The 55,425-nt window shown below is 72.6% G+C and carries 53 protein-coding genes and 2 pseudogenes (2 of these 55 running past the window's edge); 28 read left to right on the plus strand and 27 right to left on the minus strand.

Translation table 11 applies throughout. The features are described from left to right. Positions 1-279, minus strand: partial view of a glycoside hydrolase family 64 protein gene (locus ACZ6JS_RS22450; protein ID WP_469300262.1) — the 5' end (the start) only. 909 nt of this gene lie to the left of the window's left edge; 279 of the gene's 1,188 nt are visible here — the first part of the coding sequence; its start codon is at positions 277-279; the stop codon falls past the left edge of the window. Positions 280-413: 134 nt separating this feature from the next. After that, on the minus strand, positions 414-1,604 hold the full coding sequence (locus tag ACZ6JS_RS22455) for a spore photoproduct lyase family protein (protein WP_469300540.1): 1,191 nt from the start codon (positions 1,602-1,604) through the stop codon (positions 414-416). Positions 1,605-1,787: 183 nt separating this feature from the next. On the opposite strand from ACZ6JS_RS22455, the gene ACZ6JS_RS22460 reads away from it, so the two are divergent. Beyond that, positions 1,788-2,039 (plus strand): hypervirulence associated TUDOR domain-containing protein, encoded by a 252-nt coding sequence (locus ACZ6JS_RS22460; protein WP_469300264.1) that lies wholly within the window; start codon positions 1,788-1,790, stop codon positions 2,037-2,039. A gap of 74 nt (positions 2,040-2,113) precedes the next feature. On the opposite strand, the gene ACZ6JS_RS22465 is transcribed toward ACZ6JS_RS22460, so the two are convergent. Both ACZ6JS_RS22465 and ACZ6JS_RS22470 read right to left on the minus strand, forming a co-directional pair. Further along, positions 2,114-2,605, minus strand: coding sequence for an MSMEG_6728 family protein (locus ACZ6JS_RS22465; protein ID WP_469300265.1), 492 nt, complete (start codon positions 2,603-2,605; stop codon positions 2,114-2,116). 61 nt (positions 2,606-2,666) lie between these two features. Continuing rightward, the gene (locus ACZ6JS_RS22470; protein ID WP_469300267.1) at positions 2,667-4,133 is read right to left on the minus strand and encodes an aminotransferase class I/II-fold pyridoxal phosphate-dependent enzyme; all 1,467 of its coding nucleotides are present in this window, start codon (positions 4,131-4,133) and stop codon (positions 2,667-2,669) included. Between the two features lie 731 nt (positions 4,134-4,864). Here ACZ6JS_RS22470 and ACZ6JS_RS22475 point away from each other — a divergent pair. Continuing rightward, on the plus strand, positions 4,865-5,500 hold the full coding sequence (locus tag ACZ6JS_RS22475; RefSeq protein WP_469300268.1) for a TetR/AcrR family transcriptional regulator: 636 nt from the start codon (positions 4,865-4,867) through the stop codon (positions 5,498-5,500). Positions 5,501-5,539: 39 nt separating this feature from the next. On the opposite strand, the gene ACZ6JS_RS22480 is transcribed toward ACZ6JS_RS22475, so the two are convergent. Further along, a complete protein-coding gene (locus ACZ6JS_RS22480) occupies positions 5,540-6,481 on the minus strand; it encodes an MBL fold metallo-hydrolase (RefSeq protein WP_469300270.1) in 942 nt (313 codons plus the stop codon). 164 nt (positions 6,482-6,645) lie between these two features. Here ACZ6JS_RS22480 and ACZ6JS_RS22485 point away from each other — a divergent pair, with 164 nt between their 5' ends. The 3 genes from ACZ6JS_RS22485 to ACZ6JS_RS22495 all read left to right on the plus strand — a co-directional run bounded on the left by ACZ6JS_RS22485 (position 6,646) and on the right by ACZ6JS_RS22495 (position 8,816). Continuing rightward, positions 6,646-6,861 carry a hypothetical protein gene (locus ACZ6JS_RS22485; protein ID WP_469300271.1) on the plus strand — a complete coding sequence of 72 codons (216 nt, stop codon included), beginning with the start codon at positions 6,646-6,648 and terminating at the stop codon, positions 6,859-6,861. Then, entirely contained in the window at positions 6,843-8,234 is a 1,392-nt protein-coding gene (locus tag ACZ6JS_RS22490; protein WP_469300272.1) for an amidase, read from the plus strand. The genes ACZ6JS_RS22485 and ACZ6JS_RS22490 overlap by 19 nt, the downstream gene beginning before the upstream one ends. Before the next feature lie 66 nt (positions 8,235-8,300). Then, entirely contained in the window at positions 8,301-8,816 is a 516-nt protein-coding gene (locus ACZ6JS_RS22495) for a metallophosphoesterase family protein (RefSeq protein ID WP_469300274.1), read from the plus strand. Here ACZ6JS_RS22495 and ACZ6JS_RS22500 read toward each other — a convergent pair. Further along, positions 8,813-9,745 (minus strand): oxidoreductase, encoded by a 933-nt coding sequence (locus ACZ6JS_RS22500; protein ID WP_469300275.1) that lies wholly within the window; start codon positions 9,743-9,745, stop codon positions 8,813-8,815. The genes ACZ6JS_RS22495 and ACZ6JS_RS22500 overlap by 4 nt on opposite strands. Before the next feature lie 71 nt (positions 9,746-9,816). On the opposite strand from ACZ6JS_RS22500, the gene ACZ6JS_RS22505 reads away from it, so the two are divergent. The 5 genes from ACZ6JS_RS22505 (at position 9,817) to ACZ6JS_RS22525 (ending at position 16,941) form a co-directional block, all read left to right on the plus strand. Further along, positions 9,817-10,896, plus strand: a complete 1,080-nt coding sequence (locus ACZ6JS_RS22505; RefSeq protein WP_469300276.1) for an ArsR/SmtB family transcription factor — start codon at positions 9,817-9,819, stop codon at positions 10,894-10,896. 344 nt (positions 10,897-11,240) lie between these two features. Further along, the gene (locus ACZ6JS_RS22510) at positions 11,241-12,704 is read left to right on the plus strand and encodes a xanthine dehydrogenase small subunit (RefSeq protein ID WP_469300278.1); all 1,464 of its coding nucleotides are present in this window, start codon (positions 11,241-11,243) and stop codon (positions 12,702-12,704) included. Then, on the plus strand, positions 12,701-15,100 hold the full coding sequence (xdhB, locus tag ACZ6JS_RS22515) for a xanthine dehydrogenase molybdopterin binding subunit (protein WP_469300280.1): 2,400 nt from the start codon (positions 12,701-12,703) through the stop codon (positions 15,098-15,100). The genes ACZ6JS_RS22510 and xdhB overlap by 4 nt, the downstream gene beginning before the upstream one ends. Before the next feature lies 1 nt (position 15,101). Continuing rightward, positions 15,102-16,007: a xanthine dehydrogenase accessory protein XdhC gene (gene xdhC, locus ACZ6JS_RS22520; RefSeq protein ID WP_469300542.1), complete on the plus strand. Its 906-nt coding sequence runs from the start codon at positions 15,102-15,104 to the stop codon at positions 16,005-16,007. A 190-nt stretch (positions 16,008-16,197) separates the two neighbouring features. Beyond that, positions 16,198-16,941 carry a class I SAM-dependent methyltransferase gene (locus tag ACZ6JS_RS22525; protein WP_469300282.1) on the plus strand — a complete coding sequence of 248 codons (744 nt, stop codon included), beginning with the start codon at positions 16,198-16,200 and terminating at the stop codon, positions 16,939-16,941. 68 nt (positions 16,942-17,009) lie between these two features. On the opposite strand, the gene ACZ6JS_RS22530 is transcribed toward ACZ6JS_RS22525, so the two are convergent. The 4 genes from ACZ6JS_RS22530 to ACZ6JS_RS22545 all read right to left on the minus strand — a co-directional run bounded on the left by ACZ6JS_RS22530 (position 17,010) and on the right by ACZ6JS_RS22545 (position 19,508). Then, complete coding sequence (locus tag ACZ6JS_RS22530; RefSeq protein WP_469300283.1) at positions 17,010-17,474, minus strand: flavodoxin family protein; 465 nt, start codon at positions 17,472-17,474, stop codon at positions 17,010-17,012. Positions 17,475-17,587: 113 nt separating this feature from the next. Next, positions 17,588-18,535: a phosphotransferase family protein gene (locus ACZ6JS_RS22535; protein ID WP_469300285.1), complete on the minus strand. Its 948-nt coding sequence runs from the start codon at positions 18,533-18,535 to the stop codon at positions 17,588-17,590. A gap of 128 nt (positions 18,536-18,663) precedes the next feature. Further along, complete coding sequence (locus tag ACZ6JS_RS22540) at positions 18,664-19,056, minus strand: hypothetical protein (RefSeq protein ID WP_469300286.1); 393 nt, start codon at positions 19,054-19,056, stop codon at positions 18,664-18,666. A 74-nt stretch (positions 19,057-19,130) separates the two neighbouring features. Beyond that, complete coding sequence (locus tag ACZ6JS_RS22545; RefSeq protein ID WP_469300288.1) at positions 19,131-19,508, minus strand: hypothetical protein; 378 nt, start codon at positions 19,506-19,508, stop codon at positions 19,131-19,133. Between the two features lie 460 nt (positions 19,509-19,968). Between ACZ6JS_RS22545 and ACZ6JS_RS22550 the strand changes: the two genes are divergently transcribed. After that, a complete protein-coding gene (locus ACZ6JS_RS22550) occupies positions 19,969-20,304 on the plus strand; it encodes an SAV_915 family protein (RefSeq protein ID WP_469300290.1) in 336 nt (111 codons plus the stop codon). 77 nt (positions 20,305-20,381) lie between these two features. Then, positions 20,382-20,504 (plus strand): annotated as a pseudogene (locus ACZ6JS_RS22555) (hypothetical protein); the annotation flags it as partial. 16 nt (positions 20,505-20,520) lie between these two features. Here ACZ6JS_RS22555 and ACZ6JS_RS22560 read toward each other — a convergent pair. Both ACZ6JS_RS22560 and ACZ6JS_RS22565 read right to left on the minus strand, forming a co-directional pair. Further along, entirely contained in the window at positions 20,521-20,694 is a 174-nt protein-coding gene (locus tag ACZ6JS_RS22560) for a hypothetical protein (protein ID WP_469300292.1), read from the minus strand. 77 nt (positions 20,695-20,771) lie between these two features. After that, positions 20,772-21,164 (minus strand): hypothetical protein, encoded by a 393-nt coding sequence (locus ACZ6JS_RS22565; protein ID WP_469300293.1) that lies wholly within the window; start codon positions 21,162-21,164, stop codon positions 20,772-20,774. A gap of 106 nt (positions 21,165-21,270) precedes the next feature. Between ACZ6JS_RS22565 and ACZ6JS_RS22570 the strand changes: the two genes are divergently transcribed. Genes ACZ6JS_RS22570 through ACZ6JS_RS22590 form a run of 5 tightly spaced genes read left to right on the plus strand, consistent with a single transcriptional unit; the run spans position 21,271 to position 26,015 of the window. Then, a complete protein-coding gene (locus ACZ6JS_RS22570; RefSeq protein ID WP_469300294.1) occupies positions 21,271-21,414 on the plus strand; it encodes a hypothetical protein in 144 nt (47 codons plus the stop codon). Continuing rightward, a complete protein-coding gene (gene kdpF, locus ACZ6JS_RS22575; RefSeq protein ID WP_037860493.1) occupies positions 21,411-21,500 on the plus strand; it encodes a K(+)-transporting ATPase subunit F in 90 nt (29 codons plus the stop codon). The genes ACZ6JS_RS22570 and kdpF overlap by 4 nt, the downstream gene beginning before the upstream one ends. 8 nt (positions 21,501-21,508) lie before the next feature. After that, positions 21,509-23,173, plus strand: coding sequence for a potassium-transporting ATPase subunit KdpA (gene kdpA / locus ACZ6JS_RS22580; protein ID WP_469300296.1), 1,665 nt, complete (start codon positions 21,509-21,511; stop codon positions 23,171-23,173). Then, complete coding sequence (kdpB, locus tag ACZ6JS_RS22585) at positions 23,170-25,275, plus strand: potassium-transporting ATPase subunit KdpB (RefSeq protein ID WP_469300298.1); 2,106 nt, start codon at positions 23,170-23,172, stop codon at positions 25,273-25,275. The genes kdpA and kdpB overlap by 4 nt, the downstream gene beginning before the upstream one ends. A gap of 23 nt (positions 25,276-25,298) precedes the next feature. Further along, positions 25,299-26,015, plus strand: coding sequence for a potassium-transporting ATPase subunit C (locus tag ACZ6JS_RS22590; protein WP_469300299.1), 717 nt, complete (start codon positions 25,299-25,301; stop codon positions 26,013-26,015). Positions 26,016-26,173: 158 nt separating this feature from the next. Here ACZ6JS_RS22590 and ACZ6JS_RS22595 read toward each other — a convergent pair whose 3' ends face one another. Further along, entirely contained in the window at positions 26,174-27,460 is a 1,287-nt protein-coding gene (locus tag ACZ6JS_RS22595; protein WP_469300301.1) for an extracellular solute-binding protein, read from the minus strand. Between the two features lie 371 nt (positions 27,461-27,831). Here ACZ6JS_RS22595 and ACZ6JS_RS22600 point away from each other — a divergent pair, with 371 nt between their 5' ends. The 5 genes from ACZ6JS_RS22600 to recQ all read left to right on the plus strand — a co-directional run bounded on the left by ACZ6JS_RS22600 (position 27,832) and on the right by recQ (position 35,652). Then, positions 27,832-28,392, plus strand: coding sequence for a hypothetical protein (locus ACZ6JS_RS22600; RefSeq protein WP_469300303.1), 561 nt, complete (start codon positions 27,832-27,834; stop codon positions 28,390-28,392). Between the two features lie 270 nt (positions 28,393-28,662). Further along, positions 28,663-31,110, plus strand: a complete 2,448-nt coding sequence (locus tag ACZ6JS_RS22605) for a SpoIIE family protein phosphatase (RefSeq protein WP_469300305.1) — start codon at positions 28,663-28,665, stop codon at positions 31,108-31,110. A 50-nt stretch (positions 31,111-31,160) separates the two neighbouring features. Next, positions 31,161-32,012, plus strand: a complete 852-nt coding sequence (locus ACZ6JS_RS22610) for a class I SAM-dependent methyltransferase (RefSeq protein ID WP_469300307.1) — start codon at positions 31,161-31,163, stop codon at positions 32,010-32,012. A 357-nt stretch (positions 32,013-32,369) separates the two neighbouring features. Further along, positions 32,370-33,059: an RlpA-like double-psi beta-barrel domain-containing protein gene (locus ACZ6JS_RS22615; RefSeq protein ID WP_469300309.1), complete on the plus strand. Its 690-nt coding sequence runs from the start codon at positions 32,370-32,372 to the stop codon at positions 33,057-33,059. A gap of 565 nt (positions 33,060-33,624) precedes the next feature. Then, on the plus strand, positions 33,625-35,652 hold the full coding sequence (gene recQ / locus ACZ6JS_RS22620) for a DNA helicase RecQ (RefSeq protein WP_469300311.1): 2,028 nt from the start codon (positions 33,625-33,627) through the stop codon (positions 35,650-35,652). A gap of 152 nt (positions 35,653-35,804) precedes the next feature. On the opposite strand, the gene ACZ6JS_RS22625 is transcribed toward recQ, so the two are convergent. Next, on the minus strand, positions 35,805-36,101 hold the full coding sequence (locus ACZ6JS_RS22625) for a hypothetical protein (protein ID WP_469300313.1): 297 nt from the start codon (positions 36,099-36,101) through the stop codon (positions 35,805-35,807). A gap of 236 nt (positions 36,102-36,337) precedes the next feature. Between ACZ6JS_RS22625 and ACZ6JS_RS22630 the strand changes: the two are divergent. Further along, a pseudogene (locus ACZ6JS_RS22630) lies at positions 36,338-37,298 on the plus strand (5'-nucleotidase). A gap of 12 nt (positions 37,299-37,310) precedes the next feature. On the opposite strand, the gene tsaD reads toward ACZ6JS_RS22630, so the two are convergent. Together tsaD and ACZ6JS_RS22640 are read right to left on the minus strand one after the other, a co-directional pair. Further along, entirely contained in the window at positions 37,311-38,381 is a 1,071-nt protein-coding gene (gene tsaD, locus ACZ6JS_RS22635; RefSeq protein WP_469300314.1) for a tRNA (adenosine(37)-N6)-threonylcarbamoyltransferase complex transferase subunit TsaD, read from the minus strand. Between the two features lie 141 nt (positions 38,382-38,522). Then, complete coding sequence (locus tag ACZ6JS_RS22640) at positions 38,523-39,263, minus strand: NIPSNAP family protein (protein WP_469300316.1); 741 nt, start codon at positions 39,261-39,263, stop codon at positions 38,523-38,525. A 168-nt stretch (positions 39,264-39,431) separates the two neighbouring features. On the opposite strand from ACZ6JS_RS22640, the gene ACZ6JS_RS22645 reads away from it, so the two are divergent. From ACZ6JS_RS22645 to ACZ6JS_RS22655, 3 genes are all read left to right on the plus strand, one after another. Beyond that, positions 39,432-40,418 carry a helix-turn-helix transcriptional regulator gene (locus tag ACZ6JS_RS22645; protein WP_469300317.1) on the plus strand — a complete coding sequence of 329 codons (987 nt, stop codon included), beginning with the start codon at positions 39,432-39,434 and terminating at the stop codon, positions 40,416-40,418. Between the two features lie 503 nt (positions 40,419-40,921). Continuing rightward, positions 40,922-41,491 carry a DM13 domain-containing protein gene (locus ACZ6JS_RS22650; RefSeq protein WP_469300319.1) on the plus strand — a complete coding sequence of 190 codons (570 nt, stop codon included), beginning with the start codon at positions 40,922-40,924 and terminating at the stop codon, positions 41,489-41,491. 186 nt (positions 41,492-41,677) lie between these two features. Beyond that, a complete protein-coding gene (locus ACZ6JS_RS22655) occupies positions 41,678-42,373 on the plus strand; it encodes a peptidoglycan recognition protein family protein (protein WP_469300320.1) in 696 nt (231 codons plus the stop codon). Between the two features lie 125 nt (positions 42,374-42,498). Here the strand turns inward: ACZ6JS_RS22655 and ACZ6JS_RS22660 are convergent, their stop codons facing one another. From ACZ6JS_RS22660 to ACZ6JS_RS22710, 11 genes are all read right to left on the minus strand, one after another. Continuing rightward, entirely contained in the window at positions 42,499-43,515 is a 1,017-nt protein-coding gene (locus ACZ6JS_RS22660) for an NAD-dependent epimerase/dehydratase family protein (RefSeq protein ID WP_469300322.1), read from the minus strand. Further along, a complete protein-coding gene (locus tag ACZ6JS_RS22665) occupies positions 43,512-43,952 on the minus strand; it encodes a type II toxin-antitoxin system RatA family toxin (RefSeq protein ID WP_469300323.1) in 441 nt (146 codons plus the stop codon). Before ACZ6JS_RS22665 ends, ACZ6JS_RS22660 begins: the two co-directional genes overlap by 4 nt. A 49-nt stretch (positions 43,953-44,001) precedes the next feature. Then, positions 44,002-45,147 (minus strand): acyl-CoA dehydrogenase family protein, encoded by a 1,146-nt coding sequence (locus ACZ6JS_RS22670; protein WP_469300325.1) that lies wholly within the window; start codon positions 45,145-45,147, stop codon positions 44,002-44,004. Between the two features lie 2 nt (positions 45,148-45,149). After that, positions 45,150-45,845, minus strand: a complete 696-nt coding sequence (locus ACZ6JS_RS22675) for a P-loop NTPase family protein (RefSeq protein ID WP_469300326.1) — start codon at positions 45,843-45,845, stop codon at positions 45,150-45,152. Then, the gene (locus tag ACZ6JS_RS22680; RefSeq protein WP_469300328.1) at positions 45,842-46,996 is read right to left on the minus strand and encodes an aminotransferase class I/II-fold pyridoxal phosphate-dependent enzyme; all 1,155 of its coding nucleotides are present in this window, start codon (positions 46,994-46,996) and stop codon (positions 45,842-45,844) included. The genes ACZ6JS_RS22675 and ACZ6JS_RS22680 overlap by 4 nt, the downstream gene beginning before the upstream one ends. Next, positions 46,993-48,318, minus strand: a complete 1,326-nt coding sequence (locus ACZ6JS_RS22685; RefSeq protein ID WP_469300330.1) for a B12-binding domain-containing radical SAM protein — start codon at positions 48,316-48,318, stop codon at positions 46,993-46,995. The genes ACZ6JS_RS22680 and ACZ6JS_RS22685 overlap by 4 nt, the downstream gene beginning before the upstream one ends. A gap of 139 nt (positions 48,319-48,457) precedes the next feature. Continuing rightward, positions 48,458-49,123 (minus strand): HAD family hydrolase, encoded by a 666-nt coding sequence (locus ACZ6JS_RS22690; protein ID WP_469300332.1) that lies wholly within the window; start codon positions 49,121-49,123, stop codon positions 48,458-48,460. Positions 49,124-49,233: 110 nt separating this feature from the next. Then, a complete protein-coding gene (locus ACZ6JS_RS22695) occupies positions 49,234-50,016 on the minus strand; it encodes an ABC transporter permease (RefSeq protein ID WP_469300333.1) in 783 nt (260 codons plus the stop codon). After that, the gene (locus tag ACZ6JS_RS22700; protein ID WP_469300334.1) at positions 50,013-50,996 is read right to left on the minus strand and encodes an ABC transporter ATP-binding protein; all 984 of its coding nucleotides are present in this window, start codon (positions 50,994-50,996) and stop codon (positions 50,013-50,015) included. Before ACZ6JS_RS22700 ends, ACZ6JS_RS22695 begins: the two co-directional genes overlap by 4 nt. Further along, on the minus strand, positions 50,986-51,525 hold the full coding sequence (locus ACZ6JS_RS22705) for a hypothetical protein (RefSeq protein WP_469300336.1): 540 nt from the start codon (positions 51,523-51,525) through the stop codon (positions 50,986-50,988). The genes ACZ6JS_RS22700 and ACZ6JS_RS22705 overlap by 11 nt, the downstream gene beginning before the upstream one ends. Beyond that, positions 51,522-52,562, minus strand: a complete 1,041-nt coding sequence (locus tag ACZ6JS_RS22710; RefSeq protein WP_469300337.1) for a hypothetical protein — start codon at positions 52,560-52,562, stop codon at positions 51,522-51,524. Before ACZ6JS_RS22710 ends, ACZ6JS_RS22705 begins: the two co-directional genes overlap by 4 nt. 523 nt (positions 52,563-53,085) lie before the next feature. On the opposite strand from ACZ6JS_RS22710, the gene truD reads away from it, so the two are divergent. Continuing rightward, positions 53,086-54,180, plus strand: coding sequence for a tRNA pseudouridine(13) synthase TruD (truD, locus tag ACZ6JS_RS22715; protein ID WP_469300339.1), 1,095 nt, complete (start codon positions 53,086-53,088; stop codon positions 54,178-54,180). Next, on the plus strand, positions 54,177-55,425 hold the 5' portion of the coding sequence (locus ACZ6JS_RS22720) for an aspartate aminotransferase family protein (protein WP_469300340.1). It continues 182 nt past the right edge of the window; 1,249 of the gene's 1,431 nt are visible here — the first part of the coding sequence; the start codon lies at positions 54,177-54,179; the stop codon falls past the right edge of the window. The genes truD and ACZ6JS_RS22720 overlap by 4 nt, the downstream gene beginning before the upstream one ends.

The following is a 55,425-nucleotide window of genomic DNA, read 5'->3' on the forward strand; positions in this document are numbered from 1 at the left end:
GGCGATCGACGCGTCGGGGGCGGGGGTGGGCGGGTTTCCCCCCACGGGCCAGGGGTGGAACGCGCCGTTGGCGTCGGCCCAGCCCTGCCGGCCCGTCGCGAGCTGGGTACCCAGGTTGTAGATGTAGACGGGCTCGCTGCGACCCGAGTTGTTCTTGATGGTGAGCGGGATGGTGGCCGGTACGGCCTCGGCTGACGGTGGCGGGCCGAAGAACAGCACACCGGCGCCGACGGACAGCGCCGCGACGCCGAACGCCAGCACTCTCGACAAGCGAAACACTCTCTTCCTCCTTGCGTGGGGGGCCTGCCGATGGAGCGGTGGGCGAGGCAGGGATGAATTTATTGAAACGTGAGAGCGCTCTCAGCGTCCGATTGTGTTCAACTTCTGTCAATGCTCTTGACATGACCGCCCGGTCAGAAGGCGTATCGGATCCGCAGCCACGGCGCGTGGGCGGCGACGAGCTCGCGCATCGCCGCGACGGCTGCGCCTTTCACGTCGCTGCGGTAGCGGACGTTCCAGCTGCCGTTCTGCGACCGCTTCGGCTCCTGGAGGCCGGGCTGCCAGAGGACGTCCTCCGCGCGCGGGTGCCAGCCCAGATTGATGTCGTGCAGGTCCTCGTTGTGGGTCAGCATGATGACCTCGGCGGCCGCCTGGTCCTTCACCCGGGCGGGCAGCACGTCGTCCATGTTCCGCAGCAGCAGGGACCAGTCCCGTTCCCAGCCGGGGCGCAGCACGACGGGCGAGAGGTTGAAGTGGACCTCGTAGCCGGCGTCCAGGAAGTCCGCGGAGGCGGCGATGCGGTCCTCCACGGCGCTGGTGCGGATGTCGAGCAGCCTGGAGTCGCCCGGCGGCATGAGGGAGAACCGCACGCGGGTACGTCCGCGGGGCTCCAGGAGGAGCAGGTCCGGGTTGACGAACTTGGTGGCGAAGGACGCCTTGGCGGCGGGCCACCGCGCGAAGGCGTGCACCAGATCGGCCACGTTGTCGCTGATCAGGGCGTCGACGGAGCAGTCGCTGTTCTCGCCGATGTCGTAGACCCAGGCGACCGGATCACACTGGTTGGCCTCGGGCTTGGGGCCCAGGCGCGCGATGTGCCGGGAGAGGTGGGCGACGGTGCGCTCGATGTTGGTGAAGACGGTGACCGGGTTGGCGTAGCCCTTGCGGCGCGGGACATAGCAGTAGGCGCAGGCCATGGCACAGCCGTTGGCAGGCCCGGGGGCGATCCAGTCGGCGGAGCGGCCGTTGGGCCTGGTGGTGAGCGTCTTCTTCTCCCCCAGGACCAGTGTCTCGGTCTTGATCCGCACCCAGCGGTCGACGTTCTGCTCGTTCCCGTGCAGGCCGGGGATCCGCCAGTGCGAGTCGACGGTGACGATCTCGGCGTCGGGGAACCGGGCGAGGACCTGCCTGCCGCGCGGGGAGGCCGCGGCGGCGGGCTCGGCGAAGATCGCCCGTACGGACAGCAGCCGGCGGGCGGCGGGGCTGTCCCGGAACAGCGGGCGGGCGTCCCCCCGCGGGCGGGACGCCGGTCCCGGGTCGATGTCCTCCAGGGCGAACAGGGCGTCTGCACCGTCGTCCGGTCCGGCCCGGGGCGGCTCGGCTCGCATCTTGGTCTCCTGCGGGATCACGGACCGTCCACTGTAGGGCAGCCGGCGGTGCCGCGCCGCCGGCCGGTCGTCGGAGGGCGCTCCGTGGCCGCCCGGGAGGCGTGGGACGCGGCGGTGCCCGAGGCTGGGACGGACGGCACGCCCCGCGCCGCGGGGCGGCCGGCCCGAACGGAAGGGAGCGCCATGGACGCCGGGACGGGCAGGGACGGCACGGACGGGGACGGCCTGAGCCGGGGCGACGAGGTCTCCTGGAAGAGCCACGGCCGACAGGTGACGGGGAAGGTGAAAAGGAAGATCACGAAGCGCACACGGGCCGCGGGCCGCACCGTGGACGCTTCGGACGGGCGGCCGCAGTACGAGGTGGAGAGCGAAGCGTCCGGCCGGTCGGCCGTGCACAAGCCGCAGGCCCTGCGGAAGAAGGGCCGCTCCGACTGACGGCTGCGTACGGCGGTCGGCGGTCGGCGGTCGGCGTGCGCGGGGGCCTTGACGGCGCCGTCCCGCGGCGACGTCTACCGGGCGCCCGTATCGCGGTCGGAGGCGGGCCACACGTACGGCAGGTCGTCCGCGACCCCGGGGAACCGGGGGCGGTAGAAGTCCGGGTCCTTGCGCACCAGGGCGGACTGGTGGCTCCGGTGGAATTCCGGGACGCCGAGCCACGGCGGCAGGTCCCCGTCGGCGGCCAGCTGCTCCTGCGTCCTCGGCTCACCGCCCGGCGGCCGGGCGCCCGGCAGCCAGGCGCTGAAGTCCTGCACCAGGGTGACGGCACAGGTGTCGGCGCGGCCCTCGGCTGTCCAGGTCCGGCAGACGTCCAGTCCGTACCGCACGAGGGCCTCCTCGTAGCCGGCCCACATCCGTACGGCCGGGTGCCTGCGCCACCCGTAGCCCGCGACGATCAGCCCGCGCAGTACCTGGAGCGCCTCGACCCGCTGCTTGCCGAGCCGCCGGACGTCGAGTACCGCGGCCGAGTCCTGGAACGACGGGAACGGAAGGAACGTCTGCAAGGGGACCTCCCCGTCGTCTCGCCGCCCCGGCCGTGCCGGTGGTCGGCGTCCGTGCCGCGTGTCAGGTCTCGCGCAGGACCCGGACGCTGGTGACCTCCGTGTCGACCGCGTCCGGTACCACCATGCCCGCATCGACCCCCGAGCGCAGGTAGCGCAGGACGTCCGCGGTGAGGCGTTCACCGGGCAGCGCCGCGGGGATGCCCGGAGGGTAGGGGGTGAGCATCTCGGCTGCGATCCGCCCGTCGGCCTGGTCCCAGGCCACCTGCTCGGTCGGACCGAAGAAGGCGTCGCGGGGCAGGGCCGCCTGCTCCAGCCGCATCCGGGGCGGCGGCGGGACCCGGACGGGCCGTCCCGTCCGCAGGTGCGCGGCGTGGCCGGCGAGGTCGGTCAGGGCCGTGAGCAGTGTGCCGGCGGTCTCGTGATCGTCGGCGTGGGTGAGCTGGGCGCTGATCCGGCGGTGGTCGGCGAGGTGGAGGTTGATCCGGTGGTGCCGTCGCAGCCAGTCGGCGGCCCGGTAGCCGGTGACCTGCCATGCGCTGATGTCGATGACGATCTGGAGGGGGTCCGTGTCGGCCGCCTTGCCCGCGCCGCAGAAGTCCTCGCGGCCGTGGACGCGCATGCCGTCGAGGCCGGAGATCCGGTCGCGGACCTCGTCGGCGAGGGCGAGGGCGTCGTCGTACAACGCCTTGCCGTGTTCGGCCATCTGCCGTCGCCAGCCGTCCAGGGCGGCGTACACGAGCACGGAGGGACTGGTCGTTCCCAGCAGGTCTTCGCGGCTCTTGAGGACCTCGGGGCGCACGAGGCCGCCCTGGAGGTGGAAGACAGAACTCTGTTCCAGGCCGGAGCCCATCTTGTGGACCGAGGTGACGCACACGTCGGCGCCCGCGTCCATCGCCCAGGTGGGAAGGCCGGGATGGAACGGCAGGTGGGCGCCCCACGCCTCGTCGACGATCAGGGGCCGGCCCCTGCGGTGGCAGACCTCGGCGAGGGCGGCGAGGTCCGAGCACGTGCCGTAGGGGGTCGGCGTGGTCACCAGCGCCCCTCGTGCGTCGGGGTGCGCGGCGAACGCGGCCTCGAAGGCCTCGGCGGACGGCGGGTGGGCGATGTGGCGCTCGGCGTCCCACTCGGGATCAACCCAGACGGGCCGTATGCCGCAGAGGATCAGGCCCGACACGACGGACTTGTGGGCGTCCCGCCCGACCAGCAGTTCCTGGTGGGGTCCCGCGACCGAGAGCATCGCCGACTTCACCGACAAGGAGCTGCCGCAGGTGGAGAAGAAGGCGTGTTCGGCACCGACGGCATCGGCCATCAGCGCCTCGGCCTCCTCCACGACGCCCTGGGAGGACGTACGGTCGTCGAGGCCGCTGGTGGCGAGGACGTCGGAGCGGAACACGTCGTCGCCGAGCACGGCCCGGACTCTCGGGTCGGCCCCGCGGCCCTGTTTGTGTCCGGGAGGCGTGAAGGGGGTCTGCCCGTCTCGGTGATAGGCGGCCAATGCGTCGAGTACGGGTGCTTTGGCGTGGTCCATGGCGTGCGCCTGCCCCTCGGGGAGGGACGGAAACCGCGCACCACGCCGCCGGCCCCGCCAGCGGCCGGCGCGGTGTGTCCGCGACGGGCAGTCGGGGGCCGCCCGTTGAGGCCGGTCCCCTCATGCACAAGGCGCGTCATGGCGCGCGAGCTCGGCGGGAGCGGGACGGCGGGTGGCGCGACGATTCCCTCCTCGCCGAACTCGCGTCCCGCAGAGACGAGTTCACGGCACGCATGACGACGTGCCGGCCGTTCCTTGCTCCGCACGGCGCGGCGACCGCCACCGCCTGCCGGGAGGGAGCTGACGCGCCGTCCGCCCCTCCCTGCACGGCCGGCGGCGTCGCCACAGGTCAGCACGAGGGTGAGCAACGCGGCCATGCCGAGGTGGGCGACGAGGGCGGCGTACGCATGGGCTGCCGTGCGCAGCCCGTGGGACTGCGTCAGGACACCGGCGCCGACGGCCGGCAGGCTCGTCGCCGCGTACGCGAGCAGGTGGTACGCAGCCAGGATCGCGCTGCGGCCCGACCACCGGTGCGGCCGACAACGCTGTCGGAGCGGATGCGTCGAGGGCGAACAGCGTGGCCTTTCCCAACGAGCGCATCAGCAAACGCCCTTGAGGCGAATAATTAGCCTTAAGGCCACGCTACCGCCTCACGCCCCTAAGTCACATAATTCGCTTTAAGGTGGGTCTGTAGACCCCGTGAAGCGAGAACTTTGCTTTAAGCTGCCGATATGAGTCGCAAACCGATGGTCCGTCCCGGTGGCCGCAGCGCCCGCGTCCAGGAGGCGGTCCACACCGCGGTGCGCGAGCTCCAGGCGGAGGTGGGGCGCCCGGAGCTGACCATCCCGCTGATCGCGGCGCGCGCCGGCGTCACCCCGTCGACGGTCTACCGGCGCTGGGGGGACCTGCAGGAGCTGCTGTCCGACGTCGCCGTGGAGAACCTGCGGCCGGACACGCCGCCGCAGGACCACGGCGACCTGGCCACGGACCTGCGGACCTGGGCCGAGCAGTTCATCGAGGAGATGGCGTCCCCGATCGGCCGCGCCTACGTTCGCGACGCCCTGCTCGGGGCCCCCGACGGCGACAACGCGGCGCGGTGCTCGGAGTACGCGGCGGAGCAGATCGGCGTCATGCTCGCCCGCGCGGCGGAGCGCGGAGAGAAGGCTCCCGGGGTGGAGTCGGTCCTCGACCGGATCGTGGCGCCCATGATGTACCGCATCCTCTTCCGCCCCGGAAACCCCGCAGGCCCCGACGAGTCCTACGAGCCCGTCGAGCCCCACGACTCCGGCGGTCCCGGACGTCTCACCGCCGAGTACGCGCGCGGTCTCGTACAGGACCTCATGGACGGCCTCCACCCGCCCCGCTGAATCCGCCCCGCCGCCTCCTCCGTCCGCGCTGCCGGCCCGTCAGACCGCAGGGTCCACGCCCCCGTCCCCGCCACCGTCCGCGGCCCGGCCGGGGACGGGTTCGAGCCGGTAGGCATCGCCGTCGGAGACCACGCGACCGGCGGTCGGCGGAGGGAAGTGCGTGCCGAGCAGGAGCGCACCGGTCTCGGCCAGCGAGGCGAGCAGAGAGCGGCGGGTCGCCTCGGCCCGCCGGGGGTCGACGTCCACGCAGCTGCCGATATCCGGACGCGCCAACTGCACGGGGTGGTGGATGCAGTCCCCGGTGATCAGGGCCGTGGCGCCGCCGTCGGCCACCCGGACGGCCACGTGACCGGGCGTGTGGCCCGGGGCCGGCACCAGCTCCAGACCGGCGGCCACGCCGACGCCGCCGGCCGGTACGTCGACCGCTTCCAGCAGCCCCGCCTCATCGATCGGGTGCACGGAGTCGCGGAACACGGCCGCCCGCGCCTCGTCCATGTCGTAGGCGGCCCAGAAGTCGTACTCCGCCTTCGAGGTGAGGTAGCGGGCGTTGGGGAAGGTCGGGACCCAAGTGCCGTCGACCTCGCGCGTGTTCCAGCCGACGTGGTCGGTGTGCAGGTGGGTCAGCAGGACCAGGTCGACGGATTCCGGCGGAAACCCCGCCCGCGCGAGGCGTTCGAGGTAGTCGGTGTGCAGGTCGTGCCACGCCGGGTTCGCGCGCGTCTTGCCGTTGCCGATCCCGGTGTCGACGATGACGCGCAGCCCGTCCACGGCCATCGCGAAGCTGTGGCTGTCCAGGCGCAGGACACCGCCCCGGTCCGCGAAGTCGGGCCGCAGCCAGTCCCGTTCGGAGACGACGTCGGCGGTGGCGGCCGGCAGCAGCCAAGGGCCGGTCTGCGGCGGCAGCGGGATCTCGTCGATGCGCCGGACGACGACGGAGCCGACCGTCCAGGACGGGGCGGCGGCGGGCTGTGCTGTGCGCACGGGGGAAGCCTTCCTTCGTCTACGGAGGGCGAGCACGCCCCTAAACGCGATTGATTCGCTTTTAGGTACGCTAGGGCCTGCCGTCCACTAACGCAACCTGTTAGCTTTTAGGGGTGGGAACGTCCACCGCGCCCTCCCCCTCGGCCCGTTCAGGAAGGACACCCATGTCCGCCGACGCCATCACGCCTTCGGAGGCGGCCCGCTGGGCCGCGCGCTCCGGCCTCCCCCTGGCGCCCGAACGCCACGCGGGAGTGGCCGCCACCGCCGAACACATCCACTCCGTCGTGTCCCTCCTGCGGGAACTGCACTTCGGGGACACACCGCCGGCCGCCGTGTACCGCGCGGGAGGGGGAGCAGGACCATGCAGCCGTATGAACTGACCGTGGCCGAGGCCGCCGAGGCGATACGGGCCCGCCGGGTGTCCCCGGTCGAGCTGGTGGACTCGGTGCTGGAGCGCATCGAGCAGGTGCAGCCGCGCCTGGGCGCCTACGCCTCGGTGACGGCGGACCGCGCACGGGAGGCGGCGCGACGCGCGGCGGACGAGATCGTCACCACCGACCCCAGGGGGCCCCTCCATGGAATTCCCGCGGGTCTGAAGGACCTGATCGACGTGGCCGGGACGGCCACCTCGGCGAGCTCGCGGGTGCGCGACGGACATCGGGCGGCGGCCGACAGCACCGTTGCCGCGCGGCTCTCCGCGGCCGGAGCGGTGTTCGTCGGCAAGACGCACACCCACGAATTCGCCTACGGCCTGACGACCCCTCAGACCGCCAACGCCTGGGACCACGGTCGCGTGGCCGGCGGCTCCAGCGGCGGATCGGCCGTGGCGGTGGCCGCGCGGGCGGCCGCCTTCGCGCTGGGGACCGACACAGGCGGGTCGATCCGGGTGCCCGCCGCGCTGAACGGGGTGGTGGGCCTGAAGCCCACGTACGGGCTGGTTTCCCGGCACGGCGTGACCTCGCTGTCCTGGTCGCTCGACCACGTCGGTCCCATCACCCGCACCGTGGAGGACGCCGCGCTGGTCCTGGGCGCCCTGGCCGGCTACGACCCGCACGACCCCGCGTCCGTCGCGGCGCCGCCCGCCGAGTACCGGCCGGGCGCCGGGGCGGACCTGACAGGGTTTCGGGTCGGAGTGCCGCGCAACTACTACTTCGACCACGTGGACCCGGACGTGGAGGCCGCCGTACGGAGGGCGATCTCCCGGCTGGAGGAGCTCGGCGCGCTGCTCGTCGACGTCGAGATCCCGATGACGCGGTACATCCGTGCGACCCACTGGGGGCTGATGGTGCCCGAGGCGTCGGCCTACCACGAGCGGACGCTCCGCGCGGTGCCCGACCTCTACTCGGCGGACGTACGTGTGCTGCTGGAGGCCGGGGAGCTGATGACCGCCGGGGACTACCTGCGGGCGCAACGCGCCCGCACGCTCGTGCGGCAGGCGTGGCTTGAGATGGCCGCCGCGGTCGACGTGATCGCCGCGCCCACCGTGCCCATGACCGCCGTGGCCGCCGGGCAGACCACCGTGACCTGGGGCGACGGCACCGTGGAAAGCGTCTCCGACGCCTACGTGCGGCTCTCCGCCCCGGCCGACGTCACAGGCGTCCCCGCGCTGACCGTGCCCGTCGGCCTGGACCACCGGGGCCTCCCGATCGGCATGCAGCTCATGGGGCGGCCCTTCGGCGAGGCGGCGGTGCTGCGCGCGGGGCACGTGTACGAGCGGACCGGCACCGCCCGCGACCTGGCACCTGCGGTGTAGTACCGGGGCGTCCGGGACGGTGTGCCGTGGGAGGAGCGGCGGGGGCGGGACGTCTACCGTGTAGCCATGAGGCTGTTGCTGACGTCCGACACGCACGTGCCCGGGCGAGCCGCGCGCCTGCCCGAGCGACTGTTGACGGCCCTCGGCGAGGCCGATGTGGTGATCCACGCCGGGGACTGGACCGACGAGGCCACCCTCGACCTGCTGGAGTCGAGGTCCCGGCGTCTGATCGCCGTGTACGGGAACAACGACGGACCCGCCCTGCGACGCCGACTGCCCGAGATCGCCCGTGCCGAACTCGGCGGGCTGCGGTTCGCGGTCGTCCACGAGACCGGCCCGGCCGCCGGCCGCGAGCGGCGGTGCTCCGCGCTCTTCCCCGACACGGACGTCCTGGTCTTCGGCCACAGCCACATCCCCTGGGACTCCACGGCCCCGGGAGGGCTGCGCCTGCTCAACCCCGGCTCCCCGACCGACCGCCGGCGCCAGCCCCACCACACCTACCTGACCCTCACCGCCGAGGACGGCGCGCTCAGCGACGTCGTCCTGCACCGGCTGACCGGTTCGGGGCCCGCAATCGACTAGCCGGCCTCACCTCTCCTGAGCCGGCCGCCGGGGCGGCCGCGGTGCAGGGAATCCAGAACGGAAAGGTCGGCCGTCGTCAGACGCAGGGCGCCGGCCGCCACGTTGGCGGCGAGGTGCTCGGGGTCCCCCGTGCCGGGGATCGCGAGTACGTGCGGTCCCCGCTGCAGCGTCCAGGCCAGCCGGACCTGGGCGGCGCTCGCCCCGTGCGCCCGCGCGACCTCCAGCACCTCGGCGCTGTCGTCCCCGACGGCGCCCGCCTGCCGTCCGGTGCCCGCGATCGAGTAGAACGGCACGAACGCGATGCCCTGTTCGCCGCAGGCGCGCAGGAACTCGTCCTGCTCGGGATGTACGCCGATGCCGTACATGTTCTGCACGCACACCACCGGTGCGATGGCCAGGGCCTCGGCCAGGTGGTGCGGCCGGACGTTGGAGAGTCCCAGGTGGCGGACGAGGCCGGCCCGCCGGAGCTCGGCCAGGGCTCCGAAGCGTTCGGCGATCGAGTCGGTACCGACGATCCGGAGGTTCACCACGTCGAGGTGGTCGCGGCCGAGCTGGCGGAGGTTCTCCTCCACCTGGCCGCGCAGCTGTTCGGGCCGGGCGTGCGGCAGCCACTCCCCCGAGGGGTCGCGGCCGGGCCCGACCTTGGTGGCGATCACCAGGTCCTCGGGGTACGGGGCCAGAGCGCGGTTGATCAGCTCGTTGGCGGAGCGCAGCGGGGAGAAGTAGAACGCCGCGGTGTCGATGTGGTTCACCCCGAGGTCCACCGCACGGCGCAGCACCTCGACCGCCTGGCCGCGGTCGCGCGGGACAGCGCCGCCGACGAGGGCTTCGCCGCTCTGGGGCAGGCGCATCGCGCCGAAGCCGATCCGGTTGACCGTGCGGTCGCCGAGCTTCCAGGTGCCTGCTGCTGTGATCGTCTGTGAGGTCATGCACGGGATGTTGCGTGGCGGGTAGGCTGTCGGGCCATTGGTTGAGGCATGTGTGAATCCTCGGGGTGGCGGTGCGGGCGGAACTGGCGTTCTCGGTGGGCGATCTGGCGCGGACGAGGTTCGCCGTCTCGCCGATGTGGGAGGTCGGGCCGAGCATGCGACTGCTGCGCTCGGGGCACGAGCACCCCGTGCACCGGGCGTGGACGGTGCAGGTCCGGCCCCGGCTGGCGGCCGCGGGGCTCGACCGGGGCCTGCTCGCCGAACTGGTGCCGCCCACCGGGTACGTTCCCGACTTCCTCAATCCCGCGCCCGCCGGGCCGGCCCCCACCTTCGAGGAGGAGCTCGCCGCGATCCGGGCCACGCCCGTCGGCCGGGTGCGCGAGGAGCTCGACCGGCTGCGGGACGAGCGGGGGCGTCTCGGACCAGGGCTCCGGGGTCTGTACGACGACGTGCCACGCCTTCTGGACAGGGCCGTTCAGGAGATCGAGGCGTACTGGGAAGTCGCCCTGGCTCCCTACTGGGTACGGATCCGGGCGGTGCTCGACGCCGATGTCTTCCACCGGGCCCGGCAGGTCGCCGAGCACGGAGCGGGCCGCCTCCTGGGCGACCTGCACTCCTCGGTGAGCTGGGACGACAGCGCCCTCCGGCTGGCCGACCGGCGCGCGCCGCTGTCCCGGCAGGCGGCCGGTGCCGGCCTGCTGCTGATCCCCTCGGTCTTCACCGGGCCGGTCCCGTTCACCCGGGTGGCACCGCCGGATCCGCCGCAACTGGCCTATCCGGCCCGCGGTATCGGCGCTCTGTGGGAGCCCCGTCCGGTCGTGCGGGGCGGGGCCCTGGCCGCCGTAATCGGCCGCTCGCGGGCGCTGCTGCTGGCCGAGCTGGATTCGCCCGCGACCACGACCGAACTCGCCCACCGTACGGGCCTGTCGGCGGCCAGGGTGTCCCAGTGCCTCACGGCGTTGCGGGACGCGGGGCTGGTCAGCGCCCACCGGGCCGGACGCTGCGTGCTGTACGCCCGCTCGTCCGTGGCCGAGGCGCTGCTGACCGCCACGGCCGAGCGCGCCGCCAGCCGTGCCCTGGCCGAGGGCCTTCCGGCGCCTCTGGTTGGCGCGCCGCTGCCTCCTTCGAAGGAGTCGGGACCCCGTGCTTGACCGATGAACCCGCGGCAACGTACCTTCGACCGCACCCCGCTCGTGAGCTGCTGGAAGGAGGCGAAACCGGATGTCGACCGTCTCCGCGCTGATTCGCCTCGCACACCAGATCGCCTGGGCTCCGGGTCGTGTAGCACACGGCTGCTGAGCAGCCCCCTTGTCGGCGTGCCCGATTGCGGCCCCGGCACCTTCTCATCTATGTCACCACTTACGGCACGCCGTCGCGTGCCGATGCGTCGCGCTGCGGCACTGCGGTGTCCCGGGCTGCGGCCACCGGAAGAGAAAGCTCCTGAAATGGCGACTTGGACAGTCCGATCGACCGTGCACCGAAACGAGGCCGTGCAATGGTAGCGGCGCGGATCACGGTCAACGGGAAAGAAGCACCGATTTCCCCGGCCGCACCCCACACCACGGTGCTCGATTTCCTCCGCGAGCGGGGGCTGACCGGCACCAAGGAGGGCTGCGCCGAGGGTGAATGCGGCGCCTGTTCCGTTCTGGTGGCCCGTCCCGGGGTGGACAGGCCCACCGACTGGGTGGCGGTCAACGCCTGCCTGATGCCGGTGGCGGCGCTCGACGGCCAGGAGGTCGTCACCTCCGAGGGCCTCGCCACCGCCGGCGAATCCGGCACGCCGGCCGTGTTGCACCCCGTACAGGAGGAGATGGCCGTCCGCGGCGGTTCCCAATGCGGCTACTGCACACCGGGGTTCATCTGCAGCATGGCCTCCGAGTACTACCGGCCCGACCGCTGCGCGCACGCCGCCCCGGCCGACGGGACGGGCTCCGAGCACGGCCCGAACGGTTTCGATCTGCACGCGCTGAGCGGGAACCTGTGCCGCTGCACCGGCTACCGCCCCATCCGCGACGCCGCGTTCGCCATCGGCATGCCCGCCGAGGACGATCCCCTGGCGCAGCGCCGCGATCAGTGCCCGCCCGAACCGGCGGCCACCGCGTACGCGCAGGACGACAGCACGTTCCTGCGGCCGGGCACGCTGGCCGACGCGGTACGGCTGCTGCGCGAGCGGCCCGACGCGGTGGTCGTGGCCGGAAGCACCGACTGGGGCGTCGAGGTCAACATCCGTTCACGCCGGGCGAGTTGCGTAGTGGCCGTCGACCGGCTGCCCGAACTGCGCGGCCTGCACGTCGGGTCCGACCATATCGAGATCGGTGCCGCGCAGACCCTCACGGAGATCGAGCGCCGCCTCGACGGTGCCGTCCCGCTGCTGGCGGAGCTGTTCCCGCAGTTCGCCTCCCGACTGATCCGCAACAGCGCCACCCTCGGCGGCAACCTGGGAACCGGGTCGCCCATCGGCGACAGCCCGCCCGTCCTGCTCGCGCTGGAGGCGTCGGTGGTGCTCGCCGACGCCGACGGCGAGCGCGAGGTCCCCCTCTGCGACTACTTCACCGGTTACCGGCAGAGCGTGCGCCGCCCGGGCGAACTGATCCGCGCGGTACGCGTCCCCCTGCCGCTGTCACCGGTCACGGCCTTCCACAAGATCGCCAAACGGCGCTTCGACGACATCTCCAGCGTGGCGGTCGCCTTCGCCCTGGACATCGAGGACGGGACCGTCCGCAAGGCGCGCATCGGCCTGGGCGGCGTGGCCGCCACCCCGATCCGCGCCCTCGCCGCCGAGGCCGCCCTGGAGGGCGAGCCCTGGACGGAGGGGACCGTCGAGGCCGCGGCCCGGGTGCTCCGGGCCGAGGGCACGCCGATGGACGACCACCGCGCCAGCGCCGGGTACCGCGCCGCGATGCTCGGCCAGAGCCTGCTGAAGCTGTACGCGCGAACCACCGAGGCGGTGTCGTCATGAGCCATCTGTCCGAACGCCCCGAGAAGCCCGTCGTCGGTCTTCCGCTGCCGCACGAGAGCGCCGGCCTGCACGTCACCGGCGCCGCTCTCTACACCGACGACCTGGTCCACCGCACCAAGGACGTGCTGCACGCCTACCCGGTCCAGGTCATGAAGGCGCACGGCACGATCACCGCGCTGCGCACCGAACCCGCGCTCGCCGTGCCCGGTGTGGTCCGCGTACTGACCGCGGCCGACGTGCCCGGTGTCAACGACGCCGGCATGAAGCACGACGAACCGCTGTTCCCCGACACGGTCATGTTCCACGGCCACGCCGTCGCCTGGGTGCTCGCCGAGACCCTGGAGGCGGCCCGGCTCGGCGCGGCGGCCGTCGAGGTGGACCTCGACGAGCAGCCCTCAGTGATCACGCTGCGGGAGGCGATGGCCGCCGGGAGCTACCACGGCGCCCGGCCCGTGATGGAGACCGGCGATGTCGACGCCGGCTTCGCCGACTCCGCACACGTGTTCACCGGCGAGTTCCAGTTCTCCGACCAGGAGCACTTCTATCTGGAGACGCACGCGGCGCTGGCCCACGTCGACGAGAACGGGCAGATGTTCGTCCAGAGCAGCACCCAGCACCCCTCGGAGACGCAGGAGATCGTCGCGCACGTGCTCGGCCTGCACAGCCACGAGGTGACCGTGCAGTGCCTGCGCATGGGCGGAGGCTTCGGCGGCAAGGAGATGCAGCCCCACGGATTCGCGGCCATCGCCGCGCTCGGTGCCAGGCTGACCGGCCGGCCGGTCCGGGTACGGCTCAACCGCACCCAGGACCTGACCATGTCCGGCAAGCGCCACGGCTTCCACGCCACATGGAAGATCGGCTTCGACGCCGAGGGCCGCATCCAGGCCCTCGACGCCACGCTGACCGCGGACGGCGGCTGGAGCCTGGACCTGTCCGAGCCCGTGGTGGCCCGCGCACTGTGCCACATCGACAACACCTACTGGATCCCCCACGCACGGGTCGCCGGCCGCATCGCCAGGACCAACAAGGTTTCCAACACCGCTTTCCGCGGCTTCGGGGGGCCTCAGGGCATGCTGGTGATCGAGGACATCATGGGCCGGTGCGCGCCACTGCTCGGCCTCGACCCCATGGAGCTGCGCGAACGCAACTTCTACCGGCGGGGCCACTCGACGCCTTACGGCCAGCGGGTCCTGCACCCCGAACGGATCGCCACCGTCTGGCGCCAGGTCCAGGGCGACGCCCGCATCGCCGACCGCAAGGCCGAGATCGCGGCCTTCAACGCCGCGCACCCGCACACCAAACGGGCGCTCGCGGTCACCGGGATCAAGTTCGGGATCTCCTTCAACCTCACCGCCTTCAACCAGGCCGGTGCGCTGGTGCTGGTCTACAAGGACGGCTCGGTCCTGATCAACCACGGCGGAACCGAGATGGGGCAGGGCCTGCACACCAAGATGCTGCAGGTGGCCGCCACCACGCTGGGCGTCCCGCTGCACAAGGTGCGGCTGGCCCCGACCCGCACGGACAAGGTGCCCAACACCTCGGCCACCGCCGCCAGCGCCGGGGCTGACCTCAACGGCGCCGCGGTGAAGAACGCCTGCGAGCAGATCCGCGAGCGGCTGCTCCAGGTCGCCGGTACCCGACTGGGTGCGAGCGCCTCGGACGTGCGCATCGTCGACGGCGTCGCGCACGTCCTCGGCAGTGACGCGGAGCTGGCCTGGGACGACCTGGTGCGCACGGCGTACTTCCAGCGAGTCCAGCTGTCGGCGGCCGGCTTCTACCGGACCGAGGGCCTGCACTGGGACCCGCAGGTGTTCCAGGGGTCGCCGTTCAAGTACTTCTCCTACGGCGCAGCAGCGGCCGAGGTGGAGGTGGACGGCTTCACCGGCGCGTACCGGATCCGGCGGGTGGACATCGTCCACGATGTCGGTGACAGCCTCTCCCCCATGATCGACATCGGTCAGGTCGAGGGCGGCTTCGTACAGGGGGCGGGCTGGCTGACGCTGGAGGACCTGCGGTGGGACGCCGGCGACGGTCCGAACCGGGGCCGACTGCTCACCCAGGCGGCGAGCACGTACAAGCTGCCGAGCTTCTCGGAGATGCCCGAGGAGTTCAACGTAAGGCTCCTGGAGAACGCCACGGAGGAGGGCGCGGTCTACGGCTCCAAGGCGGTGGGCGAGCCTCCGCTGATGCTGGCTTTCTCGGTGCGGGAGGCGCTGCGGCAGGCCGCGGCGGCCTTCGGGCCCGAAGGGGTCAGCGTCGAACTCGCCTCCCCGGCGACGCCCGAGGCCGTGTACTGGGCGGTCGAGTCGGCGCGCGGCGGCGGTGCACCGTACGGCGGGCAGGCGCCCGACGGCTCCGGGATCCCGGCCGAGGCAAGTGCACCGATCAATGCCTGACATGGGCTGGGTGGCCGCGGTCGCGCGGTTGCGGGCACGCCGGGAGCCCGGCGTGCTCGTGACCGTCGCGACCGTACGCGGCCACGCGCCCCGCCGGGCCGGTGCCAAGCTCGTGGTGGGACACACCGAGACCTGGGGGTCGATCGGCGGCGGCAACATCGAGGCCGTCGCCATCGACCGGGCGCGCGAGCTGAACGGCGCGGCCGATCCGGAGCCGGAGCTGATGGAGTTCGCCCTCAACGACAAGGTCACCGGCCGGCACGGGGTGCAGTGCTGCGGCGGCTCCGTCACGGTGCTGTTCGAGCCGCTGCCGGTGGTCGAGGCGGTGGCGGTCTTCGGCGTCGGACACGTGGGACTGGAACTGGCACGCATCCTGGCCCGTCACCACCTCGACCTGCACCTGATCGACTCCCGCCCGGACATGCTCACCGAGGACCGGCTCGGCGTGCTCGCGGACGCGGTGGCGCAGATCCGGGTGCACCACACGCCGCTGCTGCCGGAGGAGGTCCTCGCGCAGCTGCCGCCCGGCGCCCACGTCCTGATCATGACCCACGATCACGCCGAGGACGCCGCGCTGTGCGACGCCGCCCTGCGCACCGCCGGTCTCGGCTCCATCGGGCTGATCGGCTCGTCGGCGAAATGGGCACGCTTCCGGCAACGCCTGGCCGCCGAGGGCGGTCATGCCGCGGCCGCCATCGACCGGATCAAGACCCCGATCGGGATCCCGGGGATCGGCGGCAAGGAGCCCGCCACGATCGCGGTGAGCGTGGCGGCGGACCTGCTCCGTACCTTCGAACAGGACCGCCGCCGGTCCGTCCCGGATGCGGTGACGCCGGCGCCGGCTGCCGCCGTCGCGTACGCACCGTCGGACGAGCCGGTAGCGGGGGCGGCGGTGGGCGACCGGTGACGGCGCCGGCGCGGCCTGATCCGCTCCGGCCGGCCCTCCGTACACGACGCCGGGAGGATGTCCGGATCTTTGGGGGTTCTGCCAGTACGGGCGTCAGCCCGGCCCCGTAGAGACTTCCGAGGAGGGGCCGCGGCGCCACCCTGGGACGGGGGTCGTGGCCGAAGCATGCCTGAACGGGGAGGACGTCACCATGAGCGCGCAGCAACAGTACGACGAGATCGGCGAGGCCTACGAGGGGTTCAAGGCCCTGCCGCTGGAACAGTACGTGGTGATACCCAGCTTCCTGGCGCTGGTCGGGGACGTGCGCGGCAAGTCGGTCATCGACCTGGCGTCCGGAACCGGCTTCTACAGCCGGGAGTTCAGGCGGCGCGGCGCCGCGGAGGTGCTCGGCATCGACATCTCCGGTGAAATGATCGCCGTCGCGCGGCAGTTGGAGGACGGCGACCCGCTGGGGGTTCGCTACGAGGTGGGCGATGTGGCCGAGCTGCGGCCCATCGCGCAGCCCTTCGACATCGCCCTCGCGGTCCAACTGCTCAACTACGCCGAGGACATCGCCACGACCGAGCGCATGTGCCGCGCCCTGCACCGCGGCCTGAAGCCCGGTGGCGAGCTCTTCCTGCTCAACCAGTCGCCCGACTTCCGCTTCGACGGGCCCACCCCGGAGCGGTACGGCTTCCGCAGCGAACTCACCGGTGTGGAGGTCGAGACCGGGCCGCAGGTCCGGACGACGGCACTGCTCGACCCGCCGGTGTCCTTCATCGCCAACCGGCCGCGCCGGGAGGTGTACGAGAAGTGCCTGCAGGCGGCTGGGTTCAGCGAGTTGACCTGGGTGCCGATGACGGTGTCGGAGGCCGGCGAGGGCGCGTTCGACGCGGGGTTCTGGGCGGACTTCCACGCCAACCCGCCGCTCGAGATGCTGCGCTGCCGCGCCTGACGGCCCCGGCTGCCGGCGTGGACGGCGGCCCGGCCCCGGCTCGGGGGGCGGGGACGGGCCGCCGGGTCTCATTCCACGAGCCGCCCGGCGAACGCGCGGGCGGCGGCCAGGTCACCCGCGTTCGGCCGCTGCTTGTTGATGCCGCCGACCGGCCTGAACGGTGCCCACGTGTCGAGGGCTCGGCAGGTGAAGGTGGCTTCGACGGCGAACCCCTTGCCCTCGAGGAGCCGTACGAGCGGCCGGGTGAACGGCGCGAACGGGAACTCCGGCAGGCCGCTCGTGGCGAACACGAACGCCCGCCCCGCCGCCGATGCCGACGCCGTCGGCAGGGCCCGCGCGAACGCGAGCAGGTCCGGGTGCATCCGCTGCGCGAAGACCCCGGACCCGAAGCCCACCAGGTCGTGGCCCGCCATCTCCGAGGCCGCCACCTCCTGCGGCGCGACCACGCGCGCGTCGAGCACCTCGGCCATCGCCTCCGCCACGCGCCGGGTGTTGCCGTGGGATACGGACGTGCAGACGAGCAGATTCTTCATCGGCGTCCCTTTCGGTCGTCGTCCCGCACACCGGAGACCGACCGGGCCCGCCGGATGTGACAGTCCCGTCCCGCGCCCCTTGGTCCAGGGCTCGGGCAGGGGACGGCGCCGGTTCAGGCGTAGCGCTCGAAGAGGGCCTCGATGTAGCCCTCCAGCCTCTGCGCCAGGACGTCGGCCGTGAGGTCTTCGCGGCCCAGTTCCCGCCAGGGAACGGCGACCTTCTCCGCGTCCGGCGCGAAGCCCAGCGCGTCCAGCAGCCGCCAGTAGAGATGGGTGGCGCGGTCGGCCGGGCTTCCTCCCGCGGCGACGTAGCGGTCGGTGAAACCCATGCCCGCGGAAACCCCGTGCAGGAGGGCGAGAGCCGTCGAGCAGTGGGCCACGTCCAGGTCGGCCGGACCCCACGACGTCTCCACCCAGTCGACGACGCCACTGATCCGCAGATCGGCGCCGGTACCGGTGAACAGGACGTTGCCGGGATGGAAGTCCCGGTGCAGGAACCGGCCCTGATGGGCCGGCGGCTCCCGGCGGATGATGTCGACCGCGCGCCGCCAGAGCTCGGGACGCTCGGTGCCGGGCGGTGGGGTCACCCGCTCCGGAGACGTCCAGGCCTGGTAGGGGCGGGGCCGTCGTGACGCGCTCACGGGCAGCCGGTGGATGCGCACCAGCTGTCGGGCGAGCAGTTCGGCACGGTCCTCGGCGCCCTCATCGTCCAGGCGCACGGTGCCCGGCAGCAGGGACATCAGCAGGGAGGGGTGATCGCAGTACTGCGCCGTCGCGTCCACCGCCGTGAGCGTGGCCGCGGGCACGTCCGTGCCACCGAGCAGGCGCAGGATGGCCGCCTCACGGGTCAGCAGGGCCTCGGCGTGGCGAACGTAGAAGGGCTTGACGAAGGACCGCAGGACGAGGGAGCGCCGACCGCCCGGACCGCAGAGGTCCAGTCGGCGCATCTGCGACGTCCAGCCGCCGCGCAGCGGCACGACCCGTTCGATGCGTTCCGCCCCGGACAGGCCCTTCTCCACCCAGGAGCGCGTGGCGCTCCAGTCCTGACGGTCGAGTTCCACCCCTGTACCCCCGGTCCCTCACCCAGGGGGCAGGCTACCCTGCCCGGCCGCGCGGCAGGCGTGGGGCGGGCAGGAACGCTCCTCGGACGGCCCGGATTCCCGATCCGGGGCGTGCCGGACACCGCCGGTCATCGACCGCGGTCGTCTTCGACGGTCACGTCGGCGGGCCAGGTGTGGTGCTCGATGAAGTACCCGACGGCGCGGGCGGCCACGTCGAAGGGGACGGTGTCGCGGTCGGCGTGGCTGTCGCCCTGTCCGTTGGACAGCTGGTAGCCGTCCGACGCGCCCTCGGCGCGCGGATCGACGAGATGCTCGCCCGGGTCGCCCTCCCCGTCGAGGAAGACGACCTTCGCGCGCTCGCCGTTGGCGACCACGTTCAAGAGCCGTCCCGTGTCGCTCTCGAACCACGTCTCCAGAGTCGCCCAGTCCCGTCGGCGCCAGAGCAGTTGTCCGGCCTCCGCGCCGGAGCAGGTGTACCCGACAGACCCCTGCAGGTGCCAGCGGTTCCCAGCGACGGTCAAGGTGCTCCTGCCGATCCGGCGTCCCCGACCAGCCGCGGGACGCGTAAGCGTCCGACAAGTATGGCCTGCAACGCCTACGGCAGGGACGTCCGCCCTCCCCGCCCGTCACCGCCGTGCGCCAGCCGGGCGTGCAGGGCGGGACCTCCGACGGCCACCGCGACGAACAGGATCGCGGCGGTGATCAACGCCGGTTCGGAGAACCACAGCCCGGCGACCCGGTCGACGAGCAGAGCGGCGGCCACGAGGAGCACCTTCGCCGCCACGAGGCCGAGGAAGAGGCTCCGGTCGAGCGGAGCCCTACCACTGCGGGCGAGCCGGCTGCCGACGAGGCGGCCGGTCACGCTGACGCAGAGCACCACCAGGAGTACGCGCACCGCATGCTCCCACGCCGGGGTGTCCCCGCCGAACGCCCACACGGCACCCACGGCGACGCCGGCGACGCCGTAGGCCATGCGCCTGCGCGCGGCCCCGGCCCTCGTGCGCCGCCCGCGGACAGGGCTCTGCCCGGCACATGCTCGGGCGCCGTAGACGGACATTTCTCACCTTTCCCTTGCAGTCATTGACCAAAAACTCAATAGCGACAAAACAACTTGCACTCCGAGTGTCATATCTTCGGGTTCCCTCGTCAAGCCCCTGACGGAAGCCCCGGCGGCCGGGGGCGCCCGGCGCGTCCCGCGGCCCGGACGCCAGGCACGTCCGGCCCATGACGACCGCCCACAGGGCGGCCGCGCCGGACGACGCCCCCGGCCCCGGCCGTCAGCGACGCGTAGGGACTTGGCCGGCCGCCGTAAGAGCCGCGTTACGGAGTGGCCCGGCGCGGGGCGGGCGGGGATAGCTTCGTTGCCGCGCCCCGGGCCGCCTCCCCGCGCCCGGGGCCTCACCAACCACTCGTGGTTCCCCAGGGAGGGCCCCATGTGCCTGTTCCGGTACGACGACGACCCCGAACCCGAAGAACGGGTGTCGGCCGGACCCCTCTACGTGCCCGTCCGGCCGGGTACGGCGGAGGTGGCGCTCCGGATGTACCGCACCCCTCTGGGCGACCGCACCGCCGTCGGCTTCACCCGCCCCGACCTGCTGGCGGCCACGCTCGGCGCGGGGCATCCCTGGATCCGGCTGTCCGAGTCCGCGCTGCGCGCGCTGGCCGCACCGCTGGGCGGGTGCCGGCTGACGATCGACCCGACCCTCACCGCTCCCGCCGTCACTCCGGTGCCGAGCCGGACGGGCGATGTCAGCACCCGCGCTCTCTGACGGGGAGGTCGCGATGACCACCGACGGCCTCTACGCGGCCGCCACCGGCGCGGACGACTGTCCGTCTGACCCGCGTCATCAAGACCGGCTCGCTCTCCCGCTCCTACCGCACGGCTCAGTACAACCAGCTGACCCGGATCGACGCGGAACCGGGCGACGCCGCGCGCTGCGCGGGCCGATCCGCCATGCGCCGGTCGTGAACGGTCGCACCGCCCCTCACGGCCGGTAGACGATCTCGATGCCCATCGCGGCGATGATCCCCCAGACGCCGATGCCGAGCAGCCACATGGCTTCGAAGGCGGCGCCGGTGGCGACGACGGTCAGCCCGGCCGCCCCGAGGGCGCGCACGGTCCGGCGGATGCCGCGGTCGGGATACCAGTCTCCGGTCACGTGACGAGAATCCCGCCGGACCCGCGCCGTGGCGAGGGTCCGGCCGGATTCCTGTCGGCGTCCTGATGCCCCGGGCGTCAGTCGGCGCCGTCGCCGACGCGCAGGCGCAGCCGGCGGACGACCGTGTCGGAGTCGCGGCGGACCGCGTGGCGACGACGGAGCCGCGCCGGTTGCCGGTTGTGCAGCACCAGCTGCCACACATGGGAGGGATCGGTCTCCTGGATGAGGACGGCCACCTGGGGGACCGGCCGGGGCCGCTCCCGTTCCCGTACGCAGCCGGACACCGGCCGGCCGGGCGGGCGGGCGTCCGAGGGGAGCTCGACGAGCTCGGCGCACGGCTGCCGCAACTCCCGGTCGCGGCGCAGCGCTTCGGCCCACTCCCGGTCCTCGGGGCCGAGCGGGCGGGCGGCGGTCTGCGCTGCTCGCCTGTTCCTCCGTCGGGCGAAGTGAGGACGGCGTCGAAACGGCATGGCCGCGAACCGGCGCCGGGGCGGTCGGCGTATGGGCGCCGTCAAGGGTTCGGGCACCGCCGTATAGGGCCCGTCAAGGCGTGCCTGCGCTCCGGCGGAGAGGGGGTTGTCTGGTCATCGGCCGCACGGCCGATTCGTTTCCACTCTCTTCTTCCAGGAGCTCACGGTGGCCGATCTGGCCTTCGTCGTCACCACGGTCGCGGTCTTCGCGCTGGTGGCCCTCATCGCCCGGGGGGTGACCAAGCTGTGACCGTCGAGAACGTCGTCGGCCTCGTCGTGGCCGTCTCCCTGCTCGGTTACCTCGTCCTCGCCCTCGTGTACCCGGAGAGGTTCTGAGCACTGCCATGAGCCCCGTAACCGCTGGTGTGCTCCAGCTGCTCGCACTGGTCGCCGCGCTGGCCCTGGCGTACCGTCCGCTGGGCGACCACATGGCCCGCGTCTACTCCTCCGGGAGGCACTACAAGCCGGAGAAGTGGATCTACAAGGCCATCGGCGCCGACCCTTGGGCCGAGATGCGCTGGCCCGCCTACCTGCGGGCCGTCCTCGCCTTCTCGGCCGTGAGCGTCCTGTTCCTCCACCTGTTGCAGCGCGCCCAGGGCGTACTGCCGGGCTCGCTCGGCTTCGTGTCGATCGACCCGGACCAGGCGTTCAACACCGCCGCGTCCTTCGTGGCCAACACGAACTGGCAGTCCTACTACGGCGAGCAGGCCATGGGCCACGTCGTGCAGACCGGCGGCCTGGCGGTGCAGAACTTCGTCTCGGCGGCCGTCGGCATGGCCGTCGCCGTGGCCCTCGTACGGGGCTTCGCCCGCTCCCGTACCGGGGAGCTGGGCAACTTCTGGGCCGACCTGGTCCGAGGTACCGTCCGCATCCTGCTGCCGATCGCCGTGGTCGGCGCGCTCGTCCTCGTCGCCTGCGGCGTCATCCAGAACTTCGCGGGTATCCACGAGGTCGGGCAGTTCACGGGCGGCACCCAGCAGTGGAACGGCGGGGCGGTCGCCTCCCAGGAGGTCATCAAGGAACTCGGTACGAACGGCGGCGGCTACTTCAACGCCAACTCGGCCCACCCCTTCGAGAACCCAACGCCCTTCTCGAACCTCTTCGAGGTCCTCCTGATCCTCCTCATCCCGTTCGCGCTGACCCGGACCTTCGGCCGGATGGTCGGCAACCTGCGCCAGGGCTACGCGATCCTCGCCACGATGGGCTTCGTCTGGATCGCCTTCACCGCGCTGATGATGTGGACCGAGTTCGCGCACCCCGGCCCGGCGTTCGACGTCTCCGGCGGGGCGATGGAGGGCAAGGAAGCGCGCTTCGGGGTCGGCGGTTCGTCGATCTTCGCCGTCGCGACCACCCTCACCTCCACGGGCGCGGTCAACTCCTTCCACTCCTCCTACACCGGCTTCGGCGGCGGCATCACCATGCTGGGCATGCAGCTCGGCGAGATCGCGCCCGGCGGTGTCGGGTCCGGCCTGTACGGCATGCTGATCATGGCGATCATCGCGGTGTTCATCGCCGGTCTGATGGTCGGCCGCACCCCCGAGTACCTGGGCAAGAAGATCGGCACCCGCGAGATCAAGCTGGCCGCCTGCTACATCCTCGTCACCCCCGCCCTGGTGCTGTGCTTCACCGCGGCCGCCATGGCCCTGCCCACCCCCGGCGACTCCATGACGAACCTCGGCGCGCACGGGTTCTCCGAGATCCTCTACGCCTACACCTCCGGCGCCAACAACAACGGCTCGGCCTTCGCGGGCCTGAACGCCGACACCCGGTGGTTCAACAGCACCATCGGCATCGCCATGCTGCTGGGCCGCTTCCTGCCGATGGTCTTCGTCCTGGCGCTGGCCGGCTCGCTGGCCGATCAGAAGCCCGTCCCGGAGACGGCCGGCACCCTGCGTACCGACAAGCCGCTCTACGCGGGCCTGCTCGTCGCAACGATCCTGATCATCACCGGACTCACCTACTTCCCGGCCCTGGCACTGGGTCCGCTCGCCGAAGGGCTCGCAGCATGAGCACCATCACTCCCACCAGGGCTCCGCACCAGGACGTGCACACCGGCCACAAGCCGGGCGGCGGGCGCGTGGGCGGCGGCCTGTTCGACCCCGAGCTGCTGCTGAAGTCCTTCCCGGACGCGGTGCGCAAGCTCGATCCCCGCAGCATGGTCAGGTCCCCGGTCATGTTCGTCGTCCTGATCGGCTCGGTCGTCACGACCGTCCTCGCGTGTCTGGACCCGACGGACTGGTTCACCTGGGCCGTCACCGCCTGGCTGTGGCTCACCACGATCTTCGCGAACCTCGCCGAGGCCGTCGCCGAGGGCCGCGGCAAGGCCCAGGCCGACACCCTGCGCCAGGCGAAGACCGACTCCGTCGCCCGCCGCCTGGCCGAGGACGGCAGGGGCGAGGAACAGGTCCCCGGCACCGAGCTGCGCATCGGCGACCTGGTCGTCTGCGAGGCCGGCGACGTCATCCCCGGCGACGGTGACGTCGTGGAGGGTGTCGCGTCCGTCGACGAGTCGGCCATCACCGGCGAGTCCGCGCCGGTCATCCGGGAGTCCGGTGGCGACCGCAGCGCGGTCACCGGTGGCACGAAGGTGCTCTCCGACCGGATCGTCATCAAGATCACGACGAAGCCCGGCGAGACCTTCATCGACCGCATGATCGCCCTCGTGGAAGGCGCGGCCCGGCAGAAGACGCCGAACGAGATCGCGCTGAACATCCTCCTCGCCTCCCTCACGATCGTCTTCCTGCTCGCGGTCGTCACGCTCCAGCCGTTCGCGATGTACGCGCAGGCCGAGCAGTCGATGATCGTGCTCACCGCGCTGCTGGTCTGTCTCATCCCCACCACCATCGGGGCGTTGCTGTCCGCGATCGGCATCGCCGGAATGGACCGCCTCGTCCAGCGCAACGTCCTCGCGATGAGCGGGCGTGCGGTCGAGGCCGCCGGTGACGTGTCCACGCTGCTCCTCGACAAGACGGGCACCATCACCCTCGGCAATCGCCAGGCCTGCGAGTTCGTCCCGGTCACGGCCACGACGGAAGCCGAGCTGGCGGACGCCGCGCAGTTGTCGTCCCTTGCCGACGAGACGCCCGAGGGCCGCTCGATCGTGGTCCTCGCGAAGGAGAAGTACGGTCTGCGCGAACGCCACCAGGGCGAACTGCCCCGGGCCGAGTGGATCGCGTTCACCGCCCAGACCCGCATGTCCGGTGTCGACGTCGACGGCAGCAGGACCCGCAAGGGCGCGGCCCGCTCCGTCGTCACCTGGGTCGAGGCACACGGCGGCCGGGGCTCCGACGAGGCCTACCTCCTGGCCGACCGCATCTCCGAGGCCGGCGGCACGCCGCTCCTCGTCGCCGTGCAGGACGAGGAGGGCGCCCGCGTCCTCGGTGCCATCCACCTCAAGGACGTGGTCAAGGAGGGCATGCGCGAGCGGTTCGACGAGCTGCGCCGCATGGGCATCAGGACCGTCATGATCACGGGCGACAACCCTCTGACCGCGAAGGCCATCGCGCAGGAGGCAGGCGTCGACGACTTCCTCGCCGAGGCCACGCCCGAGGACAAGATGGCCCTGATCAAGCGGGAACAGGCGGGCGGCAAGCTCGTCGCGATGACCGGCGACGGCACGAACGACGCCCCGGCCCTGGCCCAGGCCGATGTCGGCGTGGCGATGAACACGGGCACCTCGGCCGCCAAGGAGGCCGGGAACATGGTCGACCTGGACTCCGACCCGACCAAGCTCATCGAGATCGTCGAGATCGGAAAGCAGCTCCTCATCACCCGCGGAGCCCTGACCACCTTCTCCATCGCCAACGACGTGGCGAAGTACTTCGCGATCATCCCCGCGATGTTCGCGGTCGCCTACCCGGGCCTGGACAAGCTCAACATCATGGGCCTGGCCTCCCCCAGCTCCGCGATCCTGTCCGCCGTCGTCTTCAACGCGCTGATCATCATCGCGCTCGTGCCGCTCGCCCTGAAGGGCGTCCGGTACCGGCCCAGCAGCGCCGACAGGATGCTCCGCCGCAACCTCGGCCTGTACGGCGCGGGTGGTCTGATCGCCCCGTTCATCGGCATCAAGCTCATCGACATGCTCATCTCCCTCATCCCCGGCCTCGCCTGAATCAGGAACGTGCTGAATTCGTCATGAACAACTCTGTAAGCAACACGGCGCGCCTCATCGGCGCGGGCCTGCGGGCCCTGCTGGTTCTGACGGTGATCTGCGGCGTCGTCTACCCGCTCGCCGTCACCGGGATCGCCCAGGCCCTCTTCGACGACGAGGCCAACGGCTCCGAGATCAAGGACGGGAACGGCCGGGTCGTCGGCTCGTCCCTCATCGGGCAGACCTACAACCTGCCTGAGCAGAACCCCGACGACCCCGAGGAGGCGGCGAAGCCGGACCTGAAATGGTTCCAGCCCCGCCCCTCCAACGGACTCGGCTCCAACAGCGTCAACAGGCAGTACTCGCTGATCCTGTCCGGCGCCACCAACCGCTCCGCCGACAACGGCGCCGTCGACGGCCGGTGCACCGAGGACGCCGAGGAAGGCACCCTCTGCGCCCAGGTCGTCGCTGCGAAGGAGGCCGTCATCGCCGACAACTCCACCGCCGGCTACTGGGTCAGGCCCGAGGACGTCCCGGCCGACGCCGTCACCTCCTCCGGCTCCGGCCTCGACCCGGACATCTCCCCCGCCTACGCCGAGCTCCAGGTCCACCGCGTCGCCGAGCGGGCCGGCCTGCCCGTCGCCCGGGTGGAGAAGCTGGTGAGGGACCACACCGAGGGCCGCACCCTGGGCTTCATGGGCGAGCCCCGGGTCAACGTCCTCGAACTCAACACCGCCCTCAGGGCACTGGTCGAGAACTGACGGCCGCCGTCGCACGGAACGGGAGCCGGTGCGCGGCGGGGACTTCGGTCTGCGCCGGAACGGCACGGCGGCATACCGGAACCGAAGACGGCCCGGTCAGCGGCGAACGGTGACCGGGCCGGGCAGGGGGCCGGGCCGGGCCCCCGCGGGGCCGAGGGTCAGGTCCTGTCGGCGGCCTCCTCGGCCTTGTCGGCCATGTCCTCCAGGATTGCCTTCGGATCGCCTCCCGGCTCGACGGCGCGGCCTATGTTGCGCTTGATGGTGTCGCTGACCGTCACCCAGGACGGGTCGTTCACCGGGTAGAGCCTGGCCGTCCGCAGTGCGTTCAGGAAGTCCTCGTCGGTCTGGCTGAGCCCGCCGCCGGCCGGGGTCCGCGCGGCCGAGGCGGTGGCCGGCAGGAGGTGGTAGCGGCCCACGAAGTCCGACAGGTTCTTGTCCTGGTAGACGAACTCCAGGAACCTGCCGATCTCCGCGCGCTTGCCGTTCTGCCTGAAGGCCACCATCCAGTCGGCCACGCCCACCGTCGGCGGGGTCTCCCCACTGCCCAGGGAGTCCGAGACCGGCATGGCGACGGTGCCGACGCCGATGCCCTTCGCGGCGGCCTCGTGGGCGAGGGACGGGTAGCCGTTGAGCATGCCGACCTCGCCCCGCAGGAAGGCGGCGAACGCGTCGGCGCGGTTCAGTTGGGACGGCGCGGTGGGCCCGACGAGGCCGGGGGTGACCAGGTTGTCCCTGACCCACTGCCAGGTCCGGACGTTCTTCTCGGAGTCCAGGCTGTAGCTGCCCCGCCCGTCGGCGTAGCCGCCGCCGTTGCTGAGCTCCCAGATCAGCGCCTCGGCGTGGGCCTCCTCGGGCCCCAGCGGCAGGGCGTACGGGTACTTCACGCCCTTGTCCTTCAACGCCTTGGCGGCTGCCTTGAGGTCGGACCAGGTCTTGGGGGCCTCCTTGATGCCGGCCTTGGTGAACAGCGCCTCGTTGTAGAAGAGCAGGCGGCTGCTCGCGACGAACGGCAGGCCGTAGAGGCGGTTGTCGAAGGTCCCCGCCTCGGCGAGCGGCTGGAGGAAGTTGGCCTCGGCGCCGACCGAGAGGAGCTCCTCCGCCGAGTACAGCTTTCCCCGCGCGGCGAAGTCCGAGTAGGAGCCCATGAGCGCCACGTCGGGTGCCTCGCCCTCCTTGACCATCCGGGAGACCTCACGGTCGATGTCGGCCCACGGCAGCAGGTGGACCTCGACCTCGATTCCGGGATTGGCGTCGGTGAACGCGCCGGTCACCTTGTCCCAGTAGGCCCTGGAACTGGTGGCCGGGGTGTCGCCGTACTCGGCGGCCACCAGGCGGAGCGTGCCGCTGTCACCCGCGCCGCCGTCCGGCGCGCCGCATCCGGAGAGTTGCGGCAGGAGGCCGAGTACGGCCGCGGTGGCGACCGGCCCGAAGATCTTTCGTCGCACGAGCGTATTCCCCTGATGTCACTTGGCTGTTGCCGCGCACGCGCACCCTGCCGGGGGTGCCCAGCGGCCCGGTGGCCGGAATCATCCCCCGGGATTGGCGTAATTGATTCCGCTCTGGGGGCAGGTGTGGCCGATGATCCATCCACCGGTGCGCCCTCTTGTGGCTTCCGACGATGCTGCGAACCGTCCGACGCGCGTAGAACGGCCGCGGTCCGGGAAGGGGGGCGAGAGGCGTCCTCCGCGACGGCTCCGTTCAACTTGACGGGACGGGGCCCGTTCGGGGGTGGCGAAACGCTCCGTCTGCCCACGTTCGAGTGAGCGGGGCCGCGCCCTGACGGGGCCGACGCCGCGCCGGGGTCGACGATGCACGCATGCGACGTTCCTCCACCCTGCCCCGCCGTGTCCTCCTCCCCTTCGTTGCCGCCGTCGCCCTGCTGGCCACGGGCGGCGCCGCCGCCGTCACCGCCGCGGACGCCTGCGGTTCGATCATCACCGCGCCGCTGGCCCCGCCGGTCCGGGCGGACGATCCCTGCCCCAGCACAGATCCGGTCGTGTGCCGCATCCGCGTCATGCCCATGGCCGAGAAGGTCGAGGCACAGCGGACCCGGATCCGCTACCACGACCTGCTGGAGGCCATGCACCGCACCGAGGCCGACATGCGGGCAGCGGGCGCGTCCGACGAGGAGATCGCCCGGGAGCTCGTCGACATGCGCAACCAGGCGAAGGAGATCACCCGCGCGGGCATGTCCCCGGAGGAGGTCCGGATTCTGGAGGAGCGCAACACGGCCAAGTACGGCAACCCTCTCGGGCCCACCGCCGACCAGCTGCACGCGAAGTACGGATCCTGGCAGAAGGTCACCGACGCCTCCATGCGCACCAGCTACGCCGTGGACCGCGAACTCGCACTCGAGTACCGCCCCTGCCCCGTCTGAACCTGAGACTCAACCCGTAGGAGCCCCGGGCGCGTGGCTCGCGTGCACCGTTCGACGCCGGACCATGACCGGCGGGCTGAAGGGCTGTCCTGTCCCGTGGTCCCCGGCTGCGCCCGCCGACAGCTACGGCGCCGTGCCGTCTTACCGGAACTCCCCCGGGCCTGATCGGCGAAAGACCCCTCGACCGTCCGGACGGCGCAATGCCCCTGGCTACCGTCGTGGACATCGGCCAGCATGGGAGCAGCGGACCGGCGGACGAGATGGGCACGCATGCGCGCCACCGAGAGCAACCAGGACTATCCCTTCGCTGTCACCAACACGGCCGCGGCACTGCTGGACGGCACGGGGACGGTCGTCGCCTGGACGGCGGCGGCCGAGGCCCTTCTGGAGCGGCGGTCCGACGACGTGTGCGGCCGGTCGGCACGGGACCTCCTCGCGGACGCGGGCGACTGGGACGCGGTGCGGGCCCAGGGCGGCAGGTCCCCGGACCGGGAGGGCCGGGAGGGCTGGGAGGGCCGTGCCACGTTGCGGCACGGCTCGGGCGGCGAGCTGGAGATCGGCTTCCGCGTCATCCCGCTGAACGACGCGCAGGGGGCCACGGCCCGGTTCCTCGTACTCGGCGCGGCCCTGGACCTGGTCGCCCGATGGCGGCAGGACCACGCCTTCACGCAAGAACTGTTCCTGCAGGGCCGGGTGGGCCTGGCCGTCTTCGACCGGGAGCTGCGGCTGCTGCGGACGAACTCTCACCTGCTGCCCTACACCGGGGTGCCCGTCGACCTGCGCGGTCGGCGGCTGGCCGACTTCCTGTGGGCCGAGGACGCGCGGAGCATCGACGACCGGCTGCGGGAGGTCGTGCACAGCGGGGTCCCCCTGGCCGGTTTCAACACGACCGTACGCACCCTCCACGACCCGCGAGGCGGCCGGATCGTCACCATCCAGGCGTTCCGCCTCCAGGAACCCGACGGACATCCGATGGGGGTGGCGGCCGTGTTCACCGACGTCACCGACCACGAACGCGCGCGCGGACGCCTCGACCTGCTGTACCGCGCCACCGGAGCGCTGGGCGGTTCCCTGTCCGTCCTGCGCACCGTCGAGGACCTGGTGCAGGTCCTGGCGCCCGCGCTGGGCGACTGCGCCGCCGTGGACCTGGCGGAGACCGTGCTGACCGGCGGCGAACCACCCGCCGACGGGCAGCTCTCACTGCCTTTGGTCCGGATGGCCGTAGCCGGAACGGAATCGGAGGCCCTGCGGACGGGGACGGCCCATTTCGCGGCGCGACTCGCCGCGCCCGAGACGCGGGGGTGCCGGGGAGAGCTGGTCACGGGCCTCGGCGACCCGCCACCGGGCTCCGGGCGGGCCGCTCACCCGGAGTGGGCAGCGGCCGTACCGGGCGCGCATTCGGCGATGACGGCTCCGCTGTGCGCGCGGGGCATCAGGTTCGGCAGGCTCACGCTCTGGCGCACGGGCGACGCCGCCCCGCCGGAGGAGGACGACCTCGCCCTCCTGGAGGAGATCGCCGCCCGCGCGGCCGTCGCCGTCGACAACGCCCGCCGGTACACGAAGGAACGCCGCACGGCCGTGGGACTGCAGCGCAGTCTCCTGCCGCCGGCCACCTCGGAGAAGCCCGCGCTGGAAGCCGCGGGCCTCTACCTGCCCGCCGACGCGGACAGCGGAGTGGGCGGCGACTGGTTCGACGTCATCCCCCTGTCGTCGGCCCGTGTCGCCCTGGTGGTCGGGGACGTCGCCGGTCACGGGCTGCACGCCACGGCCATGATGGGACGCCTGCGCAGCGCCGTGCGCGCGATGGCGGACCTGGAACTGGAACCCGAGGAACTGCTGGCGCACGTGGACGACATGGTCCTGCAGTTCGCCTCCGAGGCCGAGAACGGCGACCCGGACGAGGCCGACGCGGGTGTTCCGCTGCCCTCGGGACCGGCCGGTGCCACCTGCCTGTACGCCGTCTACGACCCGGTCACCCGGACCTGCGTGATGGCGAGCGCCGGCCACCCGCCGCCGGCCGTGGTCGCCCCGGACGGAACCGTGGAGTACGTCGAGCTGAGCCCCGGCCCACCCCTGGGGGTCGGGGGCTGGCCCTTCGAACCGGTCGAGCGCCAGCTGCCGCCGGGGAGCGTCCTCGCCCTCTACACCGACGGCCTGATCGAACGCGGGGAGGGGGACATCGACCAGGGCATGCGCGACCTGGCGGACCGGCTGCTGCGCTCGGACGTCCTCGGCCGGCCGCTGCGCGAGGCACGGCACGACATCGTGGAGGGCCTGCCGCCGGGCAGGCTGAGGGACGACGTCACCCTGCTGCTGGCCCGCACCCGGGTGGTGGAAGCCGGATCCATCACGACGTGGATGCTCGACCCCGACCCGGCGGTCGTCGCCGACGCGCGCCACCTCGTCCTGGCCCAGCTGACCGCATGGGACCTCGACGAGCTCTCCTTCAGTACGGAACTCATCGTCAGCGAGCTGGTCACCAACGCCATCCGCCATGCCGGCGGCGGCCCGGTCCGGCTCCGCCTGATCCGGGCGGACACCCTGACGTGCGAGGTCTCGGACTCCAGCAACACGCAACCGAGGATGCGGCGCGCGCGGAGCTCCGAAGAAGGCGGCCGGGGCCTGTACATCGTCGCCCAGCTGTCGCACCGCTGGGGCAGCCGCTACACCATGGGAGGCAAGACCGTCTGGTCCGAACAGGTCCTGCCCCCCTCATGACGGTGCGCGACAGTCGGACCGGTGGTCCGGAACCACTGGAGGTGGTGGCAGTGAGCAGCACACCCCGGGTCGATCCCTCGAACGCCGAGCAGGCGGACGCCTGGGACGGCCGGGAAGGCGCGTACTGGGCGGAGCACGCCGACCGGTTCGACCGCGCCGTCCGCCCCTATCTCGCGCCCTTCCTCGCCGCGGCCGACGTGTCCGCCGCCGACCGGGTGCTGGACGTCGGCTGCGGCACCGGCGAGACCACCCGCGCGGCCGCACGACGGGCGAGCGGCGGCCGGGCCCTGGGCGTGGACCTGTCGGCGGCGATGCTGCACGAGGCACGGCGGCGGGCGGCGGCCGAGGGAGTGGACAACGCCGACTTCGTACAGGCGGACGCCCAGGTCCACGCCTTCCCCTCGGCATCGTTCGACGTGGCCGTCAGCCGCACCGGGACGATGTTCTTCGCCGACCCGGTCGCCGCGTTCCGCAACATCGGCGGTGCGCTGCGGCCCGGCGGACGCCTCGTGCAGCTGGTCTGGCAGGAGCCGGCGGACAACGAGTGGTTCCTCGCCTTCTCCGGGGCGCTGGCCGCCGGGCGGCCGGTGACCGGGCCGCCGCCCGACGCTCCCGGCCCGTTCTCACTGGCCGATCCCGAGCGGGTACGGGCCGTTCTGGGCGCCGCCGGCTTCACGGACGTCCGGCTTGAGCCGCACAGCGAGGCGATGTGGTTCGGTGAGGACGCGGCCGACGCGGAGTGGTTCACCCTGGGCCTGCTCGGCTGGATGCTCGACGGCCTCGACTCCGAAGACCGGCGTCGTGCCGTCGACGACCTGAGGGCCACCCTCACCGCCCACGAGAGCGACGAAGGCGTCCGGTACTCCTCGGCGACCTGGCTCATCCGGGCGACGCGCCCCTGACGCCGCCTGACGCCCCCCTGCTCCCGTCCGACCCCGCACCCCGGAGGGTTAAGGCGGGATCAACTCAGCCTTAAGGATGCGTGCGGCCCGATCGCCCGGGCGGCGCTCCCGGGGTCCGGCGCGCGCCCCGCACGCGTCGGCCGTCCCGAGCGGCACGGCTCCCACCTGCGCCTTCGTGCGCGTTCCGGGCGTCCCGGGCCACTGCGGCGTGCCGTACGCAGCACTCCGAAGCCGCTTCACCGCCGGATTTGTAACACGGCGACAAGAACCGAACCCGCTCGCGACGCCGGGCGTATGCAGGAGGCGGGGAGGCAGTGACCATCGGATCGAGGAGTGTCCATGTCCCGGAAACGGACTATGAGTCTTACCAAGAAGCTCGTGCTCTCTGTCACCACGGGAGCCCTGGTGACCGGAGGGGTGATCGTCACGGTGGCGACGGGCAACGCCTCCGTCCCCGACGTGGTGTGCCCGGGTTCGACGGTGACGCTGTCCGGTGAGGCCGGCCCCCCGGCGGCGACCAGCGGGACGTTCCCCGTCGGCACCAAGCTCAAGGTGACCAACCTCGACAACGGCCAGGCCACGACGGTCACCGTCAACGGCCCCTCCGGCAGCTGCGTCCTGCTCAACAACGCCGCCTTCGACAAGGTGCGCGAACCCGGCAAGAACCTCATCCGCCGGGCCCGCGTCGAACGCGTCGGCGGCGGAGGGGCTCCGGCCACGGCGGCCGGTCCGGCGAAGCCGACCGCCGCGGCGAGCGCTCCGGCGGCCCCGGGGGGCGGGCAGGCCGCGCCGGCCGCCGGTGAAGTGGTGTGCCCCGGTTCGACGGTGACGCTGTCCGGTGAGGCCGGCCCCCCGGCGGCGACCAGCGGGACGTTCCCCGTCGGCACCAAGCTCAAGGTGACCAACCTCGACAACGGCCAGGCCACGACGGTCACCGTCAACGGCCCCTCCGGCAGCTGCGTCCTGCTCAACAACGCCGCCTTCGACAAGGTGCGCGAACCCGGCAAGAACCTCATCCGCCGGGCCCGCGTCGAACGCGTGAACTGACTTCGGGCAGCAGGCCCGTTCGGGGTCGAGGGCGCCGTGGCGGGTTCGGTCCGAGCCGCTCCCGCCATGGCGCCGGCCCGCGCGGAACGGTCCCGCCGGGCCGTGCTGAGGCGCGGGCCCGGGCGGGCCGGACGCTCGATGCGGGGATACCGATGTCGGTCCCCGGAACGGGATCACGGGGCGGCGGGCAGCGCCGCCGTCCGCCCGTGGATGTCGAGAGGGGCAGCGGGCGCAGGAGCCGGGCCCGGATGCGGGTAAAGGACGGCGTCGCCCGCCCGGAGCCGGGCCCGGATGCGGATGCAGGACGGCGTCGCCCACCCGCTGGACCACTCCGCCCGGTGGGCGGACCGGCAGCCGTGCCGTACCTGGTCTCGTTCCCGACCGGGGCGTCCCGGTCCGCTCCACCGGCGGCGACCGCCATCCGTGGTGTACCTGCGGGGCTGCGGCGACGCCCGGGAGGCCCGGTCGGCGGCGCCCCGGCGCCCGGCCGTCCCGTACCCCTCCCCGCCCGCCGGGTTCCGGCGGGCGGACCCGGCGTGTCGGCGGGTGCCGTTAGGCTTCACGGATGGCCCTTCCGGACACTTCCCCCGAAACCTCCGACGCTCTGCAGGCACTGCACCGCGTGTTCGGATACAGCTCCTTCCGTGGCGAGCAGCAGGAGATCATCGAGCAGGTGATCAGCGGCGGCGACGCGCTCGTGCTGATGCCGACCGGCGGCGGCAAGTCGCTCTGCTACCAGATCCCGGCGCTGGTCAGAGACGGCACGGGCGTCGTGATCTCGCCGTTGATCGCGCTGATGCAGGACCAGGTCAACGCGCTCAACGCGCTCGGGGTGCGGGCCGGATTCCTCAACTCCACGCAGGACCCGTACGAGCGGCAGGCCGTCGAGCAGGCCTTCCTCGCCGACGAGCTCGACCTGCTGTACCTGGCCCCCGAGCGGCTGCGCACCGAGAGCGCCCAGCGGCTGCTCGACCGGGGCAGGGTGTCGGTCTTCGCCATCGACGAGGCGCACTGCGTCGCCCAGTGGGGCCACGACTTCCGGCCCGACTACCTCGCGCTGTCCATGCTGCACGAGCGCTGGCCGAAGGTGCCGAGGATCGCGCTGACCGCGACGGCCACCGAGGCCACCCACGCCGAGATCGTGGCGCGGCTCGGCCTGGAGGACGCCCGGCACTTCGTCGCAAGCTTCGACCGGCCGAACATCCAGTACCGCATCGTCGGGAAGAACAACCCGCTCAAGCAGCTGCTGGAGCTGATCCGGACCGAGCACGCCGGGGACGCCGGAGTCGTCTACTGCCTTTCCAGGGCGTCGGTGGAGAAGACCGCGGCGTCCCTGGTGGAGCAGGGCATCGACGCCGTGCCGTACCACGCCGGTATGGACGCCCGGGCGCGAGCGGCGAACCAGGCGCGCTTCCTGCGGGAGGAGGGGGTCGTGGTGGTGGCGACGATCGCCTTCGGCATGGGCATCGACAAGCCGGACGTGCGTTTCGTGGCGCACCTCGACCTCCCCAAGTCGGTCGAGGGCTACTACCAGGAGACGGGCCGCGCCGGCCGCGACGGCGAGCCGGCCACGGCGTGGCTGGCGTACGGCCTGCAGGACGTGGTCCAGCAGCGCAAGCTCATCGACGGTTCCGAGGGCGACGAGGCGCACCGCCGCTCGCTGGGCATGCACCTGGACGCCATGCTGGCCCTGTGCGAGACGGTCGACTGCCGCCGCGTGCGGCTGTTGGCGTATTTCGGACAGACGGGCACGCCCTGCGGCAACTGCGACACCTGTCTGACGCCGGCCGAGTCCTGGGACGGCACGGTCGCCGCGCAGAAGCTGCTGTCCACCGTGTGGCGGCTGGCGAAGGAGCGGCGCCAGAAGTTCGGCGCCGGCCAGATCATCGACATCCTGCAGGGCAAGAAGACGGCCAAGGTCATCCAGTTCGACCACGACGCGCTCTCGGTGTTCGGTGTCGGGGCGGACCTGGGCGCCGCGGAGTGGCGGAGCGTCGTGCGCCAGCTGCTGGCGCAGCGTCTGCTGGCGGTGGAGGGCGACTACGGGACGCTGGTGCTGACGGAGGACAGCGGCGAGGTGCTGGCGGGACGCCGCAGCGTCCCGATGCGGAAGGAGAAGGCGCCGGCCGCCGCGTCCCGCAAGGAGTCCGGGGCGCGCCCGGGGAAGGGCGCCCGCGTGCCGGTCGACCTGCCGGCCGCGGCCGAGCCGGTCTTCCTGGCCCTGCGCGCCTGGCGGGCCGAGACGGCGAAGGAGCAGGGCGTGCCGGCGTACGTCGTCTTCCACGACGCGACGCTGCGGGAGATCGCGACGCGGCTGCCCGCCACGGTGGAGGAGCTGGGGACCGTCGGCGGCGTCGGCGAGGCCAAGCTCGCCAAGTACGCCGAGGGCGTCCTGGACACCCTGGCGGGGTGCGGCGCCGGCGTGTCCGGCCCCGACTCCGCGCAACCGTCCGAGTCGGCCGCTCCGGCTCCCTCCGCTCCGGCGGGCCCGGCGTCCGCCCCGGCGGTGCGGTCCGCGGCGCCGGAGCCCGACGAGCCGCCGTTCGACCTGGAGGAGATGGATCCGCCGCCGTGGGACGAGGACTGGCAGTAGCCGTGGATCTGCAGCAGGCCTGCCGGAAGGGCCGGGTCGCCGGCATCGAACCGGACCGGACCCGGGCCGAGGCCGCCGGGTTCAGCGTGCCCTGACGGGCCGCGTACGCGCGGGGGCCGCACGGTCCGGGTGCGGCACCGGGGTCGGAAGGGTCACTGCGGGGCCACCCGGCAGGCGCCGACCGCGGTTCCGTTCGTGACGCCGGCCGCGGTCAGGCCGGTCACGCACTGCTCGTGGTCGCCGGTGAGGCCGACGTAGCAGGCCATGCGGATGGAGTCCGGGGCTTCTCCGCCCTGGAGTTCGCGCTCGACCTGGTTGATGCAGGCCGTCACGTCCGCGTGTGCGGCGGGGGCGGCCAGGGCCGCGCCGCCGAGGGCGAGGGCCAGTCCGGTGAGGACTCCGGCGATACGGGTCGACGTGCGAGTCGACGTGCGGGTTGACGTGCGCAAGGGGATGCACCTGCTCTCGGTGTGCGGTCACCCGGCCGGACGGCGAAGAGCGCGGCGGCTTCCTGGCCGTGCTCGCCGGTTCCGGCCGCCTCGACCACCGTACGACCGCTGCGGCCCGCCCACGAGCCGGGCGGCCGGTGCGGGCGCGTGAGGACATGCGCGTGCGGCGTGTATTTTCGGCAGGTAGGAACGGATGATCAGCATCCCGGTGTCGCCATGTGCCAGTAGGGGGCGTCATGAAGTACGACCTGTCCGACCGCCTGGTGATCGGGATCGCCTCCAGCGCCCTGTTCGACCTGGCCGACTGCGACACGGTGTTCCGCGAGGAGGGCGAGGACGCCTACCGCGCCCACCAGGAGGCCCATGTGGACGACGTCCTCGCCAAGGGCGTGGCCTTCCCCTTCGTCCGGCGCCTGCTGTCGCTGAACGACCTGGCGGACCCCTCGGACCCGCTGGTCGAGGTCATCATCCTGTCGCGCAACGACCCGGACAGCGGCCTGCGCGTCATGCGCTCGATCGCCGCGCACGGCCTGCCCATCAGCCGGGCCGTCTTTCAGCAGGGCCGGTCGGCACACCGGTTCATGCGCGCCCTGAACATGTCCTTGTTCCTGTCGGCCGACGGGGCCGACGTCCGTGCGGCGGTGGCCGACGGACTGCCCGCGGGACACGTCCTGCAGGACGGCACGCGTCGACGACGAGGACGAGGACGACCGCGAACTCCGCATCGCCTTCGACTTCGACGGCGTGCTGGCGAGCGACTCCTCCGAGCGCATCTTCCGGAACGCCGGCATCGACGGCTTCCGTGCGCACGAGGTCCTCAACGCGGCCACCCCGCACGATCCGGGTCCGTTGAGCGAGTTCCTCGCGGGCATCAACCGCATCCAGCGCCGCGAGGAGGACAAGCGCCGCGAGGATCCCGCGTACCGGCTGAGGCTCCGGGTGTCCCTGGTCACCGCCCGCGACGCCCCCGCGCACGAACGTGCCGTGCGGAGCCTCAAGCGGTGGGGGCTTCGGGTCAACGACGCGTTCTTCCTGGGCGGCATCGACAAGGCCGCCGTGATGAGCACCCTCGATCCGCACATCTTCTTCGACGACCAGGTCGCGCACCTGAACGGCACGGCCCCGGCCACCCCCAGCGTTCACGTGCCGTTCGGCGTCGTCAACACGCCCCCTGGGGAAGGCCCGTCCCGCGCCTGAGGCGCCGGCGGGTCAGGCGACCCGGTGCGCCCGCCGGGCGAGCGGGGTCAGGGCGGCGTACTCCAGTGGCGCGGAGGGATCGATCGACACGTCCAGAGGCGCCGGCTCGGCCCCGGCGCGGACCAGGAGGTCTCCGACCGCGGCGATCATCGCGCCGTTGTCGGTGCACAGCATCATCGGCGGGACGCGCAGCTCGATCCCGGCCGAGGCGCACCGCTTCTCCGCCAATGCGCGGACGCGGGAGTTGGCGGCCACTCCCCCGACCACGATCAGCGTCTTCACGCCGTGGGCGCGGCAGGCAGCGACGGCCTTGCGGGTGAGCACGTCGGCCACGGCCTCCTGGAGGGCTGCCGCGCCGTCGGCGACGGGCACTTCCTCCCCGCGCTCGACGTGCTGCTCGACCCAGCGCGCGGCGGCGGTCTTGAGGCCGGAGAAGGAGAACGCGTACGGGTCGTCGCCCGGCCGGGTCAGCGGGCGCGGGAACGCCACGGCTTTCGGGTCGCCGTCCCGGGCGGTGCGGTCGATGGCCGGGCCGCCCGGGTACGGCAGGCCCAGGATCCGGGCGGCCTTGTCGAAGCACTCACCGGCCGCGTCGTCGAGGGTGTCGCCGAGGTGGAGGATCGGCTCGCGCACGAGGTCCCGTACGAGCAGCAGCGAGGTGTGGCCGCCGGAGACGATCAGCACCACGCACGGCTCGGGCAGCGGGCCGTGCTCCAGGGTGTCCGCGGCGACGTGCCCGGCCAGGTGATGCACGCCGTAGAGCGGCACCCCGGCCGCGTAGGCCACGGACTTCGCCCCGGCGACCCCCACCTGGAGGGCTCCGGACAGCCCGGGCCCGGTGGTGACCGCAACGGCGTCGATCCGGCCGATCCGCAGTCCTGCCCGGTCGAGGGCCTGCCGGACCACCGGGTTGAAGGAGGGCAGGTGGGCTCGGGCGGCGATCTCCGGCACCACCCCGCCGAAGCGGGCGTGCTCGTCCATGCTCGACGCCACCACGTGGGCCAGCAGTCTGCCGTCCTGCACGATGCCCGCGCCGGTCTCGTCGCACGACGACTCGATCCCCAGTACCACCGATCCGCCCACGGAAACCGCTCCTTCTGCGATTGATTAGTACCTGCAATATATGCGCAAGAAGAAGCCCGGGGGCCGCGGCGGCCACCCGCCCACCGCCGATTCCGCAGGGCGCGGGCGGTCAGCGCCTCCAGCCCGACCGCACCCCGGCCGTCAGGAGATGAGCGAGCGGCCCGTGGGCGCCAGGCGCAGTGCCAGGGGGGCCGACGCCTGTTCCCGCTCGATCCCCGGCAGTACCTCGTCCCGTGCGACGGGGTGGGCGCGCAGGGCCTCCAGGTGCCGGCGGTGGTCGTGTCCGTCGGGATGGGAGGTGAGGACCACGACTGCGTTCTCCCCGCTGCGGACCGGCAGCCGGGGGAACGTGTTGGCCGCCGCCTCGGTGGCGTACGCGGCGAGCGGCGCGGCTCCCGTGCTGGGCAGCAGCGGCAACAGGCCGTCCCTGACCAGGGCGATCCCGTCGGTCCGGCCGGGTGGGAAGGACCACACCGTCGCGGACACGAACCGCTCGGGGGCCGGTGAACCGGGCCGGGGCCTCGTGGACGGGGCGGCGTGGAAGCCGCTGCCGTCCGTCAGGGGCCGCAGCAGGAGGACGTCGTCGGAGTCGCTCATGGCGGCGTTGGCCTCGGCTCCGTGCCGGGCCCAGACGGGGCCGCCGTAGAAGGCCGTGAGCGCGTCCCGCCGCGCCGCCATGTCGGTGAACCCGCGCAGCCAGACGAAGCGGTCCGGGTCGTCGAGGTCGCGGAACTGGCCGAGTACCGCCATCCCTTCCGCCTCCTGCGTTTCGACCAGCTCCCGGTCGAAGAGTTCGATGAGGTCGTCGCGCCGACCGGGGCGCAGCGTGTACTGGCGGAGCTCGATCACGGCGAGGTGGCGGTCCGGGTCGACGGAGGGCACGGAAACTCCCTTGCGTTTTGTTTGTGTTGCATTGCGTCGCATTGCGCACCACGGCGTTGCGCAGCACGGCAGGCGCGACTGGGCATTGCGCTGCGCCGCGCTGTGTCGGAGCGACGGTAGACCCCGGGCGTGCCAGGAGCTGTCAGGGTTTCCGTGGAGAATGGGCGCATGTCTGCCGGTCGCCTGCTGTCGGTCCTGCTGTTGCTGCAATCCCGTGGACGCGTGTCCGCGCGGGCGATCGCCGAGGAGCTGGGTGTGTCCGTGCGGACGGCCTACCGTGACGTGGAACGGCTTCAGGGCGCCGGGATACCGGTCTGCGCGGAGCCGGGGCGCGGGGGCGGCTACAGGTTGCTCGACGGCTACCGCACACGCCTGACCGGCATGAGCGGAAACGAGGCCCGGGCGCTGCTCTTCGCCGGGCTGCCGGACGCTGCCGCCGCCCTGGGGCTGGCGGCGGAGGTGTCCGCCGCGCGGCTGAAGCTGCTGGCCGCGCTGCCGGCCGGACCGCGGGAGGAGGCGGCGCGGACCGCTGCGCTGTTCCATGTGGACGCCCCGGGCTGGTATCGGGAATCCGAACCCACCCCGTACCTGGCGCTGTTCGTCGACGCGACGCTCACGCAGCGGGTCGTGGAGGCGCGCTACCGCCGCTGGCGCGCGCCGCAGGAGGTGTTCCGCCGCCTTCGCCCCTACGGCCTGGTCCTCAAGTCCGGTGTCTGGTACGCCGTGGCCGCCACGGAGGACGGGACGGCGACCTACCGCGTCGCCCAGGTTCTCGACGCGGCGCTGAGCGACGAACGCTTCGACCGGCCAGGGGACTTCGAGCTGGGTGCCCACTGGGCCTCCTACCTCGCGGACTTCCAGGCACGCCGCTTCACCGGCACGGCGACCATCCGTCTGTCCCCGCGGGGACGCCGGCGCCTCCCCGACAACGTCGCGCCGGAGGTGGTGCGGGCGGTCGATGCCACCGCGACCGCCGTCGGCGGGGACGGGTGGGTGGAGGCCGTCGTACCGACGGAGGGCACCGCGCACGCATGCGGTGAACTGCTCCGGCTGGGCGCGGACGTGGAGGTCGTCGGGCCGGCGGAACTGCGGCGGGCGATGGCCGACACGGTGGGCGTGCTGGCCCGGGCCTACGGACTCGCCGGTCACACCTGAAGCCGCCGGCCGGCAGCGGGCGGCCGGCAGCGGTGCGGCCCCGTCGCGGCCCGGGCGCGGCCCGGCTGCCGGAGCGGTCAAGGGCAGGGGCACCTTCGTCCGACGGGAAGTGCGCGCCCGGCCCGCAGCGGGTGCGGCTCCCGTGGCACGCGAGCCGGGCGTGGCACGTCGCGGAACCTGCCGTCCTGCGGGGGGACGCCCCGAGCCGTACCCCGATCATGCCGTCCCGGTTCCCGGCCGGGGCTGCGCGCCCGCGGCCATACGTCGGGCGCGGCGGGCCGGGCGCGGCGTTTCGTCCGCCGGGCCCGTGATCCCCGGGAGATGGGTGCCGGCCCGTCTGCCCCGTATGGCGCTCCCCCTCGGCCCGTCCGCGGCCTTCTTCGGCCCCCGCGAAGGAGACGTAAGAACTTCGTCATCAGGCAGGACCTGGCATCACGGGCCTGCGCCCCGTTGAATTGCGGTGAACGGGCCGGTGAGCGGACCGGTGAGGAAGTGAGGACGAAGTGGCGGAGACGAAGCGGCGCGGCCGGGTGTGGGCCGGAGTGCTGATCGCGGCGGTGGTGGTCCTGGGCCTCGGCTCGTACTGGTTCCAACCCTGGAAGCTGTGGCGAGACGAGACCGTCAGTGAGGCGCTGCCCAGTGCGGCCGCGCCGCAGCGTCCCTCCGGAGCGGCCTCGGGAGCGGCCTCCGCGGGCGGCGCGGCATCCGGTGCGCCGGCCGCCGGTCCGCAGACCCTCGCCCAGGGCGCCCTGATCAGCCACGAGCACACCACCAGCGGGACGGCGAAGCTGATCCGCCTCGCCGACGGGTCCCGCACCCTGCGCCTGGAGGACCTCGACACCAGCAACGGCCCTGATCTGCGGGTCTGGTTGACCGATGCCCCGGTGAAGGAGGGCGTCGCCGGCTGGCGCGTCTTCGACGACGGCAAGTACGTGAGCCTGGGCAAGCTCAAGGGCAACAAGGGCGACCAGAACTACGAGATCCCGGCCGACGTGAACCTGGCCGACTACAGCAGCGTCACCATCTGGTGCGACCGCTTCGACGTCTCCTTCGGCGCGGCGCCCCTGACCTGACCTCGGTGCGACCCGCCGGGCGCCGGCCCGGTCTGTCGGGAAGCGCCCGTTCGGCTGTCACGAAACGGTCATCATCCGGTCTCATTCCGACACTAATGATCGGGAAGCATTCCGCTGGAAACGCAAGTCCAGCAAAGGACCCGCCGAGATGCTCCGTTCCCGACCCGCAGCCAGGGCTCCGCTCGCGTGACCCACCGCAAACCGAAGCCGAAGCCGCGGCTGGTGTCGCGTCGCACCGCAATGGTCTGCACCAGCAGCGGCCTCATCGCCACCGCCTTCGGCGTCGTCGGCTTCGGCCGGAAGCCCGGTACCGTCGCTGCCCGGACGGAGGTGCTGGACGAAGGCGTGGCGGCGCCACCGCCCGCGGCGCCGGCCGGGACCGGGCAGGCGTGGATGCCGGACGCCGCCCGCAAGCCGCTGGCGGTGAACTTCACTCCGGGTGGAATCAGGGAGATGAGAGGCCTGGTCCTGCACGTGCAGGAGGGCGAGAACTCCCTGCACCACCACTTCAGCGACCCGTCGGTGAAGTCCTCCGCGCACTTCTGGGTCTCGCGGTCCGGCGAGATAGAACAGTACGTCTCTGCCCACGACCGGGCCTGGGCACAGGGCACCGGCAACCCGTCGTGGCTCTCCGTGGAGACGTCGGGGTTCGCGAACCGGCCGCTCACCGCACAGCAGGTGGAATCCGTCGCCCGCATCTTCGCCTGGGGCATGGCGCAGCACGGGTGGCCGCTCGAACCGGCCTCCACACCCTTGGGCCGGGGCTTCGGCGTCCACAGCATGGGCGGCCGCGACTGGGGTGGCCACGCATGCCCGGGCCCCCTCCGTTCCGCCCAGACGGGAGAGATACTCGGCGCGGCCCGCGGGAGGTACCCGAGGTAGGCGCGCCGGGGACCTCCGGCTCGGCCGGGGGGACGCCGTCCAGGCCACCGGGGAGAGGGCGGCGGGCTGCGCCGTTCCCCGGCGCACAGGAGTCACGGGCGGGCGCCGCACCGCCCTGCTCCGGCCTACGCGCGCCAGACCCTCGGGACGCGGCGAGCCGCCTGCACGTGCGTCTCGGCCCAGCGCCGGATGGAACGGTACAGAGTGGTGGTGACGGGCTCCGCCCTGTGCGTCACCTCGAAGGGTTCGACGACCGAGAGGTAACTCTGGTACGCCTGGAAGGCCGTGACGCGCATCAGCTGCGCCCGGTCCAGGTACTCCCGGGCAAAGGGCAGGTAGAAGCGGTTCCACTGGTCCGTCGACACGTACGGCAGCTGCTCGAGCGCCGGCACGTCGTTCTCGGCGCGCCAGCTGTTGAGGGCGGCCAGGATGGTGTCGAACGCCTCGGCGACGCGCGGTGCACCGTCGCCGCGGCCCAGCACGGAGAGCCTGGCTCCGGCAGGCCGGCCTGCCTCGACCAGCCCCAGGATGTGCTCGGCGATGTCGTCGGTGCTGACGATGTCCAGGTAGGCGTCCTCCCTGCCGACCAGCGCGGGGACGGCCCCGGTGCACAGTGAGGAGGGCAGCCAGAAGAAGCCGCTGTACCGGTCGAGGAAGCCGTCCTCACGCGCCCCCATCACGATGGGGAAGCGGACGATGTCCGTCCTTGCCCGCTCGGTGGCGATCAACCGTTCGGCGGCTGCCTTGGACCACTCGTACATGTTGCGGTAGGCGTCCGGCGACGTGGGCTGCACGCTCCCGGTCAGTCCGATCGCGTAGGAGGAGGACAGATGGACGAGGTGGGTGTCCTCGTCCATCCACTTCAGGAGGGCACGCAGCGGAGCCACGTTCGCCTGCTCCGACTCCTCGGCGGCGAGGTTCCACCGGGTGTCGGCGGCGCAGTGGACCACCGCGTCCCAGGGGCCGCGCAGCTCCTGGGGGGCGTCCTCGGTGCCGATCCGCCAGGCGAGTTGGCGCGGGGAGCCGCCGCCGCGGCTGCTGACCCCGTACACGTCGTGGCCCGCCGCGGCCAGCCGGCGCAGGACGGCTCCCCCGACCGCTCCCGTAGCACCCGTGACGAGAATGCGTGCCGGGGACGTCATGAGACGACGAGCCGCCTCTCGATCGCCCGGAGCATCTGCTCGGAGTTCTCCCTGAGCGCCTTGGTGGCCACCGGGTTGAGCATGTCGGCCAGGAGCGGGATGCCGATCTCGAAGTCCACGGAGAACGTCACGAGGGAGGCACCTGCGTCCTGAGGGTCCACCCGCCAGTAGCCGGTGAACTCATCGAGGTCCCCGGAGGTCTGGTGGAAGGTCATGGTGTGCGTCGCCTCGTCGAGGCGGTCCTCCTCGACCCATTCGAGCACCGACCCCTTGAGCAGCACCGACCATTCGCTCAGGCGGTTGCCGTGCGTCTCGCCGTGCACGGTCACGGACTCCACGTTGTCCATGTACGCGGCGTAGTCCTCCAGCCGCGTGACGGCACGCCACGTCTCCTCGACGGGCGCCTCGATCCGCAGGCTCACTTCGACATGGGGCATTGCTGACTCTCTCTCCTCGCGGAACGGTTCCCGGGTACAACGGGCCGGTTCAACCGGCCGGATCGAAGGTGATCTCGCGCCCGGTGCAGTGGTCTCCGACGACCTGGTCGCAGACGAGCAGGCTCGGTGGATGGTGGTGCGCGGCCAGGGAGTCAACCGCCAGCCGCGCGGCGGGATGTCCGTCGGTGTAGAGGCGGCTGCCGATCACGGGTGCGGCGGCCGCCATGACGCGGTCCCGTGTGTCGCTGAGCGTGGCGCGCAGGGCGATGGCCGCGGCGAGGGCGGCGCGGCCGGCGAGCGCGCCGTCCTCGAAGTCCCGGCCGAGCTGGCGGCAGGCACCCCCGAGCGTCAGCAGCTCCCTGGTGGCGCGGCCGAGCAGGGCCACGCGCGGGCCGTACTGGCCGGAGGCCTCGACCTGACGGTAAGCCAGGTCGAGCAGGGAGCTGAGGACTCCGTGGTACGTGGCGGTCAGCAATACCGCGAACCAGACCATCCCGGAGATCACGGTGTCGTCGATGACATCGGCGGGCCCGCGGTGGAAGACGAGGCGGTCGTCGAGGTCGACATCCCGGAGCACCAGCTTGGCGGTGTCCGAGCCGGTCATGCCGAGGGACGGCCAGTCGCCCTCCACCGTGAGTCCCGGAGAGGCTGCCGGGCACAGGGCGAGGATCGTCTCGTCCGTCGCCTCGACGCGGGCGGTCAGGCACACCAGCGTGGCGGTGGAGGCCAGTGAGCAGGGGTACTTGACCCCGGAGACCCGGTAGCCCTTGCCCGTCTCGACCGCCGACGACCGGCTGCTCATGAAGTTGGGGCTGCCGCCCGGCTCCGCGAAGGCCGACGCGACGAGCGCGTGCGACCCGGCGATGCCCTCCAGAAGCATCCAGCTGGTGTCCCGGTGGCGCTGCCAGTAGTCGGCCATCAGCCCCACGGTGAAGGAGTGCATGTTGAGGGCGACGGCGGCCGACGGGTCGGTGGCGCCCAGCGCCCGTTGGGCGGAGGCCACTTCGACCAGGCCGGCGCCGCTGCCGCCGAACTCCCGGGGGACGGCCAGCGCGGCGAACCCGCTGGCGGCCACCCGGCGGATCCGGTCCGTGCCGGACGCCCCCTCCGCAGCGGCCTCCGGCGTCCACTCGGTGTGCCAGCCGGCGTCGAGCAGCGCCGTGTGGGGTGGCTGCCCCTGTGGTGCGTTCCCCATGCTCAGGTGCTCCTCTCCTGGACAGGTCGGGCCGGTCCCGACGTGGGCGCCGGCGGCCGGGAGGGACCGGTTGGTGGGCCGCTCCGCCGCCGCTGCGCACAGGTGCACACCGGCACGCCGGCCGCGGCCGGCAGCGGGTGCGCGGCGGGCGCCGAAAGGTCCCGCAGCACCCGTGCCGCTGCCCGGCGGCTGCGGCAGCGCAGCACCGGGGCGGAGGCGGCCCTCAGCACGGGACGCATCCGGTCCAGTTCCCGGCCTCGGAACCCGGCGGCCTTGCGGACGAGGGCCGTGAGGCTGCGTACCGGAGGGTCGTCCACCCCGAGGCCGGCAGGTACGAAGTCCCGCGGCCGCCGTCCCAGCAGCGTGTCGCGGCGCAGCCGCAGGGACCGGCGCACCAGGGCGGCCGCGCACAGCCACGGATGCCGGTCGAGCAGGATCACGGTGTCGGCCCGCTCGACGCGCTGCCGTACGGTGTCGGCGAAGTTTCCGTCGATGATCCAGCACGGCCCGCCGGTGAGCCGTTCCACCGTGCTCTCCCACTCCGGCGCCGCCGGTCTGCGCCAGCCCTGACGCCAGTACACGTCGTCGAGGTGGACCAGGGGAAGACCGGTGCCGGCGGCGAGGGCATGGCTGAAGGTCGACTTGCCGCTGCCGGGGCTGCCCAGGACCACGATCCTGCGCGGGCTCGTGCGGGTCATCGCACCGCCGCCGGTTCGTTCATCAGTGCGGCCACCTTCTGCATCGTCGGCCCGTCGGCGAGGGAGACCCGTAGGCATCCCGCCAGTCCCGGGACGTCGTCCAGGGGGCGGATCCGCACGTCGTGGCTGTCCAGGTGGCGCGTCATCCGCGCAGGCTCGGCGCGGTCGCCCGTCCGGAACGTCACGAAGTTGCCGCCCGGCTCCAGGGCGCTCCACCCCGGGTGTCCGGCGAGGACCTCCCGGACGAAGGCCGAGCGGACGGCCCGTACGTCGCGCCACACTTCGGCGAACCGGTCCCGGTCCGCGAGGGCGGCCTGCAGCAGTGCCAGCGCGGTGGCCGAGACGGTGCTGTCGGGCCGGTACCGGGACAGGTAGGCCACCAGGGCGGGCGAGGCGAAGACCGATGCGACGCGCGCGCCGGCGAGTCCGAAGGTCTTGGAGTACGAGCGCACCACCAGCAGGTGCGGCGACCGGGCGACGAGCGGGACGTGGGTGATGCCGGTGAAGGCGCCGTAGCACTCGTCGACGACGAGCAGGTGGCCGGCGCGCCCTGCCCGGTCGGCGGTCTCCCGGATCGCCTCCGGTGACACTGCGAGGCCCGAGGGGCTCGCCGGGTTGGTGACCACCACCACCGACGGGGGACGTTCGGCCATCGTGCTGTGCAGCGCGGACAGGTCGAGGCGGGAGGCCCCGGCCTCCGGTGCGGCGCAGCCCTGGACGGGTACGGCCCGGAGGGAGGCGTAGTACCGCCAGCTCTCGAACGCCGGCTCGTGCAGGATCAGGCCCGCGCCGCCGCCGGCCAGTGCGTCCACGACGAGGCCGACGGCGGAGTCGGAGCCGGCGGTGAGCAGGATGCCGGACTGTGCGTGGCCGTGGTACTCGGCGAGGGCGGTCAGCACGGCCTGCTGGTACGGGTAGTGCATCAGGTCGGCGGTGGTCAGCCGGTCGGCTGCCGCGGCGACGAGTTCGGCGGCCGCGGGGTGGCGCAGCTCGCAGCTCTTCAGGTTCAGCACGCCGGACCGCTGCCGGCGGGGTTCCCAGGGCAGGTGCCACACGTCGGGCCGGGTGGGGAACGGCACCCGGTGCGGGTCCGGCTCCGCGGACGTGCCCGCGGGCGTGTCCGTGTGCCGCGCGGCCGGCGGCGCGGTCATGCGCCGCTCCGGGAGGCGGCCACGGGTATCCGCTCGTGCACGGCCGTCACCCGGGTCTCGCGGCCGAAGAGGAAGTCGTAGAGGCCGTCGTCCGGCGCGTGGTGCGGGTCGGCGATCAGGTGGCGGTTGTACCTGCTGATCTCCAACGGGGTCATCGAGGGCTTCATGTCGTGCAGGCGCGTGTACATCGTGGGGCGGAAGCGCGCGCCGACCTGCTCGACCAGTTCGCGGGTGCGGACCGCCCCTTCCGGTCCGGTGCCGGGGAGGCCGATGATGACGAACGCGTTGAGTTCGATGCCCGCCCGGTTGCACTGCTCCGCGAGTTCCCGGAAGCGCTCCTCCTGGATGCGCTTGGCCCGGGGGAGGGAGCCGTGCCCGTCGGGTTCGAGGGTCTCCAGGCCCACGGAGACGCGCACGCAGCCCGCTCGGCCCATCAGCTCCACCAGGTCGGCGTCGAGGTGGTGGACGGTCGTGGCGCACTTCCAGCGGGGCGAGACGGGGCCGTGCAGGAACCGTTCGCACAGCTCGCGAACCCACCGCTTGTCGAGCGTGAAGGTGGGGGCGTAGAAGGAGACGTACTCGAACGGCATCGCCCGGTGCGCCGCTTCTATGTACGCGACGGTGGCGTCGACGGAGAGCCGCCGCTCGCGCAGTCCGAAGATCTCGTGCACTTCGCAGAACTCGCAGCCGATGGGGCAGCCGCGGGCGGCCGGGACCACCAGTTCCCGGCGGAACGGGATGCCGCAGAACTTGTCCTCGTCCCGTGCGTAGAGCCGGTCGTAGTGCTCGTAAGGGATCTCGCGGACGTCGGGCAGCGTCCATTCCTCAGGGGCCAGGCTGTCCCCGTCGCCGGTCGGCGGGTGCCACTGTTCGCCGTCCCGTACGGCGACGCCGGGCAGGGGGGCGTGGGGCGTGCCGGCGGTGAGCGACCGGACGTAGTGGGCGACGCCCGTCTCGTAGTCGCCGGACTGCACGATGGCGTCCAGCCCGTACCGCTGGAAGAAGCCGGGGTTCATGCTGCTGAGCCGGCCGAAGGTGATCAGGCGGCTGTCCGGGGAGAGTTCGCGGGCGTAGGTCGTGAACCGCTCGAAGCCGTCGACGGCGTCGAAGTCGTTCATCATGGCGATGACGTCGTACCGGCCCTGGTAGAGGAGGTCGCCCACGGCCTTCCAGTGGGTGTTCAGCACGCCTGCGTCACGTACGTCGACCCGGTCCACCGAGGGCAGCCGGCGCAGGTGGCCCGCCGTCATGTAGAGGGGTGTGTGGTGACCGGCGTTGAAGTAACTGGGGACGTGGGGAGGCCAGATGACCAGGACTCTCACAGGTGACTCCTTCGGCATGGCGCCGTGGTGGACAGCCGGACGGGCCGTTCGGTGCGATGCGCCGGCGTGGTCTCAAAGCTAGCCGCGGGCGGGCGGTCGATCAGCGGGTGTTTCTCTGGACGGAACGGATTTCGGGGTGTCACAGGCGCAGCAGCGCGTAGAGCTCCGCGAAGTCGGGTCGGCCGGGGTCCACGGGAACGGCGTCCCAGCCCAGTCGGCGGGCCGGTGCGATGTCGTTGTCGGCGGAGTCACCGACCATGATCCTGCGTGTGAAGGAGCCGGCCGTGACCGACTCGAAGGCACGCGGGTCCGGCTTCTTGGGCCCTCCGTCGGCGGTGAACAGCCCGCGGTCGTACACCTCGGGGACCTTGAGGCCCGTCAGGAGGCGGCGCATCAGGTTGCCGGGGAGGTAGCAGTTGGACAGCAGGCGTACGGTGTGGCCGGCGGCGGCCGTGCGGCGCATGGCGTCGGCGGCCGGCTCACACAGCTCGTAGCGGTCGTCGTCCTCGCAGCCCAGGGCCCGCCACAGTGCCCGGTCGAGGTCCTGTTCCGGGCGGACCTCGCCCCGTGTGCGCAGGGCCGTCGCCAGGAGGTCGCGGGTGGGGGGCTGGAGCGCCGCCTTGTCGACGAGGGCTGCGTACAAGGTGGTGAACACCTCCTGGACGACCGCGTCGGCGAGGCCCGGAGCGAGGGCGAGTACGTCCGCGAGTGCGCGCGTGAACTCGTCGGGTCCCGGCATGGGGCGCCGCTCGGTGACGATGGTTCCGAAGCAGTCGAACACCACCGCGGTCGTGCCGCGTGCCATGGCGCCCCCCGTGTCCGTACGATCCACCCGATCCGTCCGATCCACTCGATCCGTCCGATCCGTCCGATCCACTCGATCCGTCCGATCCGTCCGATCCGTTGTCCCGGCCGTCACGACCACGAGACCTTCTGGTGCTCGAAACGGAAGAACGCCAGCGTCACTGCGGTGAACACGGCGGAGAAGCCGAGGAGCACTGCCGTCGGCAGCAGCACCGCGCCCACTCCGCCGCCGTCGATGACGACGGTCGTGAATCCGCGCATCGCCCAGTAGCTGGGCACGCCCGGCGCGAGGGGGCGCGCCCAGTCCGGCAGGCTGGACAGCGGGGTGAGGGCGCCGCCGAGTCCGGCGAAGAGCAGCGCCGCGAGGTTCGCGAACACGGCCATCTGGGAGACCGTCCGGCACACCGACACGAGCGCCATGCCGAACATGACCACGCACAGCGCCAGGGTCGCGCCGATCAGGACGAGCGCGCTCCACGAACCGCTGATCCGCAGGTCGTACAGGAGTCCGCCGACCACGAACACCACGGCGAGTTGCAGCATGGCGAAGCCCAGCGGGACGACGATGCGGCCCGCGAGGACCTCGGTGGGCCGGGCGAGACCCGCCCGGAGCCGGTCCCACGTCCGCCATCCGTGCTCCCGGAACACCCCGAAGCCCACCAGGTTCACCAGGAAGAACGTGAACATGACCGCCATGCCGGGCACCGCCTGCTCGGCGCCCGTGGCGCCTTCGACCTGCTCCGCCCTCAGCGCGGTACGGAACAGCGGCTGCATGAAACCCATGAGCAGCAGCGGCATCACGGTGCGGACGACGAGGGGAGCCGGGTCGAGCAGTTGCAGGCGGACGTCGTGCCGGATCAGGGACGCGATCCGTCCCAGCGAACCGTCGCTCATGCGGTGGCCTCCTCGGTGACCGCGTCGTACCGGCGCCCCGTCACCCGGAGGAACACGCTGTCCAGGCTGGGGTGGACGACCCGGAGGTTGACGAGTTCCCCGGCGGCCTCGCCCAGGGCCTCCATCACCCGCGGCACGGCCAGGTGGGGCTGTTCCACGGTGATCCGCAGGACCTTGCCGTCCCGCATCACGGGCCAGTCCAGGCGCAGGTCGGGGGGCGTGCTGGAGAAGGTGAGCTCCACGCCGCTGTCGCCGTACTGCCGGACCAGCTCCTTCAGCGTGCCGCGGGCGACCATGCGGCCGCCGCTCAGCACGGCGACGGAGCCTTCGAGGGTTTCCACCTCGGGGAGGTAGTGGGTGGAGTAGCAGACGGCGACGCCCTCGGCGGCCAGGGCGCGGACCATGTTCAGCAGCTCCTCCCGGGTCTGGACGTCCACGCCGGCCGTCGGCTCGTCCAGCAGGAGCAGCGGCGGCCGGTGCACCAGGGCGATCGCGGTGTGCACCCGCCGCTGTTCGCCCCCGGACAGCCGGCCGGCGCGCCGTCCGAGCAGCCCGGCGAGGTCCAGCGGCTCGGCGACCTCCTCGATGCGGCGGTCGGCTGCACGGCCGCGCAGTCCGGCGAGCTCCGCGAAGAACAGCAGGTTCTGGCGGACCGTCAGCGGAGGGTAGATGCCGAGTTCCTGGGGAGCGAGCCCCAGGCGGCGCCGGGCCTCGTGCGGCTCCCGTACCGGGTCCTTGCCGAGCACCCGGACCTGGCCGGCGTCCGGGCGCAGCAGCCCCGCGACGATGGACATCAGGGTCGTCTTGCCGGCGCCGTTGTGCCCGAGCAGGCCCACGATCTCGCCCGGCTCGATGTCCAGGTCGACCTCGCTCAGAGCCGTGACCGGGCCGTACCGTTTCCCGATGCCGCGCAGGGTCAGGGCGGGCCCGGCGCGGTCCGGGCCCGAGTTGTCGTGCCCGGCGGCGGGTTCAGTCGGCACGCCGGGTCCAGTTGCTCGGCATGACGTCCGGCAGTCCGAGGCGCTCCAGGTGCGGCGACCAGGTGCGGGCCAGCTTGAAGCCCTTCATCAGGCCGCTGCCGGCCCGGACGTCGGGCAGCTTGTGCGCGTAACCCAGTTGCTTCTCGGTCGCACCGAGATGGGCGCGCAGGTGGTCCAGCCACTCCTCGCCACGGCCCTCGGCGATGGCGTCCAGGCCGGCGGCGGCGAGCCGCAGACCGTCCTCGACGTCGTGCGCCGGCACCCCGGCGAAGGGGTCGAAGCCGGGCTGCTCACCGGTGTACGAGAGTTCCCCGTGGGTGCGCAAGCCGCGTACGGACAGGGAGAGTTGCACGAGGTCGTAGGCCATGAGGACGGCTACCTCGGGCTGCCCCGCCGAGACCGCGCCCTCGACGTCCTCCAGCGCGGCACGGCACTTCAGCAGCAGGCGTACCGCCCCGTGGGCCCGGAACGCCATGAGCCGGCGCAGGTCCGGCAGAGGCTCATGGGCCTGCGTGTGCGGTGCGGTCATCGTCCGGGCACCTCCTCCGGTTCGGCTACGCCGAGCCACAGCATGTCGTGGGTGAACAGCCGCCCGACGTCCGCCGGCGGGTCGGCGTCGGGCGGCCCCGACCACAGGACGTCGTCACTGCCGGCAGCCGGCAGGTCGGTGCGCGGGACCTCCAGGGCCCGCAGCTGCCAGCGGTCGACGACCGTGCGATCCTCCAGCACGGCGGTGCCGATCCCGGTCGCCCAGCGCAGCACCGTGTGCAAGGGGGCACGGGGGGCGGTCAGTTCCGCTACGAGCCCGAGGCACCGCGCCACCCGGTCGCGGGGTGCGAGCGGGGGCGCGAGGACCTCCCGCAGGAGCGAGAGGGACTCCTGGTCCCCGGTGGCCCTGAGCTTCTCGCCGATCCACTTCTCGGTGAAGTAGATCTGCCCGGCGGCCGCCGCCCGGGCGTTCAGGGCGGCCACGACCGCCTCGCGTCCGCGTACCGCGGCGGCCATGGGCCGTTCGTCGAGGAGCAGCCGGGCCGCGCGGGCGAGCCGGTGGGCCTCGACGGTCCACCACTGTTCGACCACTCGGGCGAGCCACGGCTCGCGCAGGGCTGCGTGCCAGCTCTCCCACGGTTCGGTGACGATCAGCGGCAGGCCGAGGGCGAGCCTGCTCGCGGTCTTGATGGTGCGGCGGCGGTGGTTCCACGCCTCCTGGGTGACGGTGGCGGGACGGGGCCACCGGCTGTCGCGGAGCTCGGCCGTACGGTCCCTGACGGCGCTGGCCTGGCGGACGTTGACGTCGATCAGGGTGCCGTGCTCGTGCGACTGGATGGGGAACCTGGTGAGCTGGTCGTTCTCGACGAGCACCAGCAGGTCGAGGTCGCTGCGGTGGTTCCCGAAGCCGGCCAGTACCGACCCGGCGGCCACCGCGAGGGCGGGCCGTCCGAGTCCCTGGTCGGTCTCGCCGATCACGTCGCCGAGGGCGAGGCCGCGTGCTTCCAGGAAATGCTGGAAGCGTTTCTCCAGTAGGTGCCGCTCCGGAAAGGCGGCCGGTGCAGAGGTGTGTTCCATGACGGTCTGGGGCCTCCCGGCGGCAGCGTGACGGTGAGCGAGAGAGCTGGGGAGCGGACTCCCACGGGCCCGGCAGCCTCGTCACGCTAAGCAGCGTTCCACCGGCGCGGCAAGGACGATCAGGAAGTGTTCCGGTGCGCGGAACACCCCCGGTCCGGGCTGGTGCCGGCCGGTAGAACTGGTTGTGGAAGTACTGCCGTCACGGCTCGACGCCATTGAGTCATCACCTGTCTCCTCATGAATCCATGTGATCCCACTTCAGTGGTCGTCGTGTCGGTCGTACGCGGTGGAGGCGCCCTTCCGGCCTGTGCGCCGGTCGGTCGGAAGCCCCGCCCGGGTACGGGAACGCCGAAGGCAGCGGGCGGCAGTCACCGGCAGCCGCTCCTCCGCGCGAACGAGGCGCAACCGCCGATCAGTTCGGTGGCCGGCGCGCGGGGAGCGGCTCATCCCGGGGTGGTCCGGCGTGTCCCGCCCTGTCGTCCGGCCGGCCCTGCGCCGGCCGTCCAGAGTCCGGAGAGATCCGATGCACCTGCCCCTGCTCAAAGTCGTACCGGAGGACTTCCGGGTCACCGAGGTCCTCGGACTCGAGACGGCGCCGCCCGACACGTCGACGCACACGTATCTGCTGTTGCGCAAGCGTGGACTGACGACCCACCAGGCCCTGGGACGCATCGCCGAGGAGTTCGGTGCGGACCTCCAGGACGTGGCGGCGGCCGGGCTGAAGGACGAGGACGGCGTCACGGAGCAGTTCGTCTCCGTGCAGGGCGTGCTGTCGTCCGGTGCCGTCGAGCGCGCCAACGCCCACGGCCGCGCCGCGGAGGGGGACGGCGGCGTCTGGCACCTCTCACCGCACGGCACCGGCACCTCCCCGCTGCGGACCGGCGGGCTGGACGGCAACTGCTTCCGGCTGGTCGTACGTGACCTGGACGAGGCTGCGGCGACGGCGTTGCGCGAGGGGCCGCAGCGGCACACCCACTACTTCGTGAACTACTACGACACGCAGCGCTTCGGGGTGCCGGGCGGCCCGAAGCAGACGCATCTGATCGGCGGTGCCCTGCTCGCCGGCGACGACGAGACGGCACTGGAGCTGCTGCGCCGTTCCGGGGCGGCCGAGGCTGCGGCGGCGCTGGACCACCGGGGGCCCGCCGGCGAGTTCTGGCCGCTGCTGGATCCCCGGGTCCCCGTCTTCTACCGGTGCGCACACGCCTCGTACGAGTGGAACGCGCGCGTGCGCTCGCTGCTCCACGAGGTGGCGGACGGGGAGGTCGCCGACGTCGAACGGGAGGGCCTGCCCTACACCTTCGCGACCACCCGCCGCGCGGTCCTCGCCCTCGCGGCACGCTGTCCGGAACTGGACTACGTGCGCTACCGCTGGACGGACGGGGCGTGCGTGCGCAGCACCGCCGCGCGCCCGACCGTGCTGCAGACGCACATCTCGGTGCACGGGGTCGAGGCCGATCCGCTGCACCCGGGGCGCTTCGCCTGCACGATCTCGTTCTTCCTGCCCTCCGGCGGCTACGCGACGGCCGCCGTCCACCAGTGGTTCGCCCACGCGACCGCTCGGCCGCGGCCCGCAGCGGCCGCCGCTGCCGTACCGGCCGGGAGCTGGCGCGCGTGACGGCGGCACGGGAGCGGGGCGAGGGGGCGGGCCGGGACGCACGCACCGTTCTGGGGCGGGTGCGGGCGCACCTCTCGCCGGGCCTGGCCCTGGTGTACGGCATGAACGGGGCGGGCGCGGTCGAATCCCGCGGTGACGGGGCCCGGATCACCCTCTCCGACGGGCGGACCGCCCTGGACTTCGGCAGTTACGCGGTCACGCTGCTCGGCCGCGGGCATCCGGACGTCCTGCGGGCGGTCCGCGGGGAACTGGACTCGATGCCCGTCTCCACCCGGGTGCTGGCCAACGGCACGACGGCCGGGTTCGCCGCCCAGCTGGCCGAGTACGCCGACCCTGGCCGGCTCACCCGGGTGTGGCTGGGGCTGAACGGGTCCGACGCCGTGGAGGCCGCGCTCAAGCTGGCCCGGCTGGCGACCGGACGCAACCGGGTCGTCGCCGTCGAGGGGGCCTACCACGGCAAGTCACTGGGGGCGCTCGCCACCACCTGGAACCAGCGGTACCGGCAGTCCCTGGAGCCGCTGCTCGGCGGGGTGACCCACATCCCCGCCGACCCGGAGGCGGTGCCCGGGGCGTTCGCGGACGGGGACGTCGCCGCGGTGATCGTGGAACCGGTGCAGGGCGAGGGCGGGGTCAGGACACTGCCGCCCGCGTTCCTGGCCGCCTTGGCCCCCGCCGCCCGGGAGCACGGGGCGTTCCTGATCGCCGACGAGATCCAGACGGGTCTGCGCCGGTGCGGGGAGAGGGCGCTCAGCGTCACCGCCGGGCTGCGGCCCGACGCCGTGCTGTTCGGCAAGGCCCTCGGCGGCGGCATACAGCCGCTGTCCGCGGTGGTGGCGACCGAGGAGCTGTACGCGCCGCTGTCCGCCGACCCGTTCGTGCACACCACGACCTTCTCGGGCCATCCCCTGGCGGCCGCCGCGGGCAGCGCGGCGCTGCGCGCGGTGGAGGACCTGGCCCCCCGGGGCGGGCGGCTGGCGGGCCTGATGGCGGACGGGCTGCGCCGGATCGCCGAACGCCATGCCGGACTCGTCACGCAGGTGCGCGGCCAGGGGCTGTTGTGGGGTGTGGAGTTCGGCCCGGTCGGCGCGGCCGGGGACGTCCTGCTGGAGCTGAGCCGCCGCGGGCTCGTGGTGTCCCCGTGCCTCGGGCAGCCCGAGGTGATCCGCCTCCTCCCGCCGCTCGTGGCCTCCGACGCGGAGGTCGAGGAGGCCCTGGACCTGCTGGACGCGACCTGCGCGGCGGTGC

The organism is Streptomyces sp. NPDC046349 (genome assembly GCF_055587885.1).

Excerpts from the sequence above, each read along its gene's own strand:
- ACZ6JS_RS22470 (WP_469300267.1), bottom strand. The coding sequence starts at position 4,133 with ATGGACCACGCCAAAGCACCCGTACTCGACGCATTGGCCGCCTATCAC.
- xdhC (WP_469300542.1), top strand. The coding sequence starts at position 15,102 with ATGGGCTGGGTGGCCGCGGTCGCGCGGTTGCGGGCACGCCGGGAGCCC.
- kdpB (WP_469300298.1), top strand. The coding sequence starts at position 23,170 with ATGAGCACCATCACTCCCACCAGGGCTCCGCACCAGGACGTGCACACC.
- ACZ6JS_RS22500 (WP_469300275.1), bottom strand. The coding sequence starts at position 9,745 with ATGACCTCACAGACGATCACAGCAGCAGGCACCTGGAAGCTCGGCGAC.
- ACZ6JS_RS22690 (WP_469300332.1), bottom strand. The coding sequence starts at position 49,123 with ATGGCACGCGGCACGACCGCGGTGGTGTTCGACTGCTTCGGAACCATC.
- ACZ6JS_RS22485 (WP_469300271.1), top strand. The coding sequence starts at position 6,646 with ATGTCCGCCGACGCCATCACGCCTTCGGAGGCGGCCCGCTGGGCCGCG.
- ACZ6JS_RS22615 (WP_469300309.1), top strand. The coding sequence starts at position 32,370 with ATGAGTCTTACCAAGAAGCTCGTGCTCTCTGTCACCACGGGAGCCCTG.
- ACZ6JS_RS22455 (WP_469300540.1), bottom strand. The coding sequence starts at position 1,604 with ATGCGAGCCGAGCCGCCCCGGGCCGGACCGGACGACGGTGCAGACGCC.
- recQ (WP_469300311.1), top strand. The coding sequence starts at position 33,625 with ATGGCCCTTCCGGACACTTCCCCCGAAACCTCCGACGCTCTGCAGGCA.
- ACZ6JS_RS22670 (WP_469300325.1), bottom strand. The coding sequence starts at position 45,147 with ATGGGGAACGCACCACAGGGGCAGCCACCCCACACGGCGCTGCTCGAC.
- ACZ6JS_RS22490 (WP_469300272.1), top strand. The coding sequence starts at position 6,843 with ATGCAGCCGTATGAACTGACCGTGGCCGAGGCCGCCGAGGCGATACGG.
- kdpA (WP_469300296.1), top strand. The coding sequence starts at position 21,509 with ATGAGCCCCGTAACCGCTGGTGTGCTCCAGCTGCTCGCACTGGTCGCC.
- ACZ6JS_RS22665 (WP_469300323.1), bottom strand. The coding sequence starts at position 43,952 with ATGCCCCATGTCGAAGTGAGCCTGCGGATCGAGGCGCCCGTCGAGGAG.
- ACZ6JS_RS22495 (WP_469300274.1), top strand. The coding sequence starts at position 8,301 with ATGAGGCTGTTGCTGACGTCCGACACGCACGTGCCCGGGCGAGCCGCG.
- ACZ6JS_RS22645 (WP_469300317.1), top strand. The coding sequence starts at position 39,432 with ATGTCTGCCGGTCGCCTGCTGTCGGTCCTGCTGTTGCTGCAATCCCGT.
- xdhB (WP_469300280.1), top strand. The coding sequence starts at position 12,701 with ATGAGCCATCTGTCCGAACGCCCCGAGAAGCCCGTCGTCGGTCTTCCG.
- ACZ6JS_RS22510 (WP_469300278.1), top strand. The coding sequence starts at position 11,241 with ATGGTAGCGGCGCGGATCACGGTCAACGGGAAAGAAGCACCGATTTCC.
- ACZ6JS_RS22550 (WP_469300290.1), top strand. The coding sequence starts at position 19,969 with ATGTGCCTGTTCCGGTACGACGACGACCCCGAACCCGAAGAACGGGTG.
- truD (WP_469300339.1), top strand. The coding sequence starts at position 53,086 with ATGCACCTGCCCCTGCTCAAAGTCGTACCGGAGGACTTCCGGGTCACC.
- ACZ6JS_RS22530 (WP_469300283.1), bottom strand. The coding sequence starts at position 17,474 with ATGAAGAATCTGCTCGTCTGCACGTCCGTATCCCACGGCAACACCCGG.
- ACZ6JS_RS22565 (WP_469300293.1), bottom strand. The coding sequence starts at position 21,164 with ATGCCGTTTCGACGCCGTCCTCACTTCGCCCGACGGAGGAACAGGCGA.
- ACZ6JS_RS22660 (WP_469300322.1), bottom strand. The coding sequence starts at position 43,515 with ATGACGTCCCCGGCACGCATTCTCGTCACGGGTGCTACGGGAGCGGTC.
- ACZ6JS_RS22605 (WP_469300305.1), top strand. The coding sequence starts at position 28,663 with ATGCGCGCCACCGAGAGCAACCAGGACTATCCCTTCGCTGTCACCAAC.
- ACZ6JS_RS22675 (WP_469300326.1), bottom strand. The coding sequence starts at position 45,845 with ATGACCCGCACGAGCCCGCGCAGGATCGTGGTCCTGGGCAGCCCCGGC.
- ACZ6JS_RS22545 (WP_469300288.1), bottom strand. The coding sequence starts at position 19,508 with ATGGCCTACGGCGTCGCCGGCGTCGCCGTGGGTGCCGTGTGGGCGTTC.
- ACZ6JS_RS22525 (WP_469300282.1), top strand. The coding sequence starts at position 16,198 with ATGAGCGCGCAGCAACAGTACGACGAGATCGGCGAGGCCTACGAGGGG.
- ACZ6JS_RS22590 (WP_469300299.1), top strand. The coding sequence starts at position 25,299 with ATGAACAACTCTGTAAGCAACACGGCGCGCCTCATCGGCGCGGGCCTG.
- ACZ6JS_RS22600 (WP_469300303.1), top strand. The coding sequence starts at position 27,832 with ATGCGACGTTCCTCCACCCTGCCCCGCCGTGTCCTCCTCCCCTTCGTT.
- ACZ6JS_RS22710 (WP_469300337.1), bottom strand. The coding sequence starts at position 52,562 with ATGGAACACACCTCTGCACCGGCCGCCTTTCCGGAGCGGCACCTACTG.
- ACZ6JS_RS22705 (WP_469300336.1), bottom strand. The coding sequence starts at position 51,525 with ATGACCGCACCGCACACGCAGGCCCATGAGCCTCTGCCGGACCTGCGC.
- ACZ6JS_RS22680 (WP_469300328.1), bottom strand. The coding sequence starts at position 46,996 with ATGACCGCGCCGCCGGCCGCGCGGCACACGGACACGCCCGCGGGCACG.
- ACZ6JS_RS22460 (WP_469300264.1), top strand. The coding sequence starts at position 1,788 with ATGGACGCCGGGACGGGCAGGGACGGCACGGACGGGGACGGCCTGAGC.
- ACZ6JS_RS22475 (WP_469300268.1), top strand. The coding sequence starts at position 4,865 with ATGAGTCGCAAACCGATGGTCCGTCCCGGTGGCCGCAGCGCCCGCGTC.
- ACZ6JS_RS22695 (WP_469300333.1), bottom strand. The coding sequence starts at position 50,016 with ATGAGCGACGGTTCGCTGGGACGGATCGCGTCCCTGATCCGGCACGAC.